41 protein-coding genes (1 of these 41 cut by a window edge) are annotated in these 47,199 nt (G+C 40.9%); 9 read left to right on the top strand and 32 right to left on the bottom strand.

All coding sequences use genetic code 11. The annotated features are described in order from the left end of the window. Positions 1-91 precede the first annotated feature (91 nt). The 13 genes from JMY09_RS08940 to JMY09_RS08880 all read right to left on the bottom strand — a co-directional run bounded on the left by JMY09_RS08940 (position 92) and on the right by JMY09_RS08880 (position 14,043). Positions 92-1,075 carry a glycosyltransferase family 2 protein gene (locus JMY09_RS08940; protein WP_201623242.1) on the bottom strand — a complete coding sequence of 328 codons (984 nt, stop codon included), beginning with the start codon at positions 1,073-1,075 and terminating at the stop codon, positions 92-94. Positions 1,076-1,166: 91 nt separating this feature from the next. Then, on the bottom strand, positions 1,167-2,315 hold the full coding sequence (locus JMY09_RS08935) for a glycosyltransferase family protein (RefSeq protein ID WP_201623241.1): 1,149 nt from the start codon (positions 2,313-2,315) through the stop codon (positions 1,167-1,169). Between the two features lie 11 nt (positions 2,316-2,326). Beyond that, on the bottom strand, positions 2,327-3,568 hold the full coding sequence (locus tag JMY09_RS08930) for an O-antigen translocase (protein WP_201623240.1): 1,242 nt from the start codon (positions 3,566-3,568) through the stop codon (positions 2,327-2,329). Next, on the bottom strand, positions 3,569-4,675 hold the full coding sequence (locus JMY09_RS08925) for a DegT/DnrJ/EryC1/StrS family aminotransferase (RefSeq protein WP_201623239.1): 1,107 nt from the start codon (positions 4,673-4,675) through the stop codon (positions 3,569-3,571). It lies immediately after the preceding gene. A gap of 10 nt (positions 4,676-4,685) precedes the next feature. Further along, positions 4,686-5,090: a MaoC family dehydratase gene (locus tag JMY09_RS08920; protein ID WP_201623238.1), complete on the bottom strand. Its 405-nt coding sequence runs from the start codon at positions 5,088-5,090 to the stop codon at positions 4,686-4,688. A 3-nt stretch (positions 5,091-5,093) separates the two neighbouring features. Further along, positions 5,094-5,633 (bottom strand): GNAT family N-acetyltransferase, encoded by a 540-nt coding sequence (locus JMY09_RS08915; protein WP_201623237.1) that lies wholly within the window; start codon positions 5,631-5,633, stop codon positions 5,094-5,096. Further along, positions 5,630-6,034: a sugar 3,4-ketoisomerase gene (locus JMY09_RS08910; RefSeq protein ID WP_201623236.1), complete on the bottom strand. Its 405-nt coding sequence runs from the start codon at positions 6,032-6,034 to the stop codon at positions 5,630-5,632. Before JMY09_RS08910 ends, JMY09_RS08915 begins: the two co-directional genes overlap by 4 nt. Then, on the bottom strand, positions 6,031-6,909 hold the full coding sequence (gene rfbA, locus JMY09_RS08905) for a glucose-1-phosphate thymidylyltransferase RfbA (protein ID WP_201623235.1): 879 nt from the start codon (positions 6,907-6,909) through the stop codon (positions 6,031-6,033). Before rfbA ends, JMY09_RS08910 begins: the two co-directional genes overlap by 4 nt. Continuing rightward, on the bottom strand, positions 6,909-7,982 hold the full coding sequence (rfbB, locus tag JMY09_RS08900) for a dTDP-glucose 4,6-dehydratase (RefSeq protein ID WP_201623234.1): 1,074 nt from the start codon (positions 7,980-7,982) through the stop codon (positions 6,909-6,911). The genes rfbA and rfbB overlap by 1 nt, the downstream gene beginning before the upstream one ends. Before the next feature lie 80 nt (positions 7,983-8,062). After that, a complete protein-coding gene (locus tag JMY09_RS08895; RefSeq protein WP_201623233.1) occupies positions 8,063-10,108 on the bottom strand; it encodes a polysaccharide biosynthesis protein in 2,046 nt (681 codons plus the stop codon). A 71-nt stretch (positions 10,109-10,179) separates the two neighbouring features. Further along, the gene (locus tag JMY09_RS08890) at positions 10,180-12,390 is read right to left on the bottom strand and encodes a polysaccharide biosynthesis tyrosine autokinase (protein WP_201623232.1); all 2,211 of its coding nucleotides are present in this window, start codon (positions 12,388-12,390) and stop codon (positions 10,180-10,182) included. Between the two features lie 74 nt (positions 12,391-12,464). Then, positions 12,465-12,896 (bottom strand): low molecular weight protein-tyrosine-phosphatase, encoded by a 432-nt coding sequence (locus JMY09_RS08885; protein WP_201623231.1) that lies wholly within the window; start codon positions 12,894-12,896, stop codon positions 12,465-12,467. A gap of 67 nt (positions 12,897-12,963) precedes the next feature. Continuing rightward, entirely contained in the window at positions 12,964-14,043 is a 1,080-nt protein-coding gene (locus tag JMY09_RS08880) for a polysaccharide biosynthesis/export family protein (protein WP_227677251.1), read from the bottom strand. 533 nt (positions 14,044-14,576) lie between these two features. On the opposite strand from JMY09_RS08880, the gene rluB reads away from it, so the two are divergent. Then, on the top strand, positions 14,577-15,500 hold the full coding sequence (gene rluB, locus JMY09_RS08875; RefSeq protein ID WP_201623230.1) for a 23S rRNA pseudouridine(2605) synthase RluB: 924 nt from the start codon (positions 14,577-14,579) through the stop codon (positions 15,498-15,500). Positions 15,501-15,669: 169 nt separating this feature from the next. Here rluB and JMY09_RS08870 read toward each other — a convergent pair whose 3' ends face one another. From JMY09_RS08870 to JMY09_RS08860, 3 genes are all read right to left on the bottom strand, one after another. Further along, positions 15,670-16,212: a hypothetical protein gene (locus tag JMY09_RS08870; RefSeq protein ID WP_201623229.1), complete on the bottom strand. Its 543-nt coding sequence runs from the start codon at positions 16,210-16,212 to the stop codon at positions 15,670-15,672. 45 nt (positions 16,213-16,257) lie between these two features. Then, entirely contained in the window at positions 16,258-17,085 is an 828-nt protein-coding gene (locus JMY09_RS08865) for a hypothetical protein (protein ID WP_227677250.1), read from the bottom strand. 132 nt (positions 17,086-17,217) lie between these two features. Continuing rightward, on the bottom strand, positions 17,218-17,994 hold the full coding sequence (locus JMY09_RS08860) for a hypothetical protein (protein WP_201623228.1): 777 nt from the start codon (positions 17,992-17,994) through the stop codon (positions 17,218-17,220). A gap of 295 nt (positions 17,995-18,289) precedes the next feature. On the opposite strand from JMY09_RS08860, the gene JMY09_RS08855 reads away from it, so the two are divergent. Further along, a complete protein-coding gene (locus JMY09_RS08855; RefSeq protein ID WP_201623227.1) occupies positions 18,290-18,892 on the top strand; it encodes a LysE/ArgO family amino acid transporter in 603 nt (200 codons plus the stop codon). Positions 18,893-19,064: 172 nt separating this feature from the next. On the opposite strand, the gene JMY09_RS08850 is transcribed toward JMY09_RS08855, so the two are convergent. From JMY09_RS08850 to JMY09_RS08840, 3 genes are all read right to left on the bottom strand, one after another. Beyond that, entirely contained in the window at positions 19,065-19,706 is a 642-nt protein-coding gene (locus tag JMY09_RS08850; protein ID WP_201623226.1) for a MarC family protein, read from the bottom strand. A 275-nt stretch (positions 19,707-19,981) separates the two neighbouring features. Next, positions 19,982-20,851, bottom strand: a complete 870-nt coding sequence (nadC, locus tag JMY09_RS08845) for a carboxylating nicotinate-nucleotide diphosphorylase (RefSeq protein ID WP_201623225.1) — start codon at positions 20,849-20,851, stop codon at positions 19,982-19,984. Positions 20,852-21,267: 416 nt separating this feature from the next. Further along, the gene (locus JMY09_RS08840) at positions 21,268-22,299 is read right to left on the bottom strand and encodes an NUDIX hydrolase (protein ID WP_201623224.1); all 1,032 of its coding nucleotides are present in this window, start codon (positions 22,297-22,299) and stop codon (positions 21,268-21,270) included. Positions 22,300-22,671: 372 nt separating this feature from the next. Between JMY09_RS08840 and nadA the strand changes: the two genes are divergently transcribed. The 3 genes from nadA (at position 22,672) to JMY09_RS08825 (ending at position 27,177) form a co-directional block, all read left to right on the top strand. Continuing rightward, a complete protein-coding gene (gene nadA, locus JMY09_RS08835; protein ID WP_201623223.1) occupies positions 22,672-23,820 on the top strand; it encodes a quinolinate synthase NadA in 1,149 nt (382 codons plus the stop codon). A gap of 1 nt (position 23,821) precedes the next feature. Continuing rightward, positions 23,822-26,119 carry an L-aspartate oxidase gene (locus tag JMY09_RS08830; RefSeq protein WP_201623222.1) on the top strand — a complete coding sequence of 766 codons (2,298 nt, stop codon included), beginning with the start codon at positions 23,822-23,824 and terminating at the stop codon, positions 26,117-26,119. Between the two features lie 92 nt (positions 26,120-26,211). Beyond that, a complete protein-coding gene (locus JMY09_RS08825) occupies positions 26,212-27,177 on the top strand; it encodes a phosphatidate cytidylyltransferase (protein ID WP_201623221.1) in 966 nt (321 codons plus the stop codon). 4 nt (positions 27,178-27,181) lie between these two features. Here the strand turns inward: JMY09_RS08825 and JMY09_RS08820 are convergent, their stop codons facing one another. Genes JMY09_RS08820 through JMY09_RS08810 form a run of 3 tightly spaced genes read right to left on the bottom strand, consistent with a single transcriptional unit; the run spans position 27,182 to position 32,370 of the window. Beyond that, entirely contained in the window at positions 27,182-28,042 is an 861-nt protein-coding gene (locus JMY09_RS08820) for an SDR family NAD(P)-dependent oxidoreductase (RefSeq protein WP_201623220.1), read from the bottom strand. Then, entirely contained in the window at positions 28,043-29,320 is a 1,278-nt protein-coding gene (locus JMY09_RS08815) for a patatin-like phospholipase family protein (protein WP_201623219.1), read from the bottom strand. Continuing rightward, entirely contained in the window at positions 29,320-32,370 is a 3,051-nt protein-coding gene (locus tag JMY09_RS08810; protein ID WP_201623218.1) for an alpha/beta fold hydrolase, read from the bottom strand. Before JMY09_RS08810 ends, JMY09_RS08815 begins: the two co-directional genes overlap by 1 nt. Positions 32,371-32,708: 338 nt before the next feature. Between JMY09_RS08810 and JMY09_RS08805 the strand changes: the two genes are divergently transcribed. Further along, positions 32,709-33,620: a lysine exporter LysO family protein gene (locus JMY09_RS08805; RefSeq protein WP_201623217.1), complete on the top strand. Its 912-nt coding sequence runs from the start codon at positions 32,709-32,711 to the stop codon at positions 33,618-33,620. A 26-nt stretch (positions 33,621-33,646) separates the two neighbouring features. Here the strand turns inward: JMY09_RS08805 and JMY09_RS08800 are convergent, their stop codons facing one another. The 7 genes from JMY09_RS08800 to JMY09_RS08770 form a co-directional block, all read right to left on the bottom strand. Continuing rightward, positions 33,647-34,363 (bottom strand): OmpA family protein, encoded by a 717-nt coding sequence (locus JMY09_RS08800; RefSeq protein WP_201623216.1) that lies wholly within the window; start codon positions 34,361-34,363, stop codon positions 33,647-33,649. Positions 34,364-34,448: 85 nt separating this feature from the next. Then, positions 34,449-35,033 (bottom strand): OmpA family protein, encoded by a 585-nt coding sequence (locus JMY09_RS08795; protein WP_201623215.1) that lies wholly within the window; start codon positions 35,031-35,033, stop codon positions 34,449-34,451. Positions 35,034-35,101: 68 nt separating this feature from the next. Continuing rightward, complete coding sequence (locus JMY09_RS08790; RefSeq protein WP_201623214.1) at positions 35,102-36,328, bottom strand: hypothetical protein; 1,227 nt, start codon at positions 36,326-36,328, stop codon at positions 35,102-35,104. A gap of 58 nt (positions 36,329-36,386) precedes the next feature. Beyond that, a complete protein-coding gene (locus tag JMY09_RS08785; protein WP_201623213.1) occupies positions 36,387-37,046 on the bottom strand; it encodes an OmpA family protein in 660 nt (219 codons plus the stop codon). Positions 37,047-37,058: 12 nt separating this feature from the next. After that, the gene (locus JMY09_RS08780; protein ID WP_201623212.1) at positions 37,059-37,733 is read right to left on the bottom strand and encodes an OmpA family protein; all 675 of its coding nucleotides are present in this window, start codon (positions 37,731-37,733) and stop codon (positions 37,059-37,061) included. Positions 37,734-37,759: 26 nt separating this feature from the next. Continuing rightward, complete coding sequence (locus JMY09_RS08775) at positions 37,760-39,046, bottom strand: FAD-dependent monooxygenase (protein ID WP_201623211.1); 1,287 nt, start codon at positions 39,044-39,046, stop codon at positions 37,760-37,762. Positions 39,047-39,157: 111 nt separating this feature from the next. Continuing rightward, positions 39,158-40,498: a UbiH/UbiF/VisC/COQ6 family ubiquinone biosynthesis hydroxylase gene (locus JMY09_RS08770; protein ID WP_201623210.1), complete on the bottom strand. Its 1,341-nt coding sequence runs from the start codon at positions 40,496-40,498 to the stop codon at positions 39,158-39,160. Between the two features lie 575 nt (positions 40,499-41,073). Between JMY09_RS08770 and JMY09_RS08765 the strand changes: the two genes are divergently transcribed. Beyond that, positions 41,074-42,162 (top strand): PhoH family protein, encoded by a 1,089-nt coding sequence (locus tag JMY09_RS08765; protein ID WP_201623250.1) that lies wholly within the window; start codon positions 41,074-41,076, stop codon positions 42,160-42,162. 224 nt (positions 42,163-42,386) lie between these two features. Next, positions 42,387-43,028 (top strand): rRNA maturation RNase YbeY, encoded by a 642-nt coding sequence (gene ybeY / locus JMY09_RS08760; RefSeq protein ID WP_201623209.1) that lies wholly within the window; start codon positions 42,387-42,389, stop codon positions 43,026-43,028. Positions 43,029-43,158: 130 nt separating this feature from the next. Here ybeY and JMY09_RS08755 read toward each other — a convergent pair whose 3' ends face one another. Continuing rightward, positions 43,159-44,034, bottom strand: coding sequence for a mechanosensitive ion channel family protein (locus tag JMY09_RS08755; protein WP_201623208.1), 876 nt, complete (start codon positions 44,032-44,034; stop codon positions 43,159-43,161). Positions 44,035-44,467: 433 nt separating this feature from the next. Here JMY09_RS08755 and JMY09_RS08750 point away from each other — a divergent pair, with 433 nt between their 5' ends. After that, positions 44,468-45,307: a hypothetical protein gene (locus JMY09_RS08750; RefSeq protein ID WP_227677249.1), complete on the top strand. Its 840-nt coding sequence runs from the start codon at positions 44,468-44,470 to the stop codon at positions 45,305-45,307. A gap of 261 nt (positions 45,308-45,568) precedes the next feature. Here the strand turns inward: JMY09_RS08750 and JMY09_RS08745 are convergent, their stop codons facing one another. Next, complete coding sequence (locus JMY09_RS08745; RefSeq protein ID WP_201623207.1) at positions 45,569-46,387, bottom strand: ferredoxin--NADP reductase; 819 nt, start codon at positions 46,385-46,387, stop codon at positions 45,569-45,571. A gap of 223 nt (positions 46,388-46,610) precedes the next feature. Further along, positions 46,611-47,199, bottom strand: the final stretch of a protein-coding gene (locus tag JMY09_RS08740; RefSeq protein WP_201623206.1) for an NADH-quinone oxidoreductase subunit N. It continues 890 nt past the right edge of the window; the window shows 589 of its 1,479 coding nt (coding positions 891-1,479); its start codon lies off the right edge, out of view — the gene reads right to left on this strand; its stop codon occupies positions 46,611-46,613.

The following is a 47,199-nucleotide window of genomic DNA, read 5'->3' as shown; positions in this document are numbered from 1 at the left end:
GATATCTTGTATTAAAATATATTTGTACATATTATTTATAATATATTAAAAATTGAGAAAAAAATCGATCTTACAATGTAGACAATTAATATTAAAAGACCTTATATCTATAAAAGTATTTAGATAATTTAATTACATTTTTAAATCCTAGAAAATTTACTACGATTCTAACTAAAACAATCCTTTTTTCATGGCTCATGCCTAAATATGACTTACTACAGTTAAGCAATGATACAACTTCTTTAGAAGTGAATTCTTCATGCTCACACATCTGTTTTATACAGCTTAAATAATAAAATGAGTAATATTCGTCGACATATTTTTTATTAAAATAATCTCTATCACAAAATAATTTATAATGATCATTTACCTGCTTTGCAATATCAATTAAATTTTTCTTTGAAGTTTTAAAAGTGATTGATCCTTCTCTATTTTGTCTATAGTAGTAGAGATTTATAGGATAGAAAACTATGCTATCTGTGTATCTTAGCAAATCACCACACCACTTAATATCCTCACTTAACAATCCCTTGGGAAATCTTAAAGATTTTTTAGATATTAACTCTTTTCTTACTATTTTATTACAAGCAGAAGCTAAGTACACTCTCTTCTTAAATATATCATCTAAATTATCAGTATTTTTCATTTTTTTTATTTTTTTTATTTCATGTACATTATATGTAGAGTCATCTTCTATACTAAATGGTGTTAAGTTGAATAATAGTATGTCTATATTTTCCTCATAAAGCACAGAGTAGATTTCTGAGAGTCCTTTTCCCTTTTTTTCTAAATGATCATCGCCATCTAGAAATATAATATACTTTCCTTGAGATAATTCTAATCCTTTATTTCTAGTTTCTGCTAACCCTTCATTTATTTTATCAATGACTTTAATCCTATTGTCTTTTAATTGATACTCTTTACATATCTTTAAAGATTCATCAGTTGAACCGTCGTTCACTAGTATAACCTCAAGACTATCAAAGTCTTGTGACAAAACACTTTGAATACACTCTGCTAAATAAACATCAATGTTATAAATAGGTATAATAATACTAAAAAATGGTTGGCTCATAATAAACTACTCATTTAACTAAGTCGATAGTGATTATATTAATTGTAGATAATTATAATTTTCATCCTAAAATCTTAAATAAGTATGATCATCAGAAATCTTTCCAAATTTTAAAATATTTATCTAAAACATATTCTTCACTATGAAACTTTTGTATGAAATTTTTTGCTCTTAAAAAATATTTTTTAATCTCAGAAGGGTTTAAAATTAAATACTCTAAGTCATTATAAATTTTAGTTTCATTTGGTACAGAATTTATACCTGGAGTATAGTCAAGATTATAGTAGTTTAACATTTCTCTTTCAAAACCGCTAAAAACAACTTTACCTTCTCTCATACCTAATAAACCATTAACACCACAATCTTGGCTATAACACTGATCTATAAATATATCTGCACTTTCGAAGACTTTGATGTATTCAGCATAAGGTACCCCACTTACAATATTGTACTCAATCTTATCTGGATATTTTTCTATCAATTTTTTAATAGCTTTGTCAAAAATGTCGTTACCCTTACGTAAATCCTTTCCTATTTGCCACCCATGAAATATTTTAACAGGATCGTTTAAGTGGATATTTGGCTGCGTATCATTATTCGTTTTAATAATTATCGGTACTATTTCTGTACAGTTTGGAAACTGCTTATAAGACGCATAATAATCATATAACCCAGGAATGACAGCATTGACATTTTTAACAATATATTTATTTAAGAAAGGATTTAGAAAACCATAGACATAAAGCAGGGATCCTGAATAATATCTAAGTGTTTTCAAACTAAGCCTGTCAAATATACTATAATCAAATCCTTTATCTAAACAAAATTTAACCCAGTAGAAGTCATCGCCTAACGCGCACAAAAATATCTTTTTATTATTTTTTTTCAAATATAGAAAAACTACAAGGTTGACGATAGAACCAAAATCTGTCAAGAAAATAGGATTTATTAATTGAACAATATCGTAGTTTTTCATATTCTTAATTGTCTTGAAGTGTTTTAATATCTGAATGACACCTTTAAACCCACTATAAGACAATACAACATAATACAAATTTAAAAACTTATTAGCTATTTTATTATCAACTTGTGTATGAACGTAGCTGATAAAAAAATCAGATTTAAATGATTTGTAGCCGTCACCATCACTAATTAAAGTTACTTCAAAACCTTGGTTTTTTAAAGCTTCACTTAAGTTACTATGAACTCCTGAATACTCCCCTAAAAGTAGTACTTTCATTTCTATACCTTTTATAATTTTTTGAATATGACCATCGCCATAAATGTCCAATACAAAGCATAATTCACTGAGTAAGCTATTGAAACTCCTTCGAAGCCAAATACACTTGTGAATGAATAAGTAAATACTACTAAAGTAGTAGCAAATATTATCTCCGTAATGATGTAAAGCTTAGTCATAGCTTTGCTTAACATAAGGTAGGCCAGTATCCAGCTACCAATCTTCAGTGAGTCACCAACCATCTGCCATAAAAAAAGCTCTCTCATCGGCAGAAATGAATCGGTAAACATTATAACAATGATCCAGTCTCTTAATAAGAACACTGCTAAGGCACCCACTAACGCTATAGGGAAGATGATTTTATAGCCTAAATATATCTCTTTTTTTATGTCTTTTATATTAGATAGCTCTGATAACCTAGGTAAATAATAAACACTCAATGTGGCTGTAACAAGCATAAGGTAGCCCCCACTTAAACGAATCATCGCTTCCCAGTAACCCGCATACTCCACGCCAAACTCATCGCTTAAATACAGGCGAATGATAATCTGCGACACAGGTATACAGATAGCGCTGGTTAGTGCCATTAATGCAAAACCTACAAATTTTTTAGCAATGGTTTTGTCTATCTTGCCAAATAGATAGGAAATTTTGAACCATTCAGCTTTATAACATAGTACTAGCGTAACCATAAAAGCTGTAGATTGATATATGGATAAAGCTACCAAGGCACCATATAGTCCAAACTTTACCGCTAAAATACCTGTTATAGCCAAAGAAAACAAACTACCAATAATATTAGCAATAACGAGTTTGAGTATTTCTTTCTTGCCATTTAATATAGCTAAGAACAAAGCATTAAAATTAAAAAACAATAAAAAGATTGCAAACCATACAAATATAGATTGATAGTCAACTGTCTGAAATATATACAAAGACAGTTGTCTTTTAAATAGTAGTATGAATAAAGCTATTACCACACTAAGTAGAACTACTATACTACCTGCCGTTTTCCAAATTGCTTTCTGTTTGGTCGTGTCTTCATAGTATTCAGCAGTGTACTTGATTACCGCTGTATTTATTGCTCCACCAGCGAAACTCGTTATGATTTGAATAAAGTTTTGAAACTGACCTATAACAGCATAGCCAGAAGGGCCAACATATACAGCTAGTATTTTATTAAGGATAAACATAGTAGCGGTCTTAATTAAGACCGCTATACCATTGAGCGCACTGGTTTTAAGTAGATTCATTTACAATTTAAACTCATTACAAAGTTGAATGACCTTTTTGACATCTTCAAGCAATAACGTAGGCCCTATTGGTAAACTCAATACATGTTTATGGATCAACTCAGAAATAGGATAACTTAAATCGTTCCATTCCTTATATGCTTGCTGCTTGTGCGGCGGTATCGGATAATGTATTAAGGTTTGTACACCGTTATCTGCTAAGTAGGCTTGTAGAGCGTCACGCTGCTCACAGCGAATAACAAACACATGCCAAACATGAGAGCTATCTTCATCTTCGTGGGTAGGTAAGATGATAGCTGGATTATTAATACCTTCCAGATAACTATTAGCTACTTTACGGCGGTGCATAATTTCAGTATCAAGATGGCTCAACTTTACGCTGAGCATGGCTGCTTGGATTTCATCTAACCTACTATTAACGCCCTGATATATATTTTTATACTTCTCATGAGAGCCATAATTGCGTAAGGCACGTAAGGTATCTGCAAGCTCGCTATCATTAGTAGTTATCGCTCCAGCATCTCCTACAGCACCTAAATTTTTACCAGGATAAAAGCTAAATCCTGAAGCATCGCCCCAGTTACCAGACTTTTTATTATCCATGCTAGCACCATGAGCTTGCGCAGAGTCTTCTAATACCAGTAAATTATGACGCTTAGCAATATCCATAATAGCTGGCATATCTGCCAATTGCCCATACAAGTGTACTGGTAATATTACCTTAGTTTTATCAGTAATCGCCTCTTCAATTTTATTAGGATCAATATTGAAACTATTCAAATCAGGCTCCACTAGCACAGGTTTTAAATTATTGGCAGTGATAGCTAAAATACTAGCAATATAGGTATTAGAAGGCACTATAACTTCATCACCCTCTTGAAGCTTATCCAATTCGATCCAAGCTCGTAAAGTCAATATTAAGGCATCCAACCCATTAGCAACACCAATAGCAAACTCAGTGCCGCAATACTCTGCGAAACTATGCTCGAATTGCGCAAGCTCAGCACCACCGATATACCAGCCCGAATCAATCACTCGAGTGCAGGCACTGACTAGCTCATCACGATATTGAGCATTAATTGCTTTAAGATCTAGAAATGGAATCATAAACTTATACCTATGGGATGAATATTTCAGCAGTACCAAGAATGCTTTCTTGGTCTCTAACAATAGCTACCGTTTTAAAAATTATACGTTTTTTATCTCTTAATACATCAGTTATTATAACTTTAAATGTGACCGATTCATTCAAGTAAATTGGCTTTAAAAACTTATTTTCCGACTTAAAATAAATACAGCCTGGTCCAGGTAATGTATTAGCAAATATGGTTGAGAAAATACTTGAAGCTAAAGCACCATGCACAATGCGCGCACCAAATATAGAATTCTGTGCATAATCAGAATCTAGATGAACCGGATTCACATCTCCAGATAATTCAGAGAAAATTTCTACATCGTTAGCACTAAAAGATCGTATAATCTCAGCACTCATTCCTATATCAAAATCTGAAATTAGTAGCATTTTTTATCCTAAGAACTTAGCATAGTGAACTTTATTTTTTTCATGCTGATTTTTTGGAAAAACATAGTATATGTTTGTTGCATCTTCAGAGACTTTTTCAGCCCCCATTTTAATATGAAAAGAATGTACTTTGTCATTACCTTTCATAACTTCGTAGTGACTTTGCTCAAATTTCAATATATTAAAGCCTGCTTCGTATACTAGTAAAGCACTCTCTACGGCAGCATACTTAGTCTTATTTTCATTAAGTATCCAGCTACCCCAGCAGAAAGATTTTGGATTAGTTTGAAAGTCATATAGTCTTACTGTACCAATCTGCAAGTCATCACTCTTTCGACAGATAATGAAATAATACTCTTCTCCATTTAATTCTCTTTGCTTATAGTTTATGATCCATTGTCGTTGAGCTTCCTCATCTGCTGTGGATTTAGAAATATAAGTGTTTAATTGATCATCATTTCTTAAACTGCAAATAAAAGTAGCATCCTTTTGATCAACTAGCCGCAAATATGCTGTTTTTGCTTTTAAATTAAAATCTATCATAAAGCTTCCCTAAAATTTCTGAATTCTTCATAATTCCGAATATAATCATTTTCATCGTAGTAATCACTAGCAAATACCAGCATGACACAGTCTTCGCTAAACTCATGCATTTCATGCCAGACTAACGGCGGAATTATTAACCCTTTATTCGGTTCACTAATAATAACTTCTTGCTTCTCTAAGCCATTATCCATTATCATTTTGCAACTACCTTTAATACAAAATGCTAGTTGTTCTAGCTCCTGATGAGCATGGAAGCCACGAGGTACATCAGGCTTAGAATCTAGAATGTAGTAAACTCTCTTAATATCAAAAGGCACATTTTTATTAGCTTCAGCTACTACCAATGCACCACGATGGTCACCTAAATTCGGCAGTTCAACCCATTCTATTAAACTCATAACTCTTCTTCCACTAAAGAGATAAGATACTGCCCATAAGCATTTTTACTCATACTTTGCCCAGCAGATAATACTTGCTGCTTAGTCAACCAGCCGTTATTCAATGCAATCTCTTCTAAACAAGCCACTTTGTAGCCCTGACGCTTCTCAATCGTTTCTACAAACTGTGCCGCTTCTAGTAGACTCTCATGAGTACCGGTATCGAGCCAAGCAAATCCGCGTCCTAGTAGCTCTACACTGAGATCTCCACGCTCCATATATATCTGATTGACCGTAGTGATCTCTAGTTCGCCACGCTCTGACGGCTTAACTTGCTTAGCTATATTGATTACATCGTTATCATAAAAGTAAAGACCAGTGACCGCGTAGTTAGATCTAGGTTTAACAGGTTTTTCTTCTATTGAAATAGCCCGTTTTTCATCATCGAACTCTACCACGCCAAAACGCTCAGGATCTTTGACTTGATAACCAAAAACAGTGGCCCCTTTTTGACGATTGACCGCTTGACGTAATAGAGGCGTAAATCCTTGACCATAGAATATGTTATCACCAAGTACCAGACACACGTTACTGTCGCCAATAAAATCTTCACCTAAGATAAAGGCTTGTGCTAGACCATCTGGGCTCGGCTGCACAGCATAGCTGATATCGACGCCTAAATCGCTACCATCACCTAACAACCGTTTAAAGCCATCAATATCATCAGGAGTACTGATAATAAGTACTTCACGAATACCCGCTAGCATAAGCACTGATAGGGGATAATAGATCATAGGCTTATCATAGATGGGCAATAACTGCTTGGATACACCTTTAGTGATCGGATATAACCGTGTGCCTGAACCACCTGCCAGAATAATACCTTTAGTATTCATTATATACTTGCTCCTAATCTGCTTATTCCAATTCTTTGGCGTTGATAGCTGCCATCTTGTACTCGGCGACACCACTCTAGATTATCTAAATACCATTCAACTGTTTTGCGAATACCACTCTCAAAGCTCTCCTCTGGTGTCCATCCTAACTGCTTATCAATTTTGCTAGCATCAATAGCATAGCGCAGATCATGACCAGGACGATCTTGTACAAAAGTAATCAGCGACTCATAGGGCTGGTTATTAGCTTGTGGCTTTAGCTTATTTAATATGAAGCAAATAGTTTTCACTACTTCGATATTCTGCTTCTCGTTATGTCCACCAATGTTGTAAGTCTCCCCTACTACCCCTTCAGTAACCACTTTATATAAGGCCCGTGCATGATCTTCTACATACAGCCAATCACGGATCTGATCGCCTTTGCCGTATATAGGTAGCTCTTTACCGTCTAGTGCATTAAGAATCACTAAAGGAATAAGCTTTTCGGGGAAATGATAAGGGCCGTAATTGTTAGAGCAATTGGTTATAAGAGTAGGAAAACCGTAAGTACGCTGCCATGCTCTAACTAGATGATCGGAGCTGGCTTTAGAGGCTGAATAAGGTGAGCTTGGTGCATAGGGCGTAGTTTCAGTAAATAAGTCAGTAGTACCTTCAAGATCACCATAGACCTCATCCGTTGAGATATGGTGAAACTTAAAACTGGCTTTATCCACTTCGTTAAGCTGTTGCCAGTATTTACGTGCCGCTTCTAATAGGGTATAAGTTCCGACAATATTAGTAGTGATAAACTCAGCTGGACCATCAATAGAGCGGTCAACGTGCGACTCTGCGGCTAAGTGCATCACCAGATTCGGTTTGAATTCATCAAAAGCTTGCTCTAAGGCCTCAGCATCGCAAATATCAATTTGGGCAAAACTATAATTACTACTTTGATCAATATCACGCAATGACTCTAAGTTGCCCGCATAAGTTAGCTTATCAATGTTCAATACTTGGTTATCAGTAGTTTTTATAATATGACGGATAACGGCAGAACCAATAAAGCCTGCACCGCCAGTAATTAATATTTTCATGTAAGACCTATTTGACCTAATTTATTGAAATGTAACCTAGTTAATATGGTATTAAGTAGCGCTTGTAACAAAGATATAGCTTACTGACTACTGATCTTATTAGACTCTACATATAGGCTAGATAAGTGTATAGATTCGGTTGGAGGAATAACTGGATTAGTAGTAATATCCACAGGCGTCCCATCTTGATAGCCTACTACAAAGTGCTTAAATTGTTTTTTAAGCCATTCAACATCATATAACTGTGCTCTATGCTGCAGTTCGCTCAAGATTTCTTCTATATCTAATAATGGAAAGCTAGACTCCATGGCCTGCATAATCAGTGGATGACTAGTATTTTCAACATTGTCCTCACCAATGATCAGCTCTTCATAAAGCTTTTCACCAGGTCGTAGACCAGTAAATACTACCTCGATCTCCCCATCTGGATTCTTTTCATCTTTGACCTCAAAGCCACTTAACTGGATCATACGATGGGCAAGATCGACAATCTTCACTGGTGCACCCATATCCAATACGAATACCTCACCGCCTTTAGCCATAGCACCGGCTTGAATAACTAGATTAGCCGCTTCAGGTATGGTCATAAAGTAACGAGTAACATCAGGATGGGTGACGGTTATTGGCTGACCTTTTTCGATCTGCTTAGTAAAGACTGGCACTACTGAGCCGGACGATCCAAGCACATTACCGAAGCGCACCATACTAATACAAGTATGGTGATTATTGCTATCGTGACTTAAGCCTTGGCAAGCGAGCTCTGCTAGACGCTTAGTAGCACCCATAACATTAGTAGGCCTTACAGCTTTATCAGTTGAAATCAACACAAAAGTCTCAACATTGGCCTCAATAGCAGCGCGGGCACAATGATAAGTACCTTTGCTATTGTTTATTGCTCCTTCGAACGGGTTATGCTCGACGATAGGTACATGCTTATAAGCCGCCGCATGATAAACCGTCTGAATATTATAACGCCTGAATATTTGTAATAGCTTGTCTTGGTTGGTCACATTACCAATGATAGCTACTACCTCAATATCAGCATATCCAGCCTTACTGGTTTGTTTAGCTAACAAATCTTGGTGAATACTGTATAGGGCGAACTCTGATAGCTCATAGAGCACTAACACTTTAGGCTTATTCTTCATGATCTGCCTACACAGCTCGCTACCTATCGAGCCGCCAGCACCAGTGACTAATACGCATTTATCTTTAATATTCATTTGCAAAAGGCTAGCAACGGGTTCAACGGTTTGACGATCTAGTACATCCAAGATATCGACCTTGCGCATGCTACTAACGGTAACTTTTTCATCAGCGATTTCTTCTAAGCTTGGCAGCTCCTTTATCTTGATAGAAATACCAGAGAGCTTATCTATAATCTCTCTTTTATGAGTGCGATTTATAGAAGGCATCGCTAAGAATACTTGGGCAATATCTAGTTTTGCCACTAGCTCTACTAGCTGCTGGGCACTATAGATACGCTTACCCATTATATAAGCGCCAGTTAGCTGAGGGTCATCATCTACAAAAGCCACGACATTATACTTATGGGAGTTCTTTAGGCCTTCTAATAGCTCTTTGCCGGCTGCCCCAGCACCATAAATAAGCACGCTATCATATTCATCAGCATCACCGCGCTGCTGGCGCTGACCTTGCCAACGTGCTAGTAGCTCCCTAATAGTCAAACGACTATTCCATAACCAAATAAACAATAAAAATAGATAGAGAATAGGCACAGCACGGGGAACATCAGGCAATAGCTTTAAATAAAGTATAGCTTGCGCCACTATGATCAATACAAAGAATAGCTGTAACACCCGACCCATCATCGCATCGAAGAAGCTACGTGCTACCCCTTTATAAAAGCCAATTATGTATAATCCTACTACCGGAATCAAAGCATATAACACCAGCCGCAATGGGCTAATATGATTGCCCATATAACCATAGCGGGCAGCTATAGCCAAATATAAGCAAGCTGCCGACATCACAAAGTCAGCACCCAACAAGATAGTGCGTTTGGCACTGCGCGGCAACGCTAGTAGAGACTCAGCAATCCATTGTGCCCAGTTGCTAGGTTCAGCACTGTATTGACTACTAAGATGTTCTGATTTTTTCGGCATGACAGGCAACCATTTTATTGAAACTCTAGACATCAATTATAAAGCAAGGCTATAGCCCGCAAAAACAGCAGTTAGTTATTATTACCATAAGCATAGCTGTAGTGATAACTATACTTACTCAAGAGTCCTTGTTGCACGTCGTTCAAGATAATACCATCCACTTGAACATTAGCTTTATGCATCTGCTTGATAGCATAAACCACTTGGCCTTCGATTGACTTATCATAACGGGTGACCATCAATACCTTATCAGCATATTGTGACATAATGATGGCATCAGAAGCAGCTAATATCGGTGGTGAGTCTAATATAATATAATCATAATGAGCATTCAGCTCAGTCATCATAGTAGTGAACTTATCCCCTGACAGCAGTGATGCCGGGTTATGAGGATGTTGCCCTCTAGGCATAAAGTCAACATTATCCATAATAGTAGGATGAACTACCGTAGTGATAGCGACATCTTGTGCTAGGTAGTCTCCTAAACCATTGTCCTGAGTCATATTGAACATCTTATGCAGCTCGCCTAAACGCATATCAGCATCAATTATTAATACCTTCTTATTGAGCTGGGCAAACACCTCAGATAGATTAGAAGATATAAATGACTTACCGACCCCTGGACTCTCGCCAGTAATCAAGATGACTTTAGCGCGTTGAGCACTGTCGCTAGTCGTAGGCATACCAAACATAAGGTTAGTTCTAAGGCTCTTTATTGCCTCATAACTCAAACTATTGCTATCAGCATAAGCCAATAATCTATTTTGTGACTTCTTACTCTTGCCGAGCCTAGTCAATAATGGCGAACGTGGAATAGTGGCAATAACTGGTATACCAGTCTTAGCCTCAAGACGCTCAGGATCTTTTACTACATTTCTCATCAACCCTTTAATTAGTGCTAGTAGGGTTCCTAGCATTGTCCCTACTAAAGCAGCTAATATCCATATTAATAACTTCTTAGGAGCAATAGCATTAAAGGTACTAATAGGTAAATCAATAATTCTCGCGTAACCTACTTGACCTGCTTTTACAATCTTTAATTGCTGATAATTTTTCAGCAGAGTTAAGTAAATTTCTCTATTAATGGCTGTATCTTCTGACAACTTTAAGAATTCTCTTTGAATCTCTGGTAAGCCAGTAATGGTAGTATCAATCTGTTTTTTTCTAGCATTAAGTACCTGTAGTTGTTCATTGATTTGAATAACTAGAGGATGTTCTTCAGTATAATAAGTAGTCAAGTCTGCCTTTTTAAGCTTAAGCTCATTAAGCTGTGAGTCAATTTGCGAATTCTCCGTTAACAATATTTCTGCTTCTTGACTCACATCAATAGTGCCATTCTTTTCACGAAACTCATTAAATATCTTTTCGGAGTCTTCCAGCTTTTTCTTAAGCGTTGGAATTTGAGATTCCATAAAGGTGATAGTTCTAGTAGTTTCTTCAGAGCCGCGCGACTGATTCTGACCTATATAGGACAGTATAATCTCTTTTAAAATCAAACTGGCTTGCTCTTGATTTGGGCCTGTCATAGACAGTTGAATTATACCTGTCTGTTCACCCTTTTCTGCCACATTTAAGGAGCTATTTATATTATCTGTAGTGCGCTGTAATGACTGTTTAGAAATAATCACTGGATGTGAGTTGACAGGCAATTCAGTTACAGTGATTTGAATTTGACCATCTACGCCTTTGAACTGATTATCCTTATTTAGTTGGCCTTTAAAATCATCAAAACCGTTACTCAGTAAAAATCCTGAGTCAGTCCTAGTTAGAGTAAAAGCTTGGTTCAAATAGCCTTGTGAGACATTAAACTGGCTGATCGCTGCTTGACCATTTTCAGTTCTAAGCGCTACGCCTTCAGGAGAATTGATTTGGGTATCTGTACGATCATTTTTAATCCTATCGAGATAATCTATTTCAGGATCAGTAAGACGAATACGTAGGTTTAACAGATTGACTACGGGCTCCAAGATCATACGCGACCTAATCAGCTCGGCTTCAGTTTGTGCTTTGCTGGACTGAGGAGCGACCAAATCTGAGATATCACTACCAAGAGCTGAAATACCTGAGGAGTTCTCTTCGATCTGTACTAGCGCATCGGATTTAAAAGTAGGATTGACATAACGACTATAAAGCACTCCTATTATTAAACCTAATACCGCTAATAATAAGATGATTTTCCAGCCTCTGAGTATCACCCAAAATAATGCTAATAAATCAATATCATCACTATCGCCAGCATTGCTACTACTAGAATTAGTTATTTTTTGAGAATCTGTAGTCATATCTGTATCGTCATCATTTAAGGGTAACCATTATTTATATATAGCTTGATAGTAGTTGCAAGTTCTTGATATTTTCAGCTTATTTTATCAATCCATGGCTTTAGACTTTCTACAATATCTTTTCTAGCCACTTCAAACAATGCTAGTTCATGGCGGTAGGGATCAGCAATATCTTTATCATTCCAGTGACCAATTTTAAAAGTCTTACCACGACAATGCGGCCAGCGCTCTTCAATCCACTTAGTCTGACCATCTGACATAGTGAAGATAAGGTCTGCTTTTTTTACTAGCTTTTCATCTATTTGCTTAGCGATGTGGTCAGACATATCTATATTATAAGGAGTCATTACTTGTTGCGATTTCGGATCAACGCCATTACCGACTACTGCTGACAGACCTGCAGATTCTACATGCTTATTCGGGTATTGTTGTTTGAGCAATGCTTCTAATATAGGGCTACGACAAATATTGCCCACGCACACTACCAAAATATTATCAAATGCCATAATCATTGCCTATTAATAAATATCGACTTAGTTCTAGTTCTGAACTCATCTCTTCTAAACCTAACAGTTATATACCAGCAAGACTTCTGATCGCTGTACTCGAAGGTAGCAGAGAGTTGATAACTCGGTTCCAGCGCGTTAATCCCGTAGGATCGACATAGACAATGTCATTAGGATGCATCTCAAAACGGTTGGCTAATGCAAGGTTAGTAATCGTCTGCATATTGACATAATAGATGTCAGTCAGCTGATATCCGGGATTGTCACGTACCACATATATCTTAGCGGCATTAGCAGTAAACGAGTTTAAGCCTTGTGACTCCCCTACTACTTGCGCTAAGCTTAGCCCTTGCTCTAGGATAGGCACTGGCTTGACTTGACCAAATTCGCCCAATACATAGACTGTATTACGGCTTTGGCTATTAACATGGATAGAGTCGCCATCTTGCAAATAGATTTGGTTACCTGATGAGCCAATCTGCTTTAAAGCTTGTAAGCCGATATTATAGTTTCTACCTTTGCGATTCAATACTAAGCTATTTGCATCCCCTTTAGCAGTAGCACCACCAGCCATAGATATAGCACTATATAAAGACACTGGGGCGTCTTCAATAGCAAACTCGCCGGGCTTAGTAACTTCACCATCGATAAAGAACTTATTACCACGATAATTAATAATTTTTACTTGTGGGTCTGAATACTTTAGATAGCGCTGCAGCTTGCTCTGTAGGGTAGCTGTAAACTGTGGCACACTCATACCACTGGCTTTAACCCGTCCTACTAGTGGAAACTGTACAAAACCTTGTTGATCTACTGGATAGCCATTAGCACCTGCCGCTGCCATATCAGGGTAACCCACTAAAACAATGCTTAAAATATCACCTTGCGCAATACGGTATTCATTCTTAGTAGAGCTTGCTATTAGTTGATAGATATCATTGCTAGGTATAGATACTTGTGGTGGAGGTAGGGTAGCTAAGTTTAACGGCTGTACATTGAACTGTAGACCATTCTCAGCAACGAAACTACCTACTGGCGGCAAGTCGCCAGACTGTAAGCCAGAGTTTATAGTAGTAGTCGCACAACCAGATAACAAACTGATCAGCAGTAAGCTTGTTGCCCCTAGTAGCTTTGAGGATTGACCCATAATAAAGACCTTTATAAACTCAGTAATAACCAGTAATAAGTAACCATTAGCCACACTAATGCCGCTGTTGTATCAATATGTTACGTGTTTGACAAAAGGCTATAATAGCATAGTTGATTAAAAATTAATAAACTCTTATCGCTTAAATTTATTATCATTCAACTCTAAATCTATAACTCATTTTTGAGGAGTGAAACTATATAGGCCACTCTATGTTAAGACAATACTGCGCTACTGGTATAGAGCTGTTATAGACAGTGTCAGTAAAGAGGTACTTCGCTGTCAAAGTTTGGAATATTATATTACAGATATTACAGATATGAAGTTTTTGAGCGCGCAGACTATAGATTGTGCCTATTGTAAAAAACCAATCATATCAATAGTTTTTGCTAGGCTTACCAACAACTATGACAGCTAACTACTGCACTCTGCTTATAAATAGCGTATAATGTGGCGCTGCGCAATAATGCCACAATAAATATGCTGTTACCTACATTGAGAAATGTAACACCAACCGAATCAAGGATTAAGTTATGAAAGACGAAAAACTACAAAAAGCCCTCGCCCGTATGGGCCTTGGCTCACGCCGCCAAATGGAAGAAGTGATCAAAGCTGGACGAGTGTCAGTGAATAACGGCCCTGCTACTATCGGTGATCGTGTCAGTCAAGGTGATGAGATTCGGGTCGATGGTCGTCAGATCAAATATACCGCTGAAAACGAAAAACGTCGCCGTGTTCTAGCCTATTACAAACCTGAAGGTGAGATCTGCTCAGCTAACGATCCAGAAGGTCGGCCAACAGTTTTTGAGCGCTTGCCTAAATTGACCCATGACCGCTGGGTGATGGTCGGTCGCTTAGATATTAACTCTAGCGGTCTATTATTATTCACTAATGATGGTGAAATGGCGCATCGCTTGATGCATCCTTCTAGCGAAGTCACTCGTGAGTACGCTGTACGAGTATTAGGTGAAGTGACCCCTGAAATCGCTCGGGCGATGACTACGGGCGTAATGCTAGACGATGGTATGGCAAAGTTCGATGATATCAAAGAAGGCGGCGGTGAAGGCGTCAACAAATGGTATCACGTTAAGCTAAATGAAGGCCGTAACCGTGAAGTCCGTCGTCTATTTGAGTCGCAAGGTCTTAAAGTAAGTCGCCTGCTACGTACTAGCTATGGCAGTATTGCTTTGCCTAAAGAGCTACGTACTGGTCGCTTTTTGGAGCTGGATAGAAAAGATATCAATACCTTGACGGACTTAGTCAGCCTACGCCCACGCTATGGTACGGGTCTACATGGTGCTGCCAAAGATAAGCAAGAGCGGATCAAAAACAAACCGCTCAAAGCACGTCGTAGCGAAAACACTCGCAGTACTACTAGCACGGCCAAGCCAAAAAGTAGCGCTAGCCCAGCTAGTCGTGGTTCGCGTAATACTCGTGATCGCAATAGCAAGCGTTAAGCTAAACGCTGTATTGGTTTTAGCATAAAAAGCGGCCGATGATACATAATCATCGGCCGCTTTTTTATCGGTTACTCTAAAGTTAGTGATTTTATCGATCACAAGCATGGGGCATGCCCTGCACCCTTTAAAGGCTTTAAAGCCTCTATACGGACTATAAAGCTATTGCCTACTTATCATGACTATCTAAATACTGCTTCATAACACGCAAGTCCTGCAAATGTGTATTTTCCATTTGCGCTAATAAAGACTGCAAACGCTGCTCAACATTGTCCAATAGATTTTGTAATAGCTGTCTAGCTTCAGTGCGCTTATTATTGCTAGTACTGACGCTCACTAGATGATGATGGCTGGCCAGCATTTCTGGCAAGCGTGTCTGTAATAACTTATGCAGTATAAACTGCTGCTCAGTCATCATAGCGGTGATATTCTGCTGCGCTAAAGACTGCTGACAGTGTCGATAAGTAGCGACTTTACTATCAATAGCTTGTAGCTGGCGCAGCTGTCTATCTGATAAGTGAAGCAGATGTTGCTTATTTACGGTTAAATTTTTCCACACTAAAGCATTGGTCAATAGCGGTGTGTTCGGGTTTTGATAGCTCAGTGCGCCTGGAGTAATGCCGACTGCCTGATGTAGCATCAGCCAGCCCTTCCTACCCAAGTAGTAGACAGTAGCCGTGCCGAGTACACTCATACTTAGCAACATTAACATCTTAGCAGTTCCTCTTCCCTGGCTATTGACTAGCAGATTTTGCTATTACCCTTCATGCTTATTGAGACTTGGCTCTTCAATTATCAACGGATCACGCTTAACGCTACTAATTTCACTGTTGCTGTTGCTGTTGCTGTTACTGTTACTGTTACTATCATTAATAGTGGCACTGGCTCTGAGCTCATCACTTTGAGTGTTTTTAGCCGCTACAGGACTCTCAATGATAGTAGTACGGTTAGGATTGTTAGCGTTGTTATTTATAGGATTAGTTATCCTGCTATTACTATCTTCGCCAAGGCCTTCAATAGAATGTCGAGCCTGATCTTTAGAGGCTGGATTATCAAAGCGCTGTTGTAGATAACGGTTAGTGACTAGCAGCTTCTGCCCATCTTGGTGATAAGAAGCATCGAGCAGATCATCGAATTGCACATTAATAGTTCCTAGAACCTCTAATAGAGCCTCTTTACCAGTGACATTAGAATGCTTAATCTTAGTAGTATCGGCACGTGCACCATCCAAATCGTGTAAACGACGATAGTCAGCCACTGCTTGCGGAACATGGCGATCCATTAAATTCTGAATCATTATATAAGTTTCATTGACGGTATCTTTGTCATCTATTTGACCGTCATTATTGGTATCACCATAGATAAGACTAAGCTTTTCGCCTTTTTGATTGATCAAGTCTAAGGCAGCTTTGACGTCATTGGGTAAGCTTTTTTCTGGAATATAACCCAGCTGCGGCATAGCTTTATAGGCCAGCATCTTCGGCGCAGTGACTTTTTTTATACCACGATAGCCCAAGTATAATCCTGCTGCTGGAAGTATCCCATATAAGACAAACATCACTAACATAGCCGTTACTTGAGTCATTAAGGTTTCCTTGTAATTAATTGATAGCGGTTTAACGATAGCGAGGTTAACAGTAGTAGTTTTAACATCAACGTGTACAAGCTACTGACTTTAAAACTGCTATTAACATTAACATTAACATTGATACTGATATTAGTTTTGAGTTCGGCTTTTGACATAACGATGAGTTGAGGCCAGACGATTAAGTACCGTCTGATGCAGCTCATCTAATAATTCATCTAACTCATAATCTATCTCTAAAAACAAATCCGTCAGCATATCACCTGCGCTCATCTTACCTTGCACAGTACTGTTCTTAGTACGGTGCGGACTAAAGCGTAAAAGCTGCTCGTAGTGATGAAGCGCCTCAGGAATACTCTCCTTTACTAGCTTATCTATCACGAACTGGCGCTCATTATGTTGCTGCTGAGGTTGCTCATTGAGCTCTTCGCTCCAGTCCCGATATCGTTTGAGCTTATCATTAATCCGGTCTAATATTGCTACTGCCTCGATAGGCATAGCATTGAGAGTGGCTTCGTCAACCACATCGATAAGTTCGGTCATAATCGGGCAGCGTCCATGTTTAAGATACCACAAAGTATCAGGATCAAAAGGCGGGCGATTGGTTGGGCGCATTTGCGCTCGGTTGGCTAAGTAACGATCGGTCAAAGGCGTAGGCGAGCGAATATCATTAACTTGTGCCAAAGCATCACAGATACGTTTGACGCGCTTAGGCTCAGTCAATGCAGCAATGGGGCTTTGACTGCTACTGATAGCTTCATTGTTACTAGCGGTACTAGTGCTGTTTTTACTATTGCTGTCAGTTAAAGCTGAAGTCTGTTGTTGCACAGCTGCACGCTGAGCATTTTTGACAGACCGAGCAGCTTGCGTGGGCAGGTCATCCTGTGCTTGTGTAAATGACTGTAGCATTCTCGCCAAACTTACCACCATGACCTGCTGCGCTCCTAACGGTACTGAGACTAAGGGTATTGAGACTAAGGGTATTGAGACCAATGTTATGAAAACTGATGCTATCAGAGCTAAAATATTTGGGCCACAAAATAGCGGCGAGCATGGGCTATTTTATTATTTATAGTTAAAGCAACTATTGCCCGCCCTAAGCCAATAGAGTATCTTAACAGTTTTTTTGCAGTCTGCCAGTAAGCAAACGTCAAACTAAGTATTGATATTATTGCGCGGCTACTTCTTATAATAAGTAACTATTATGCCTGCTTCAGACTATATTTCTGGATTCCTACTGGGACTATCGCTCATTATCGCTATTGGCTCACAAAACGCTTTTGTTCTCAAACAAGGGTTAAGACGTGAGCATATCCTTATGGTTTGTCTCTTCTGTGCGGTGAGTGATGCCCTACTAATCTGCGCTGGAGTAGCAGGATTTGGCGCAGTGACTGCCCGCTATCCACAAGTTGTCACTATAGCCAAAATTTCGGGGGTAATTTTCTTATTGGTTTATGGCTTACAAAGTTTATATGCCAGTGTGCGCTTATCGCACTCCCTAGATACTGAGGGTCAAGTAGCGACTAGTCTAAAAAAAGCGCTACTATTATGCATAGGCTTTACTTGGCTCAATCCACACGTCTACCTAGATACTTTGGTGCTAGTAGGCATGGTTTCAACTGGTGCGGATAGTAAATTATTGTTCGCGTTAGGTGCCATCAGTGCTTCATTGTTTTTCTTTTTTGCTCTAGGCTACGGCGCTCGTCTATTAACACCCTTATTTGCTAAGCCAAAAGCATGGAATATATTAGATGGCCTAGTAGGGATCCTAATGCTATATCTGGCTTGGCACCTTTACTATAGTTAGTAGTGAGTAGTAAATAGTTAGTAGTAAGTAGTAAGTAGTAAGTAGTAAGTATCAGCCATTAAAAAACCAAACACTCTATATAGGGCGTTTGGTTTTTTAATGCATTCGATCCGCATTGTGGCTATTGAGATGTCAACGTACTAGTGAATACAGAACCATAAATCTCAATAAGTTATACCAAATCTGGGAACAAAGTACGTAAGCCGTTAACGATGATCTCAATAGACACCGCAGCGAGTAACATACCCATAATTCGACTCATAATATTGAGGCCAGTATCCCCTAATAGACGGCTAATACGTCCTGCTGCCATCAAGGCTAAATAGCAAAACATACTAATTAATAGTCCAGCAATAATCACCGCAGACACTCTTAGTACCCCAGATATTTGCGAAGAGTAAATAATTACGGTTGAAATACCACCCGGACCAATCATCATAGGAATAGCTAAAGGTACTACCGCCGCAGCAGTAGTCGGTGGCGAGCTTTGCACATGGTCAACATCGAAGTTTTCTTGATCAGGTTTGACTGGGTTACCATCGCCATTCATCATATTAAGAGCGATCAAAAATACTAAGATCCCCCCCGCTAATTGGAACGAACCGATAGAGATACCTAGCGCCTTAAGTAAAGTCTCGCCCGCTACCGTAAAAAAGCTAATAGTAATAAAAATAGTTAGGCTAGCCACCCGGGCGACTTTACGTCGATCGGTCATCGAATAGCCACGAGTCAAGTCTAAAAACAAGGTCAACGCGCTAAATGGGTTGATCAACACCATAAAAGCTAAGATAATTTTGATAATTTCAGTATTCACTGAACGCTCACTCGTCTATTTATATAAAACCAGCAAAAAGATAAGGCCATCGTGCAATTGCAACGATGACCCTGTGTTTAGTAAGCAACGCTACGCTATCGCCGTGCTATTATCAATATTGTATCATAGGAGTATAAGTTAATTAAATCATTAACTTTGGTTAATTTTTGATAATAGGTGCGCTCAATAAAACCCTTTGCTCACTGGCTTTAAATCGGAAGTCATCAGCGTAACACCCCTCCAATATATCGAGTAACATCAATTTTACCAGCTATTTAAGCACTGAAATCAAGGCCAATATCTAAAGCGGTAGTACTATGAGTTAAATAACCCATAGCGATAAAATCCACTCCTGTTTTTGCTACTATTTGCACCGTTTCAGGGGTAATGCCACCCGATGCCTCGGTTTTGGCACGTCCTTTACACAGAGCGACAGCTTGCTGCAACACATCAGTGGGCATATTATCCAATAGCACTAAGCTAACCTCAGCATCTAACGCCAGCTTTAACTGCGCTAAAGTGTCGACCTCAACCTCAATAGGTATCAAGTGTCCGGCGAACTGTTTTGCTTGCTCAATAGCAGTAGTAATATCACCAGCGATGGCAATATGATTGTCTTTGATTAGGATCGCATCGTCCAAGCCCAAACGATGATTGCGACCACCACCACAGCGTACCGCATACTTTTGTACTATACGTAAGCCTGGAATAGTCTTGCGTGTGCAAGTAATCTGCGCTGGATAATCCGCTACGCTATCGACAATATGCTGGGTAGCACTAGCAATACCACTAAGATGGGTCAAAAAGTTCAATGCCGTGCGCTCAGCCGTTAACAGATGCCTAGCATTGCCACGTACAGTGGATAATACAGTATCAGCAGCTACCCGCTCACCATCAGTAACTGCGGCTATAAACTCAATCTGGCCATCGATTAACGCAAAAGCTAAACGCGCTAAGTCCATCCCGCAAATCACTCCGGCTTGCCGTGCCCGAATCTGCAATTGCGCTTGTTTCTGTGCTGGAATAGTCGCTTGGGAAGTAACATCACCGCGCCGGCCTAAATCCTCGGTCAGTGCCAACCTTACTAAGCTTTCAAGTAATACGGTATCTAATGCTGGTAGTAATGGCGATACTTGCTTACTCATCTAGTTGCCTCTTTATACGTCATACGTCATTAATTATAAATCACTGTATATAAGTGAGGTATAAACGAATTATACTGAAATATCATTAAACTCAATTTGAGCATAAATATAACGTAAAGTGAGCTTACTCGCAAGCCAAGTTGCTTTTTTATAGCCAATAGCTGAGTTTTATTGTGAGGTATTTATTCAGATCGAGACTGAAGTGGCCAATGAGGTTTCTATAGTGATACTAAATAAAATAGTAATACTAAATAAAATCAGTACAGACGTCACCGCGTATTACTAGTATAAGTTTTTCTTGCGGGCTACGTTGGTCGAGACTGCACAGTATCTATCCCAGTAGCACCTTGTTTTTAAATCTAATATTTGCTAGAGGCTTAACTATCATAAATAAGTTAACAGTTAATCGATGCTCACTATTTGCGTTTCGGTAGCCTACTATCCATAAGTAAGCTTTGTAATTCTATATCGTGAGCAAAACGATAGAGTTTGGCTGGACGGCCCCGTTGAGCGCTACTACTCTCGCCAGTAGGCAACACTAAGTTTTGAGAGTCGAGCAATCGGCGAAAGTTTTGCTTATGCAAAGGGATGCCTGATAAGGCCTCAATGCTTTGTTGTAGTTGCGATAACGTAAATACTTCGCTCATCAAGCCAAAAATTAACGGTCGGTATTCTATCTTGGCCCGCAGCCGAGAGATGGCAGTAGCGATAACTCGCCTATGATCGTAATACATCGGTATGCCCAGCATCTGTGCGCTAGTAACCGCTTGCTCATCAGACTCATACTCGTGTTCAGAGCTCAGCTGAGAGCTGGATTGATGACGAGGTTTGTAAATAGGCTGATAGTTGGGCGCTTCGGCAATCAATCCTGCTTCGTAGAGCATCTCATAACGTAACAACACATGCTCTGCGACCCAATCACTATCATTATCACTATCTATAGTTATGCCCCAGCACAAGCGTATACGTTGATAGCGTCTGTGCTTAACGGTAGCGTCCTCGGCACTATCTGCCCAGGCAAAAAGGGCAGGTACAATTAAGCTAGTAATAATCTCTGGCATACCCTGCAAATGATTTTCCCAAGGGAAGTAATCATACCAATCGCACCAAACGGCTTGCGTCTGCAGCTGTTGGGTCTGCGTCTCTTGTACTAAGCCAAGATAGCTGACATAGACCAAAGCATGACCCTCACGGTTACGGCGGTTGGTATCTACAAAAGTGTATAGCTGTTCAAGATAGCCCATCGGTTGTTGAGTTTGCTCCTCTACCCATTGACGTACTCCTGCTTGTAACGAGCGGTGTAGAGGCATAAGAGGACCATTAGGCAATAACTTACCTTGATCAACAGTTAATACTCTTGCGGTATGGTTAGTGATAGCTACGAGCACGGCGACTACTTCGGTAGTACCACTGCCCTGCTGATGCGCGTGTGAATAAGACAAGCTCATAGAGTCTATTATTATCCTTGAGAGTTAAAATTCTAAAAATATTGCTTAACCATGCTTAACTATGCTTAAAACGCTTGATAATTCTTAAAAACGTTTAAAAACGCTTAAAAGCACTTAAAAAAGCTCAAATACGTTTAAAGACTGATTATTACCATCCAGTATAGCCTGAATGGTATTTTTAATACTGTTTTATCCTTGTAGAGCCTTATATAGATGACAAAAACTTAGCTCAGACTAGCTAATAAATCGTAGCTTAAGCTCAGTTTTATAGAGAAATAATTTAAAAATATCTTGTATTAATGCTCAAAATGAGCATAATTAAAGCATTATTCAATAAATCTATTACTCTTTAACTCACTATGAGGCCTACGCATGACTAGTTATCCTTATGATGCGCCAACATTAAGCGCTGACAAGCGCAATGCCATCAAGCTCAATATCGAATATGCCAAAGCCAAAATACCAGTAGACTTACCACGCTCCGAACGTTTGCAAGTTGAAGAAAATATCAAACAGCTATTGATCGAACACAATGCGGTATTAGTCGCCCATTACTATGTCGATCCCTTTATTCAAGACTTAGCATTAGCGACTGGCGGCTGTGTCGGTGATTCATTAGAGATGGCCCGTTTCGGACAAGCACATAGCGCCCAAAATTTAGTAGTAGCTGGGGTGAGGTTTATGGGTGAGTCTGCCAAGATATTGAGCATGGAGAAAACTATTCTTATGCCAGATTTAGCGGCGGAGTGCTCGCTGGATTTAGGCTGCCCAGCTGATGAGTTTTCAGCGTTTTGCGATGCACATCCCGAGCGTACAGTAGTCGTCTATGCTAATACTAGTGCCGCTGTAAAAGCGCGGGCAGACTGGGTAGTGACCTCATCAGTAGGTATCGATATCATCCGCCACTTGCATCAGCAAGGAGAAACTATTATCTGGGGGCCTGACCGACACTTGGGGAATTATATTGCTCAACAGACAGGAGCAGATATGCTGTTATGGCAAGGCTCCTGTCTAGTGCATAACGAATTCAAAGCCACTGAGCTTGCACAGCTCAAAGCTGAATATCCCCAAGCAAAAGTTCTAGTGCATCCTGAGTCACCTGATAGTGTAGTGGCACTCGCTGATGTAGTCGGATCGACCAGCAAGCTATTACAGTCTACCTATGAGCTGGACGTAGATACTTTTATTGTAGCTACTGACTTAGGTATCTTGCACGAGATGCAAAAACGCTCGCCGAACAAGCGCTTTTTGGCAGCGCCCACTGCTGGTGAGAGTGCTAGCTGTAAGAGCTGTGCCTTCTGTCCTTGGATGGCTATGAATGGTCTACAAGGAGTTGAAAAGTGTTTGACTGAGGCAAATAGCACAAAATATGAAGTAACTTTGAGCGCAGAGATGGCCGTTGCTGCCAAAAAGCCTTTACAACGGATGCTTGATTTTGCTCAGTCACAGCAGCAACGAGTGGCGGCAAGTGGTGATATCGTCAAAGACCGCGCTTTATTCGCTAATGTTGGAGCAGCTTGATATGAGCTTAGTAGCCGCAACCGTACTGACAATAGATGAGGGTTTACTAATGCCAGACTATGAGTCAAATAATGCGGTTAACGCTACAGCCAACCTCGGTAGCGATAGTAGTATTGATGTTGATGTTAATGTTAATGTTAATACTGATGCTACTGCTACTAACCTCATTACTGACGTGCTTATTATTGGTGCAGGGTTAGCGGGAATAACTACCGCACTGGCCTTGCCTAATACGCTTAATATAACCGTCTTGAGTAAAGCCGGACTAGAAGAATGTTCCAGTCATTATGCGCAAGGTGGTATCGCTGCCAGCTTAGATAAAGACGACAGCGTTAATGATCATATTGCGGATACGCTTATTGCTGGTGCTGGCTTGTGCGCGCCTGATAATACTAGCCGTATTCTAACCAAAGGCCAGCAAGCGGTACAATGGCTATGCTCTCAAGGCGTACCTTTTACCCAAACTACACTGGCAGCGCAGAAGCAAAACTATAGTTCTACTGATAGTCTTGCTGATAGCCCTACTGATAGCCCTGCCGATAGCGCTACCTATAGTCTTAATAATAGCTCCAACCAGTCAAACGGCACTACTCAGTTAACCACCGCTGATCTACATTTAACCAAAGAAGGCGGACATGGCTGTCGACGGGTGGCTCATGCTGACGATGCTACTGGCCTTCATACTATGCAGGCCTTACTAGCAAAGGCTCAGCTGTCGACTAATATTACTATCCTGCCCTATCACGAAGCTTTACAGTTACTGACTAGCTCAGCGTCCACGCCTGTAGTGCCATTTACAGCAGTCAAATCACCCAATGTACCCAATGTACCCAATGCACCCAATGCACCCAATGCACCCAATGCTATTACCGCCATACATATCCAACCGCAAGGACAGCTGCCACGCCAGTGCCAAGGGGCGTTAGTATTCGATCACACTAAGCAGCAGCAATTAACTATAACCAGTCGCGCTGTCGTTATAGCCAGTGGTGGCTTAGGTCAGCTGTTTGCTCGTGCCAGCGCGCCTAATGTCTGTGTTGGCGACGGAGTAATGATGGCCTGGCAGGCTGGCTGCCGCTTAGCCAACTTGGAGTTTATCCAGTTTCATCCGACAGGTTTGGCGTTAGCAAACAGTAGCTTTTTGGTCTCAGAAGCCTTGCGGGGTGAAGGCGGACATCTATATTGCCCATTGACTGCTGAGCGCTTTATGGTGGCTATTGACCCACGCGCTGAGCTAGCGCCACGCGATATCGTCGCTCGTGCTATTGCAGCGCAAATTGCTACTAACGGCCTTGGCTTTGTGCATCTGGATGTCAGTCACTTGCCAGCATTGTTTTTGACTCAGCATTTTCCGCAGATTTATCAGACCTTATTAGCGCTTGGTATAGACCTCACTACTGACCCTATTCCGGTTGCGCCGACTGCTCATTATAGCTGTGGCGGTATAGTGACTTGTAGTGACGGTTTAACTGACGTTATAGGGTTATATGCTGCCGGCGAAGTGGCTTACACTGGCCTACATGGTGCCAATCGCTTAGCCAGTAATTCTTTATTAGAATGTGTGGTCGTTGGCCGTAATATTGCTGCGCATCTGCCAACCTATTTAAGCGCCCATCAATGGACTGCGCCCCTAATAGACAATGATAAACTTATAAGCTTATCTAGCTGCCTTGTATTAGATAAGCAGGCGTCAAGTACCCAGCTATTAGATAAACAGGCATCAAACAAAAAGCTCTCAGATGAACAGTCATTAAGTAAAAGCAAGAGCCTTAGCGCTAAAAACGGCAAAATCCAGCAGCACGCAACGAACCAGCAAAGCTCTAAACAAAGCTCTGAACAACAAATTATTAAAAAAATAAGCACTGAAAACTATAGTACTCAGTCAATTGAGTTAGCCAAGATCAGCATAGAGCTAAAAGCGCTGATGAGTAGTCACTTAGGTATTACTCGTAACGCTCAATCATTGCAGCAAGCGTTAATACAAATAAGCCACTGGCAGCAACAGCTTGCTGATATGAGACGTATAAAATCACTGTCGCTAGATATAGAGTGCTTAACGGTTAGCAATAGTTCTGTTACACTCAATGAATTAACCCAATTTCAGCTGGCACGTCAATTACAACTGGCTTCTTTGATTATACAATCAGCTTATCAACGTTGTGAAAGTCGTGGTGGACATTATCGACTGGATTATCCTACTTTAGCTAACCAAGCCACGGTCAGTGTCATTGAGCCAGAGGCCACTGAGATAAACTATGCTCAGCGCTATCAAGCGTATGCAATGGCAGAGAGTGGTTAGTCAAATAGTAGTCAGCCAAATGTGCATGGAAGCAGATTTAATCCCTTGGGTAAGCGGGTCAAGCCAATACCTTTAAGTAGAGGGTTGCGATGATGATGACTGATAGCGTGTTTATAATTGGACTGATGACTGTCGTCACTTTGGTTTGGGGTATTCTTGCCTTACCTCGTTGTCGTCAGCGTTTGCCCTCTGTTTATCTAATAGCCCGTTCTTGGTTGTGGATGCTAGCCGTGCTTAGCGTCTGCTACTTAATTGCTAAAATAAAAATCAATAGTCATTACCCTTATCAATGGCTGCTCGTTGGGCTTTTTTTGTTGATTGGTCTGCGTGGTAGCTATGAAATCAGTCGTTTGTGGCGCTTAGAAAGTAAAGCTAGGCTAATTCGTAAACTACAAGCGCGTGGCCTACAAGCAAACGCGGTCGCCATCCCTTATCCTAAAAAATTTGCTATTGACCATCCAAACAGTCTGCAAAATCATGATAAAAACAGCTCTCAGCACAACTATCAGCACAGCCCTCAAAAGCAGCCGCCTAATAACGCCCAAGCTTATGCCTATCTAAATGCTTTAGATATCATCTTTAGCTTAGCTTTTATCACCTTAATTATCAGTCTTATTTTTTTGCAAATATTGACTTGGCAGCGCCATGAATACGGAGTGCTGCTGTTTGTATTGTTCGCCAGCCAGTTTAATGATATTGCTCAGTATCTATGCGGTAAACTGTTTAAAGGCCGATGGTTCAAACGTGGGCTTGCTCCTAGGATTAGCCCCAATAAAAGTATCGAAGGGGCTGTTTTTGGTAGTTTATTTGCCGCCCTACTCGCAGCACTGTTAGGTGTTTGGCTAACGCCGTTTAGTTGGTGGTTATGCTTAATAATGGCTTATATGTTAGCAGTGTTAGGTATCGCCGGCGACTTATTAGAATCAGCCTTTAAACGTCAACATGGGGTCAAAGATACTGGCACTATACTTGCTGGTCATGGTGGAGTGCTCGATAGGATAGATAGCTTGCTATTAGGTGTGCCTTTATTCACATTGTTATATTTGTTGATAGGTTAGCTGGTTAAGGTTCTTTATCTAACTTACTGCGTAATAGCCGATTTAATAGCGGTTTAGGCAGCCGATTTAATAGCTGAACTATATGACGCATAGAGGACGGAAACACTGCCAGCTCTACATTATTATCGATAGCTTGCATAATATGAGTTACCGCAGTATCGATACTGATGATAAACGGCTTATGACTAGCATCGCCGTTATTCAAATCTCGTAAGGCTTGGGTATCAATATAACCGGGCGCTATGCAATTAACTTGAATAGCAAAAGGCGCAAGGGCGCAGCGATAAGCACTAGTAGTAGCGATCATGGCCCGCTTACTTTTGGCATAGAGACTGGCATAAGGATAATCCACCGTACCAGCAATAGAAGCGATACTAATTAGGCTGCGTTTAACTGAAGCAACTGACGAGTCACGTTCCTCCTCCTTTTGTGCTTTTAACTGCTGACTGGACCAGCTAAAGATCGCCTCAAAGGCTTGTAAATTAATCGCTAGCATCTGCTCACTATCGGCTTGGTTTAAATGATGAATACGCTCGTTAGTATAGCTACCGGCGCTATAAATAAGCCGCTCAAACCTCACCTTAGCTAACTTAGCCAGTAAGTCTTGGCGCTGAGTGCAGTCCGTTAAATCACAGAGATAAGTGCTGATATTCGGGTAGTCAGCGTTAATCTTGGCAATCTTAGTAGCGCTATGACCAACCACAGTTACTTGCCAGCCCAGCTGTTGATGCTTTACTGCTAGCGCCAATCCAAGACCGCTAGTGCCTCCTATGATAATGATATGCGCGGCTGCCTGATTAATAACTACCTGATTAGTAACTACCTGATCAGTACCTGCTATATTGATAACTGCTAGATTAGGCATTTATAGCCCCTGCTGCTGGATATAATCTGCGGTGCGCTGATAGCCATATTGCCATTGCGCCTGCATCTGCTCTACAAAACCATCGTAGTCACTATGTATAAGCTCAACCGTAAGCTGCTGGAGACTAAAGCGTTTTTGTACTTGTCCGCTTAGCTGCTGACCATTATCCGCAAACGGTAACCAATGCAATGGACTGTTGTCTTGCCCTGAAGCATTAGGAGAATGATTAGCAGAAAACTGAGGGTGAATACTGGGTGAAAAGCTTGGTGAAAAACTATGCACTTGTGCCAAACGCTGATTGGGATCAAAACCAAATACCCGCTGAATCGCTGGCGCGGCAAGCCAAAGATCGTAACCAGCTTTGCTTTCAGCAAATACTGTAGTTGCCAACTGACAAGCCAGCTCTACAGGAGTCAGGTTAATCACTCCGCCTAAGCACCAGCCCAAATCCTGGTCCTCTATTGGCGGTAGATAATACATATCAGCCATAGAAGCCCGCACAGCGGTAGCGAAATCCCACTCAGTCACAGTCTTAACTGCTGGTTGAATGCGTCCATTGGCTAAAAAGTGCGCAGGCGCTACTAAGGTGTTACTTAGTGCTAGCTCTGCGTTGTCATTAGCGTTTAGTGATAAACGTTTTGGCGCAAATAACAGCTCTTGTAATTGAGCGCTACCTTTAGCTGTCTTAGCCTGCAATGCAGCAACATTACTATCATGGTGATGAGCTGAATTAACCGCTGGCTGTAAACGACTGGCGATAATAGCTATGTCTGGTGCACTATGCTTAAAACTGCCCTCTTGCCTAGCATCAGATAAAACGTCTTTGGGTAAAAACTGCAATAGCTCATCGAGCCATTGCTCCTCATTATCAACCCGAAACATTGCTAACTGCTGTAGTTCATCCAGCAACTGTTTATGAGTCTCAGCCAGTCGAAGGTGGCGCTGGGTGGTATTACGGGACAAACGCCAACGCTTAATAGCCTGCGTGCTATAACGCAGCTTTAGACCAATATTAGCTTCATGCGCTGCTACGTGTCTGATAGCTTTGATTACTCGGTATAACTCAGCACTATAAGCCAATTGCTGCAACTGTTTAGGATCAGGTGCAAGGTGAACCAGCAACGCTGATAAGCTACCGCCGCAAGTACCGATAATAATATCTGGGGTCAGATCATTATCGACTAGCGCCGCATAGCTACCCAAATAGTAGCCAAAGCGTGAGCCGCCACCTGAGAATAGCTGTAAGCGCTCATAAAGTTTATTGCTCTGAGCCATCATTAGCTGGCAGCCCGCTGTTGCTTGCCTACTGTGAGAGACTGATCCTTGATTACTGGCCGCTTTATCGCTAGCGATACCGTAAAGATACCAAACTTATCAATGCGCATAGCGATTTTATCAAAGCCAGCGTCATCAACTAGCTGATCCATTTCAGCTTGCGAGCGGCAACGCATTACCCAACTGCTACCTCGATGATTATTCAAAGTTTTACTAATAAACTCTTGCTCAGGGTGCCAAGGCTGATTGGTATAAAGTAAATAACCCTGCTCTTTTAAGCTAGCATATATTCCTGTTAAGGCAGTAGCTGGCAGCGTATTGTCCGAAAACAACTCAAATACCCCAGAAGCGATGGCCATATCGAATTTTTCGCTATTGTTATCTTGCTGATAACTGGCCGGATCAAAGGCATCTCTTTGACAAGCCAGCACTCGATCGCCAAGATTTAGACGCTGTGCCTTGGCCTGTAGCGCCTGAATATTATGAGTATCATAATCACGTAGTTCAGCTTGTAGCTCAGCAAAGCTAGTTAATAGATCAAAGGCATAAAAGCCATGACCACAAGCGATATCTAACAGCTTTGGTTGATACAGCTTTGCTTCATAGGGTTTTGATTGATAGGGTTTTGATTGATAGCCCTGATGTAAATCGCCCTTACCCTGAGTGTCGTCATGCTTATTTTTATAGTTATTTTTTGATTCAATCTCTGCTAGTGCGTGCGCTCCTAGCTCTAATATATGCTCGCGGCGGATACGAATACCTTGCCAGCCAATATTATTAAGATAGAACTTATCGACAGCTTTACCTAAGCCGCCTTTGCCACTAGGCTGATTATAGTAGACATGATCCAGTGAGTTGCCTGAGTCAAAACCATGCTCTAGACCTGTGGCGATAGCGGAGCTGACTTTACCGAATTTTTGCATAGCAAAACGCGTGATGGCAAAGTTGGCATTGAATGGCTTAATAGCTAAGCGATCAACTTTATCTTTACTAGCGCTACTCAAATGGGCGCTACGTAGATCAGTAGTGGCAGTAGTAGTACTAAAGACTTGCGCAGCGAACTCAATACAATCAGCAAATACTTCAGCTTTATTAGTCTCATGAAAGATAGCATGATAGCTATCCGGATATAACTGCCAGCGCTTAGTGGCAGTATTAATAGCGTCATAAAAGCTACGTTCGGCTTGCTTGTCGACGACATAATCTTTGCCCGCACACAGAATAAACGTTGGCACGGTAATCGCTGCGGCGTCATCTAGCAAACGCTGCCCAGTTGCATGAGTGTCGATTAACAGATCGGTTGAAATACTACTCGATATCAAGGGATCGGCATTATAGGCTTGCTGCGCCTGTTTATCATGAGTTAAAACTTGTGCCTTGACGTAGCTGCTGACCCGAGCCATAAGCCCAAGGGTACGCGCGACTTTTAGGGTTGGAATAGCAAACGGCATATATAAACGAATACTTAGCGCCGGCGTGCCTAAGATCATAGCGCGAATATTAGGCGCATAGTCATGTACCCAAGCCGCGGCTAGCACTGCGCCAATACTGCTAGCGACTATTAAGGTATCTTCGATAGCTATAGTTGTTTGAGCGATAACCAACTGCACAAAATCATCCAAATCACGCTCAAGCTCAGTGACACTTTTGGCATGATCCTTGATACCCCCTGAGCGTCCATTACCACGCGCATCCCAAGCAAATACTTGATAACCAGCATTAGCGAACTGCTCGCCAAGCTCTGCTAATCGTCCTGAATGCTCATGGCCGCGATGCAATAAGATGACTTGTCGCAATGCTGAGGTGGCGTTTTTTAGGGTGTCTAAAGGCATAGTCAGCCAGTATCGATAATAAATAGCGGTGCCATCATAAGCGTTGTAGCAGCTCTCGCCAGCGATCAGATCAGGTACGGCAGTTTGGCGGCTAGCAGTCGGCTTATCAGCGCTTTGTTTATCAATGTTTGAGTGATCAAAGCTTGCAGCATTGACCATTTGACCGTTATCGAGCGCTTTAGTATCGATAGTATTAGTATTAGTATTAGTATCAATATCAATATCAATATCAATATCAGTATCAGTATCAATGTCAGTATCGAGAGCACTGGCAGATTTTTGCTCAGCCGCTAAAAGTGAGGTTGGCATAAGGTCATACTCCGAAGGGTAGCTAGCAGTATCAATAGAGACCAGCTTAGGCGAGAGCACCCGAGCTGCGCACAAACTTAAAGTAGATGTAGAAGCAGATTTAGCGAGAGGATTAGCGAGTAACAGCGAGCCCGTTAAACTAGGCGTAAAGGTGATATTAGGCTGAATATTAACCGCAATATTAGCTTGAAAACTATTAGCTTCAACAGTACTGGGCTTAATAACGGATGCAGTAGCAGACTTGAGCCTAGCAACTGGTGGATGACGCAATAAATAAAGCTCCGCCATAAAACGTAAACGATTTAGGCAAGTCTTGATCAATAAGGCTTGTATTAATAAGCCCAAAGATTTGGGCGCTATATTAGCAGTCAATAACGAAGGTTTTGTGCCCATTACTATACCAATGATACCGAGTAACAAGGCGCGATCACTTTTGCCCAGCGGTCCTTGGTTGGCTCGTACCTTAAAATACTGACTACTGATTATCGCCAGTAATTCGGTACTGACACTCAAAGTGATAAAACGGCTAATAGGCTGCAAATTAATTTGAAATTCACTTTTGCTATTAGCAATAGGGCTGATATGGGGTGACAAACTGGCGATTAAGGCGCTATCAGCAATAATATCACCCGCTTCGTTAAGCCATGCACCGAGCTTGGAAGCTTGTCCATGCTCACGTGCCATCATACCATCAATGGCATTGAGCGCCATGCGGATGAATAATGAGGTCGGCAATAATAGCCCTAGTATCGGCTTCTGTTGCGCAGGTTTGGCAATCACATAAGCGGTGCCCACGCTCAATAGTACTGCAGTCACTGTCACTTGGTTGGCAGTAACTTCATGCTCGACCAGCGTATCACTTAGCGGTCGCAGTTGATCTTGAAATTGACTTTTGAGCTGATATAGAGACATAGAATTGCCCCAGCGCCTATAGGCTTTAATCCCTTAATGTAGCAACAAAAAACTATAAGGTAAACTTATAAAAGCTTTTGTTAAAGCCTAAAGAACTGTATTTGAAAGGTCATTTTCACCTTTACTATGAATACTCTTGCCAACCCTGTTCTCGATACAGTATTAACAACAGTGCTAACCCCTAGCCACTGAACTAGTAAGCAGCAATACTGTATTAACGATAACTTTACAGCGCTAAAACCAACTTTTCTCTCAGCTAATTTGATTCGCTGATATCGGTATTGATAGGCCGATATGTTACAATCTCCAGCTTAATAAAAGTCTCTAGAGCCTGCACTATGCAAAGCCTAATTACCCTATTTCTCGTTCTGATGCCGCTGTTTATTGGTTTTGGTATTCCCTCTATTCCCAAGTTGACTGCCTTTGCCGATAAAGGTCTAACTTATCTAGTGTTTATCATCTTGACTCTGATCGGTATCGAGCTCTCACAAGTTGAAGGGTTGGGCAATCAGTTGGGCGAGATTGCACTGTATGTGACGGTATTATCGATATTGACTATCGGTGCTGGGTTGTTCGGACTGATGTTATTTGATCGTTTGAACCCTTGGGATACCAAACAGTCTACTGCCAAGTCAAAACAGCATCGAGTCAGTATTCGCGGCAGTCTAGTGCAAGTCATTTGCGTAGTAGTCGGCATGGTCATTGGTTATTTGCTGCCAGCAGGTTATATGCCACCTGAAAACACTATGACGGTGCTGCTGATGATATTGATTCTGCTGGTCGGCATAGGCTTAAAAGGCTCTGGCATTACTTTAAGAGAAGTACTACTCAATAAGCGTGGCGTTCAGATGAGTGTTATCTTTACGCTTGCGGTATTAGGTGGTGGGCTGCTATTTGCGCTGATATTCACTGATGTCTCATGGACTAAAGGCTTAGCCTTGGCATCAGGATTTGGTTGGTATTCGCTATCAGCTATCGTGATGACGGATGCTTATGGAGCAATTTGGGGCAGCGTGGCGCTGTTTAATGACTTGATTCGTGAGTTCTTTGCGCTAATATTTATACCAGTATTTATGCGTAAATACCCGTCAGCTGCAGTGGGACTGGGCGGGGCGACTAGCTTAGATTTTACTTTACCGATTATTCAACAATCCGGCGGTCTAAAAGTTATCCCACTAGCCATTAGCTTTGGCTTTATTATTAATATAGTAGCGCCAGTATTGATGGTGGTTTTTTCAGCTTTGGGGTAGAAATAAATAATAATAGTTAATTATCACTATTCAAACTTGACACAATGCTTGGCGTATTCACCATATCTTTTTATGTAATACTCATACTTAAGATTCGTTAAGTTACTCACGCTACTGCTTGCCATCAGAGTTGCGCGGCGCTGTTTTGATTCAAAACCTTCTAGTTCAAGCGCTTTAAAACTAGGATTTATATAATCTGTGTCTTTAAATAATAATTTATTGGAGCAATTATAAGTACGGATACGCTTAGCATCAATATTATGTTGCAAGACTAAAGTATTTTTAATGATAAGTGCTCGATTGCGTGATAAAGAATCAAAATCTAAAGTCTCTAAAGGCCCTTCACTAATTTCATTTGTAGCTACATGACCAAAAATAAAAGCACTAGCTTTTGGATACTCATTAAGCTTTTCTGCCACTTTCGCAAATTCTGTATCGTAAATAGCAGGTAAATGACTGCTCATTGATGGGAAAAATCCAACAAACTCTATTTCAAGCCCGCCCACGTCAAGCTCTACTAAACACCCTTTAGCATCCACCACCCTATGAGGTGGCGTGCCTGGACACTCGTCTATCCCATCAAGCACGCCATCGCCATCGCCATCTAGAATATCTGGCGTGAATGCGGCAGTATTTTCATAAATAGGCGTAGTTTTGGGGGCTTCAATTTCGGTAGTTTGACAACCTATTAAGTTTATAGATACCGTTAATAATAAAGCGCTATAACATTTTAGTTTAATCATCAACGCTAATATCCTTCAAGTTCCTTTAAAACAGCTACGTTCAAAACAACTGACGGCCATTACTATTATTAAAGCGTTCGTTATTCTACTCAACATTGCTAATGAGTGCATAAATACGCTGATTTAACCAACTGTTTTCGGCATCATTCGACGCAATTGGGCGATCTGAACCATAATAAGAAGTTTTGATACGGTTAGGATCAATGTCATACTTCATAATCATATAATTTTTGACTACTTCCGCGCGATACCTTGATAATGTCTGGTTGGTACTATTGTCTTCATGTTTTGATATATGCCCTTCAATACGCATGACAGCATCAGAATGCTCTTGCATCTTTTTGCCAGCTTTATCTAACTGCTCATAATATTCACTTTTTATCTCACTGCTATTTTCAGCATAGTATGCTCTAGCTTCCATTCTGAATTCATTTTCACCAAAAAGTAGAGAATGCGGACAGCCTCTTTTATCTATCACTATGTTATGGGAGGTGCCTGGACACTCGTCTAACTCATCAAGCACGCCATCGCCATCTGAATCTAGAATATTTGACGTGAGTGCGGCAGTATTTTCATAAATAGGCGTGGTTTTAGGCGCTACAATTTCAGTAGTTTGACAGCCGATTAAGCTTATCGATGCCGTTAATAGTAAAGCGCTGTAAAGTTTCATTGTTATCTTCCTTGATATAGTCAAACGCTAGCTTTTATTTATATAAAGTTAATAAAGAGAAATTTGAGCTAAGCCATTATCAAGTCTTTAGCAACCTGACAAGCCTTATCATGCCATTGGATAAATTCATCAATAGCTTTTGGCGCTAAGCTATTACTCATTTGTGGATTGCCAAAGCTCTTAACATAACGACAAGACTTATAATTTTTAGCAAATTTATCATAATCGCTAATCCACTGATGACGCATTTTTATCTCATTTTTCTGCTGTTCAAAATTCTCATATTGCTCTTCATCCATCGCGTCCAAGCTGGCATCATCAAGGCTAATATCTATAAACCAGAAATCATTAGCAGGGATTTGCTTGGCTAATTTATTATCATTGACCTCAGTCATCCGCCACGGCTTGGCAGTTAAACGCGCACGAAAGCACTGCTGCACTTGGCATAGACGTACATAATTATCATCGGCGTGGAAGTAGGTAAACCATTCTGCAACGACGTCATCGCTGGGCAAAACTAAATCATGGACCGCAATTAATCGAAATCCTGCTGGCGTTTCATACAGTCGAAACTGCTCATTGGGGTGACTAGCAACACGTTTTTGAAGCAGCGCAGTCATAAATGGCTTTAACTCGGCCAAATGCGCCTCATACTTCTGCTTATTTATTTGCAGTTGGGATTGCTCGTTTTTGTCCGCTTGCCACCATAAAAAAGCCGTACCTAATAACATCACGCCAATGAGCCAAAGCCAAGATAACGACTGCCATGCAATGATACTAGCCATAATAATAAATAGAATAACAAAGCCCCAAACTTGAAGTTTCATCGATGACGGTTTGTTTTTATCGGTTATTAATGTGCCTATAAGACCTTGTTTATGGTAATCATTGGGATATATTTGCTGTAGTAAGTCATCATTATCAACATCGACAATGGCAATGTTATCGACGTTCGCTACTTGTGCGCCATAGCTGTTGCGCGTAACTATCAGATGAGTAGTGGCTTTTGATCGTACGGACGATGATAAAGACTGCTCAGAGATAATTTGCTCACGAATAGGAATGCCATTGCCTTGGTTATATTGCTCCGCACGCTCACGACGGAGGATGTCCTCACCTGCCAGCCATTGCTTATGCGCCTCTATAACCCGCGCTTTGGCATGAATTAATGCTTCCGCTTGGCTAACCTCTGACCAACCATAACGCTTGATAGTGGCTTGCTTTTTGGTATTATCAAACTCAGTTTTTGCGTCAAAGCGCTGCTTATAGTGCGCCCAGTATTTTGGAATGAGCATGTGGTTTGCCTTTGGATAGTTGTTTTACATCGAAATCTGCTGATTGAATATTAAATAACTAATCTTTAGGCTCCGTAGCTACCTCGTAAACACGACGGTTCATGGACATCTCCTCTTCAGTATCAAAATCTGCAGTAGCTATCCCGTAAACTCGGCGGTTCATAGACTTACCTTCCTCAGTGTCAGAAGAGGCAATAGGATGCTTGGCACCATAACTGGTAGTACTTAAACGCTCAGGATTAATTTGATGCTTTAGTACAAGATAATTTTTGACGATAAGTGCTCTATTTCTTGCTAGAGCATTTGTTTGCAAGACTGCATCAGTAGCTGATACTTCATCGGTTGAAGCATGCCCCTCAATACTCATAGTAGCGGTATAGTACTCTTGCAGCTTTTGGGCCACTTTATCAAGCTCAAGCTGATACTCTTTTGATAGCTCACTGCTGCCCTTAGCAAAAAAACCACGATACTCCATCTTTAGTCCTATCCCAACACCAGAGTAAGGACAACCTTCTTCATCTGTTACTATGTTCATTGGCGTGCCTGGGCATTCATCTAACTTATCAGAATAGCCATCGCCATCGCTATCTAAAATAGCTTCAACAACAGGCATACCAATAATTTCAGTGGTTTGATTATGCGAAATAGGCGTTTGACACGCGGTTAATATTAAGGCGCTTACTAAAGTTAGAAGTGTATTTCTTGATTTAATTTTCATAGTATCTTGCCCTTAAAATTCGACGCATTGATCTGAATTCGAAAATACTTTATAGCTCTTATAAATCTTTTTATCAGACTGAGTAACTAAGCCATAAACTCGACGATTCATAGCTCTACCCTCTTCAGTATCAGAGGGCGCAATAGACCCTCTAACACCGCAATCGAGAGTAGTCATACGACTAGGCTCAATTTTGTGATTTAAAATTAAGTAATTTTTGATAATAACTGCTCTACTCTTAGCCAGCGAGTTCGATTGCAAATTTGAGGTAGAAGCTTCACTGACCTCATCCTCCGAGACATGAGCTTCAATTTTTATAGTAGCCTTATCATATTTATTCATTTGGTCTGCTACTTTATCAAGCTCATCATGATATTGTGGCAATAGCTCACTACTGCCTTTAATGAAAAAAGCACGATACTCCATCATTGGTGGCATGCCAGCAAGACTGACAATTTCAGCACATCCTCTTTTGTCCACTATCACGTTCTCGGTAGTATTTGCACACTGGTCTATCTCATCGATAACGCCATCACCATCGCTATCAACACTGACTGTAGCTACAGGTATATCGACAAGCTGCCCTGTTTGATTGGTTGATGTAGGGTTTTGCATTGAATTTTGGCAAGCTGTTAACATCAAAAAGCTAGAAAAAACCAACATCATTGTCCATAACCTATTTTTCATAGCTTATTCTCCTTATAAGCAAACCCTTAAACCCCACTAGCCTGCCTGGCGAACAGCCGCATTAATGGTTTTATCTTGCTAACCGCTGACATGCCTTCATTACGGATTTGTTGTATAGGACGAGTTTGCGCCAACTCGCCAGCGAATAGCCAGTTCAGTGCCGAGAAGCTATGCATCATTAGACTATTATGCGGACGGCGCAGGCGCTCATAAGTGCGAAGCGTTTGATTGCTACCCCATAGCCGACTGCCACTACGGACATAATCATGCTCTAGCTGCTCACATAACGCTCGTACGTCTAACATCCCTAGATTCAATCCTTGCCCTGCCAGCGGATGTACACCGTGAGCGGCATCCCCTATTAGCACTAAATTATCAGCAACATAAGACTTCGCCTGTTGCGCCGCTAATGGGAAGCTAGCGATAGACTCAATTTTGTTAATTGCACCCAGCTCGTAAGTACTAGCAGCAGCTAATTGATCAGCGATAAAACGTGGCGATTCTTCTATCAGCGCCAAAGCCTTATTGCGTGGTAAAGTCCAAACCACTGACTGCCAATGCTGCGGATTGGCTTTATCCTCTTCGGTAATATCAGCCAAAGGTAATAGTGCCAAAGTACCTGTAGGCAGCATCGCTTGACGAGCAGTAGCTTGATGTGGTTTATCGGTCTGAATAGCACAGCAAATAGCGGTTTGCTTATAGTCTAAAGTATCAAGCTCGATTGCTGCCTGCTTACGGACGAACGAGCCGCGACCGTCAGCGCCCACTACTAGCATTGCCTTGATAGCACGACCATCATCTAAAGTCACGTTATAGCCTTGCTGCGCCCCTAGCCAGTCCATCGCTACTACTTTCTGTCCTGAGATCACAGTCAGATAGTTACTGACGTCGTGTTGCTGGAGACCTTGCCATAATGCATGCTCAATCACTGCTGGCTCAACCATACTGCCTAGTATGGTCGGAGGACTAGTATTAGTATCAATATTAATATTAGCATCAGCATCACTGCTCTCACCAAACAGTAACTCGCCGATCCCATTAAGTTGCCAAACTTGCATTTGTGAGTAATCCGCTTTGCGTTGTGACTGTGCTATTTTTTGCCACACACCAATCTCTTTAAGCAAGTTAATACTGGCTAAACTTAAGGCATACACCCGAGCATCACGCTGGCTTAACTTTTCTGTCCAAGATTCAGCGCTGCGTTCAGGTGTGGCATCTACCAAAGTCACTGGACGCTTAGCCTGTGCTAATTTTAACGCCAATGTTGCCCCAACGATACCGCCACCGATGATGAGCGTATGGTTATTTTTCATAAGATATTCCTAAATATAAAGCAACGGTTATAGGGTGAATGGGTCACTTAGCCTACAATAATCTATACCAAGTTGAGAGATGACAATAAATATAAAAATTAGTTATTAGTATTAAGACTTTAACCCCATCGCATAAGTAGCGACTAACGGTTTGATATTAGGTAATTTGTCAAAAGCCACTAGCGCCACATTACGGGCCAGCTTAATCACTGGATTAGGATGAGTAAAGCCATGGACTACCGCATCACAGAAGCGAATCACCCGTTTTTGGTCAGTTTGTCGTGCTTTTTCATAACGTTTCAATAATTGGCTGTCACCAAGATCGTCGCCCTTTAACACTTGCGCGCTCATCATCTGGGCCAGCACATGGGCGTCACGCATACAGAGGTTAAAGCCTTGACCGGCAACTGGATGCAAAGTATGCGCAGCATTGCCCATAATCACACAACGACCGTCAACTTGTGATTTGGCTAGTACCCTAGTCAATGGATAAGCACCACGGCGACCTGCGGCGGTAAAAGTACCAGCACGAGTACCAAAGGCTTGTTGCAGGGTCGCTAAAAAGTGCGCATCGTCTTCTAAGTACTGCTGCTCTTCACCGTTCGGACAGACCCAAACCACTGACCGTCTAAAGCCGGTCTGATAATCATCATTGCCATCACTCTCAGGATCAGTCAACGGTAATACCGCTAGTGGTCCGGCAGGACTGAAGCGCTCAATAGCGACATGGTTATGCGGCTGATCAGTTTCTACTACCCCAACGATAGCGGTTTGCTGATAGTCATAAGTACTAATGCCAATATTCAATAGCTGGCGCACGTTGGAATCACGACCATCACAAGCGACTAGTACGCTGCCTTGTAACTGCTGCTCACCCTCTTCGCCAGCATAATAATTAAAAGTAACCGTCACCCCATCAGTTTGCTGATCGATAGTAATCACCTCAGCATTGTCTATGATAGTAATCAACGGCTGGTTTTGTACTGCTAATAACAGCTTACGCCCTAGCCAAGCGTTCTCCATTACTTGTCCAAAAGATTCAACTTGCTCTTCGGCCTTGTTTAATTGCGCCTTGCCAAAGCTGCCTTGCTCACTAATTTGTACCGCATCGATACGACAAGCATGGCTTTGCAGCTCAGACCAAAGACCTATCTCTTGATAAATCTGTATCGTACGCCGTGATAATGCCGTATTACGACTGTCTAAATAATGGCTGCGCGTGCGATCGTTCTCAGGACCAATCTCTGGATAGCGGTTTTTTTCTAATAAAGTACTAGCGATACCCTTATGCGCTAATAGCAAAGCAAAAGATAAGCCAACGTGACCACCGCCAACGATCAGTACTTGCTGCTCAGTAAGCTTTGCTTTAGGGGTCTGCTGGTCAACTTGCTTAGTTTTATTATGGTGAGAGGCTGGATAGGTAGGATCATTATTAACAGTAGAATTTTGCATTATTATTCCTAATCGCTTTTATTTAAGAAGTATTTAAAAGGTATTTCACAGCCAGTTAATGGCCGATTAAAATTTTGTCAAAATGTAATCACCGGCTTGATAGTTGTCACACCGTTTGATGCATTCATCGTTATATTACGATTTTGAATGCGTCCATCGATTGGCTATACGATAGCGGTTAATCAGCTATAAACTATCTGCTAGGTTACCACAAATTATCTTAGTTTCTGTGAACTTAACGCTACTGCTAAGCCTTGTTGAAGACTGGAGTGCAGGCTAGCTTAGTAAGCGGTAAATAATAGCTTAAGTGGTTGCACTCTATATACAAAACAGCCCAACTGTAAACCGCTAATACCTTGAAATTTAAATATTATCAACCATAATGAATGTAGGCTATTTATTTACTAACCCTAACTTTATCCTTACTAATAACCAATAAATCCGACTGTCATTTTTAGCATAATAAACCAATAGCAAAGCCGTTAACCATAAGCCAGATTCACTCACTACTTTATCTATTTAGCCCTTAGCCAATAATGGGCAAACATCATAAGGATATTCGCTTGACTGACTCCATGAACCGCCATGTAATATTTGAACATTTGACCCAAGCCCACCTAAAAACCATGCTCGGCGAATACAATCATCACCTAAAATATATCCAAACTCGTCTCGATATTAAAATAAGCCAACGCCAAGGTGACTTCTGCCTAACTGGGGATCTAACGGGTATTGAGCGTGGTGAACGTATCTTGTATAAATTAGCCGACGAAGCGCAAAACTCTAAAGACATTACTCCAGAAGAGTTACATCTTATTATCCAATCTAGCATTTCGCGCGATCAAGATATAGAAGACGACGAAAAACAAGCCGCTAGCAGTGATGATGAGCATCCCGATGCTGCCAGCGAATTCACTCCTATTAGTTTACGGACTCGTAAAGGTAGAATCATTCCACGCGGCGGTAACCAACAAAGCTATGTTAAAAACGTCTTAACCTCTGATGTCTCCTTTGGTATTGGCCCTGCTGGTACTGGTAAAACTTATTTGGCCGTCGCTTGTGCGGTAGATATGATTGAGCGTAACGAGATTGAACGTATTTTATTAGTGCGTCCAGCGGTAGAAGCGGGTGAAAAGCTAGGATTCTTACCAGGCGACTTATCACAAAAAATCGACCCTTATTTACGCCCCTTATATGACGCTCTGTATGAGATGTTAGGTTTTGAAAAAGTAGGTAAAATGCTGGAACGCCAAGAGATTGAAGTAGCGCCTTTGGCTTATATGCGTGGTCGTACTTTGAATAACTCTTTTGTCATTTTAGATGAGGCACAAAACACTACTCCTGAGCAGATGAAGATGTTTTTGACTCGCTTAGGCTTCGGCTCACGAGCAGTGATTACGGGTGATATTACTCAAGTCGACTTACCACGAGGTAGCAAATCAGGCCTTACCCAAGCTTTGGAAATCTTAAGTGGTATTGAAGAGATTCATATTACTAAGTTTGACTCAAAAGACGTGGTACGCCATCAGTTGGTACAAAAAATCGTTGAAGCTTATGATGTGTTCGATGATGAGCAATTGATACTTGAAGAAAAGCGCAAGCAAGAGCGTTTAGCTGAGCAAGATCGTAGAGCAGCCATTGCTAACGCTGCTGCTAAGCTATAATTAGCAGCTTTAACTTTTAAACTTTTGAATAAGCAAATAGTTAAACGCTTAGCTTTTTGCACGCTACTGTTAAAAAACGAAAAACCAGACTAATAATAGTCTGGTTTTTTATGCTTTAGATTAGGGCGTGTTATTATGATTAACCTGACATCGACAGCTGATATGCTTGAGCATAGCTTAGATACTACCATATAAGCTGTATTAATTGATAAAAAGAGCCAGATATGACACAAGCTAATGATGATGGCACTACTAATGCCAATACTGACAATGCCAATACTGACCATACTAATAACGATCCTATGGTAGCTACTAGTCTTCAAGCAGCTGAGATAACTATTAGTGCTATCGACACTATTGACGAGCAACTCATCAATAGTTTTTATACTGAAGAGATCCTACAAACGGCACTGAGCGCAACCTTAGCTTATATTGATAAGCGTATGCAGGACGGTCTACAGCTGCCGTACTTTGCAGATATTGATAACGCCACATGGCAACAAAAACCTAAAGCTTTAGAAGTCTATATAACTGACGCTAGCGAAGGACGTGAGCTCAACATGGAGGCTCGTGGTAAAGATAAGCCGACTAATATTTTATCTTATCCCAGCCAGATGCCTGCCAGCATTATTGAGCTGATGCCGACTTTGCCATTAGGGGAGTTGATTATCTGTCATGAAGTGATGGTACGCGAGGCGCAAGAGCAGAATAAAAGCGTGGCCCAGCATATTAGCCATTTATTAATACATGGCATCCTACATTTGCTAGGTTTCGATCATGAGCTAGGTCAAGATGAGCAGGACGAGATGGAGAGCTTTGAGATAGATATTTTACAAGCACTAGGCTTAGCTAATCCTTATTTATAGCTTTATCACATTGCTTATAGCGTTACTTATAATCTTTGTTAAATGACAAGCCCTGCAGTACAGGTTATAAAATGAGACTGGCTATAGATAACGGCAACTACCATTCATTTTAACAGGGCTTCAAACATCATTAGTCTTTAGTCATAGGTAGCTTTTGTGACTGATCCATATTGTTGATCATTTGATCTAATCCCTTGATATGTACGCTACGCTGCGGGAAGGGAATGTTTATATTTTCATCGTCGAATACGTTTTTGAATTGCTCAAGCAAGTCGCACTGCATCGACCACCAGTCGGCATTGGTAGTCCAAACGTTCAAAGTCAAGTCGACAGAGTTATCCCCTAAGTTGGTCACGCGAACGATAGGTTCAGGATCATTGAAAGCTACCGGATTATCATGGGCTAGCTTTAATATCAGGTCTTTGACGACTTTTATATTGGCATCGTAGCCAATACGGATAGTAATATCGACACGGCGGTTGGGCAGCGAAGTATAATTGGTCACTGCCGAAGTGGTGATACTGCTATTTGGGATAATAATATCGTGATTATTGATAGTAGTAAGATGAGTATTAACTAAAGTAATCTCGCCTACTGTACCAGTGAAGTTACTAATTTGTACATAATCGCCTTTAACGAAGGGGCGAAAAGTCACAATCATAATACCAGCAGCAAAATTTGACAGCTGATCTTTGAGTGCCAGTCCTATAGCGACCGCTGCACCACCCAAAATAGCCACTACTGAAGTAGTATGGACACCCACTTGATTTAGCGCCGCCAAAGCAACGATGACTATTAGCACCCCATAGAGCATACGACTCAGAAAGTTAGCAGCCGTCACATCTACTCGGCTACGAATCATAATACCATGCAAAATTCTGGTAGCTTTCTGAGCTAGCCAGCGTCCTACAGTAAATATCAATAAGGCCAATAAAATTTTAAACAATAAGCTCAACATACTATCTGTCAAGGTAGCTACATCTAAGGTAAATCCTAAAAATTCCATATCAATTCTTTATTTCAACTTTATGAGAGTTATTTGTACTTTTGACTAAGTAAGGTTTTGACTAAGTAAGGTTTTGTGTGCGCTGTCTTTACGCCTCTGCTTATCAACACTACCAGCGCCTACTTATGCAGCAATGGCTAATAACAGCACTTACTAACTAATGCTAAAGGTTATCATAACATGAGCACCAATTAGACGGCTATGGTTAATAATGACAGCGCGCAACACAGCCACAGGCTTCTAATTTTGATCGCTTAGTGCTTTAATGGTCAATAATGTGATGTTTATTAGTAGGTTATTTAGCTGATTTGCTACAATATGGCGGCATCAGTTTTGCCCTTAGCTATTTTGCTATATACTAATTTCATTCTCTATCACACAGCTTTATAGCTGTCATCTAATTTACGGATAATCGAATACAAGGATAAAGAGCTTGAGCGACTCTGAAAACATTGACCCTAGATATAGCAACAGATCTAATAGTGACAACGACAACAATCGACGCAGTACTGATAGCATCACTGACTTCGATGATTTTGTAGAAAATCTCGGCTATCGTTTTAGTGAGTCTTTTGGTAATGGTTGGGATAGCCTCACTCAAGTTATCAAAAACTTATATAACAAAACTACCGATAAGATAGAAGACGAAATATCCCTGCCCGTTCCAGAAAAATATGTCAACGATGCGCTACAAAAATTCGTCACTGATAATGTCAACGCCATTTTAGAGCTGCGTGTTGAGCTGCATGATAAATGGTTTCGACTATTCTGTACTATCAATGTCGCTGGTATCTATGTCGAAGTGGCGAGTAACTTTAAGTTAGTTCACGTGCAACTAGATCGTAATGTGCAGCGCTTTGTGTTTGGTCAACTGACCTTTACTGATGTGCTTAATCTACGCTGTGAGTCTTTTGTCAAGCGTCAAGGCATTAAGCTGGCCGTTTGGTTTTATCATAAAGTGCTAAAAAAAGACCCGTTAGGCGTTATCTTAACTTATATCAATATTGCTCGTGCTAAAGATGATATTATTTATCTAGATATTCATCGCTGGATGAAGAATAATGACAAAATCATGAGCACTCTGCATAAAGTTCAAGTGAATTATGGAGAATCTGAAGAAGAGCAGATGGTCCTAAAAGCACAAATCAACTATCGCGACTTATTAGGTGGTAGTAATGGCGAACATATTATTAGAGATGAAGATGAGCCGGAATTAATGAAAGGCCCGATCAATCCTATAGCTGATGCTACTGAGCCCAGTCAAGAGGCTTAACCCAAAAGGCTAAATGAGACGTCTAGACAATGCTTGGCAAGGTTGTCATTTATAGTCTATAAAAAGACTAATACTCAACACATCTAAGCCTTAGTCGTTAAAAAACCAAAAAGCCGCAACTGTCTTTATCAGCAAGACTATTGCGGCTTTTTGTTGACTGTCTTTGTTTATAGTAGAGGCGACAAGCATAACAGTGGCTAACAGCATAGTCATAGCTATCAACGTAATAATGGCTAGTTATCAAGAAATATTGCCGCGCTCTTACCAGTAATTCTCTACCGCTATATTACCCTCACCACGTCTATTCATCACCATACCTAAGCTTTTTAGCGTCTCTTTGGTATCTTCCACCATTTCAGGGTTGCCACATACCATAACATGAGCGCTGTCAATATCTAAGGCTATACCGGCCCGCTGTTGCAAGCTTTGATCCAACAATAACTTAGGCAGACGCTCACTTAAAGCATCGGTCATTGACTCACGAGTAACAATAGGAATGAAGATTAGCTTAGCGGGATTATCTACTAAGGAGCCAAAGTTGTGTTGCAGTTGCTCAATCTTCTCCACGTAGGCTAGCTCTTCTACAGTTCGCGCACTATAAGCTAGTACAATATGCTCATAGTCCTGCCAAGTTTGTAGGTCTTGCAGCATAGATAAAAACGGCGCTAGGCCAGTGCCAGTTGCTAATAGCCACAAGTCTTTAGGATGCGGTTTTTGGTAGCGAGCTAGGGTCAAGAAGCCAAAGGGCATAGTGTTCAGTAATAGCTCATCACCGACTTGTAGGTGCTGCAACTGCGAGGTAAAAGCCCCATCAGGAATGACGATTGAAAAAAACTCCAACACTTCATCAAAAGGTGACGAGACGATAGAATAAGCTCGAAACACCTCTTCATCGACAGCTTGTTCAGCTGCTGCTCGTGGCTGTTGATAATATTGTAACTGACTAGGATTAACCCCTAAGCGTACAAACTGTCCAGCTGTAAATTTGAAGCTATCCGGTCTGGTGACAGTAAAGCTAAATAAGTTAGGTGTCCAAGTGGTTTTACTAAGCACTGTTACGGTTTGAATATTATCACTCATAAGTAGTAGTCGCCCTTAGTTATTTATTTTATCATTCATTTATTGATAAATTAGTGGTTGGCTGCTCGTCATTCAAGCGCTTATCGAAACAGGCTTTATAGCACCTTTAAAATACAGTACCTTTAAAAAAATAATAACTTATTTAGACAATGGATAAGCCAAAAATAAAAAAGGCCAGCCTGCGCCAACCTTTATTAGTTATTAAAACCTAGCTGAGCTGTGCTTACCAAATACGAGCAAGCGTTGACCATTCAATCAAAGTACTTGGCAAGATACCAAAGAATACAATAACTACGGTCACTGCAATCACCATGATACCCCCTGTACGTACGCCCCAATGCCCTACTACATCGAACTCGATAAACTGCTTCGGACGTTTGAATAGGGTTAACATCACGCGCAAGTAATAGTACAGACCTATAGAGCTACCGATAATAATCATCGCTGCTAAGAACCATTGTGCGCCTTGCACGGCAGCAAATATAGCAAAGAACTTAGTAATAAAGCCAGCAGTCAGCGGTATACCTGCCAAGGATAACATCATAATAGTTATCACTGCAGTCAATACCGGTCGACGCCAGAATAGACCTTGATAATGGCTTAATTCGTCTGCTTCGCCAGTCATTCTAAACGGACTTGACATCAGGGTCACAGCCCCAAAAGCACCGATAGAAGTAAAGGCATAAATCGCCATATACATGGTGACGACCGAATCAGCCCCAGGGCCTATACTAACGATCACAATCAATACGTAACCCATATGAGCAATCGAAGAGTAACCCAATAGACGCTTGAGATTAGTCTGACGAACT

Source organism: Psychrobacter urativorans (assembly GCF_904846695.1).
Taxonomy (GTDB): Bacteria; Pseudomonadota; Gammaproteobacteria; order Pseudomonadales; family Moraxellaceae; genus Psychrobacter; species Psychrobacter urativorans.
The sequence above is the reverse complement of the archived record's forward strand: the minus strand, read 5'-3'. Positions and strand labels throughout refer to the sequence as shown.

What these genes read in the sequence shown, in the direction of transcription:
- JMY09_RS08805 (WP_201623217.1), top strand. Translation starts at nt 32,709, where the DNA reads ATGCAAAGCCTAATTACCCTATTTCTCGTTCTGATGCCGCTGTTTATT.
- rluB (WP_201623230.1), top strand. Translation starts at nt 14,577, where the DNA reads ATGAAAGACGAAAAACTACAAAAAGCCCTCGCCCGTATGGGCCTTGGC.
- nadA (WP_201623223.1), top strand. Translation starts at nt 22,672, where the DNA reads ATGACTAGTTATCCTTATGATGCGCCAACATTAAGCGCTGACAAGCGC.
- JMY09_RS08770 (WP_201623210.1), bottom strand. Translation starts at nt 40,498, where the DNA reads ATGCAAAATTCTACTGTTAATAATGATCCTACCTATCCAGCCTCTCAC.
- JMY09_RS08795 (WP_201623215.1), bottom strand. Translation starts at nt 35,033, where the DNA reads ATGAAACTTTACAGCGCTTTACTATTAACGGCATCGATAAGCTTAATC.
- JMY09_RS08885 (WP_201623231.1), bottom strand. Translation starts at nt 12,896, where the DNA reads ATGGCATTTGATAATATTTTGGTAGTGTGCGTGGGCAATATTTGTCGT.
- JMY09_RS08910 (WP_201623236.1), bottom strand. Translation starts at nt 6,034, where the DNA reads ATGAGTTTAATAGAATGGGTTGAACTGCCGAATTTAGGTGACCATCGT.
- JMY09_RS08895 (WP_201623233.1), bottom strand. Translation starts at nt 10,108, where the DNA reads ATGCCGAAAAAATCAGAACATCTTAGTAGTCAATACAGTGCTGAACCT.
- JMY09_RS08745 (WP_201623207.1), bottom strand. Translation starts at nt 46,387, where the DNA reads ATGAGTGATAATATTCAAACCGTAACAGTGCTTAGTAAAACCACTTGG.
- JMY09_RS08860 (WP_201623228.1), bottom strand. Translation starts at nt 17,994, where the DNA reads ATGCTACAGTCATTTACACAAGCACAGGATGACCTGCCCACGCAAGCT.
- JMY09_RS08935 (WP_201623241.1), bottom strand. Translation starts at nt 2,315, where the DNA reads ATGAAAGTACTACTTTTAGGGGAGTATTCAGGAGTTCATAGTAACTTA.
- JMY09_RS08870 (WP_201623229.1), bottom strand. Translation starts at nt 16,212, where the DNA reads ATGTTAATGTTGCTAAGTATGAGTGTACTCGGCACGGCTACTGTCTAC.
- JMY09_RS08780 (WP_201623212.1), bottom strand. Translation starts at nt 37,733, where the DNA reads ATGAAAAATAGGTTATGGACAATGATGTTGGTTTTTTCTAGCTTTTTG.
- JMY09_RS08775 (WP_201623211.1), bottom strand. Translation starts at nt 39,046, where the DNA reads ATGAAAAATAACCATACGCTCATCATCGGTGGCGGTATCGTTGGGGCA.
- JMY09_RS08865 (WP_227677250.1), bottom strand. Translation starts at nt 17,085, where the DNA reads ATGACTCAAGTAACGGCTATGTTAGTGATGTTTGTCTTATATGGGATA.
- rfbA (WP_201623235.1), bottom strand. Translation starts at nt 6,909, where the DNA reads ATGAATACTAAAGGTATTATTCTGGCAGGTGGTTCAGGCACACGGTTA.
- JMY09_RS08940 (WP_201623242.1), bottom strand. Translation starts at nt 1,075, where the DNA reads ATGAGCCAACCATTTTTTAGTATTATTATACCTATTTATAACATTGAT.
- JMY09_RS08920 (WP_201623238.1), bottom strand. Translation starts at nt 5,090, where the DNA reads ATGCTACTAATTTCAGATTTTGATATAGGAATGAGTGCTGAGATTATA.
- JMY09_RS08825 (WP_201623221.1), top strand. Translation starts at nt 26,212, where the DNA reads ATGATGACTGATAGCGTGTTTATAATTGGACTGATGACTGTCGTCACT.
- JMY09_RS08785 (WP_201623213.1), bottom strand. Translation starts at nt 37,046, where the DNA reads ATGAAAATTAAATCAAGAAATACACTTCTAACTTTAGTAAGCGCCTTA.
- JMY09_RS08880 (WP_227677251.1), bottom strand. Translation starts at nt 14,043, where the DNA reads ATGGGTCAATCCTCAAAGCTACTAGGGGCAACAAGCTTACTGCTGATC.
- JMY09_RS08820 (WP_201623220.1), bottom strand. Translation starts at nt 28,042, where the DNA reads ATGCCTAATCTAGCAGTTATCAATATAGCAGGTACTGATCAGGTAGTT.
- rfbB (WP_201623234.1), bottom strand. Translation starts at nt 7,982, where the DNA reads ATGAAAATATTAATTACTGGCGGTGCAGGCTTTATTGGTTCTGCCGTT.
- JMY09_RS08810 (WP_201623218.1), bottom strand. Translation starts at nt 32,370, where the DNA reads ATGTCTCTATATCAGCTCAAAAGTCAATTTCAAGATCAACTGCGACCG.
- JMY09_RS08925 (WP_201623239.1), bottom strand. Translation starts at nt 4,675, where the DNA reads ATGATTCCATTTCTAGATCTTAAAGCAATTAATGCTCAATATCGTGAT.
- JMY09_RS08890 (WP_201623232.1), bottom strand. Translation starts at nt 12,390, where the DNA reads ATGACTACAGATTCTCAAAAAATAACTAATTCTAGTAGTAGCAATGCT.
- JMY09_RS08815 (WP_201623219.1), bottom strand. Translation starts at nt 29,320, where the DNA reads ATGATGGCTCAGAGCAATAAACTTTATGAGCGCTTACAGCTATTCTCA.
- JMY09_RS08855 (WP_201623227.1), top strand. Translation starts at nt 18,290, where the DNA reads ATGCCTGCTTCAGACTATATTTCTGGATTCCTACTGGGACTATCGCTC.
- JMY09_RS08840 (WP_201623224.1), bottom strand. Translation starts at nt 22,299, where the DNA reads ATGAGCTTGTCTTATTCACACGCGCATCAGCAGGGCAGTGGTACTACC.
- JMY09_RS08930 (WP_201623240.1), bottom strand. Translation starts at nt 3,568, where the DNA reads ATGAATCTACTTAAAACCAGTGCGCTCAATGGTATAGCGGTCTTAATT.
- JMY09_RS08915 (WP_201623237.1), bottom strand. Translation starts at nt 5,633, where the DNA reads ATGATAGATTTTAATTTAAAAGCAAAAACAGCATATTTGCGGCTAGTT.
- JMY09_RS08765 (WP_201623250.1), top strand. Translation starts at nt 41,074, where the DNA reads ATGAACCGCCATGTAATATTTGAACATTTGACCCAAGCCCACCTAAAA.
- JMY09_RS08790 (WP_201623214.1), bottom strand. Translation starts at nt 36,328, where the DNA reads ATGCTCATTCCAAAATACTGGGCGCACTATAAGCAGCGCTTTGACGCA.
- JMY09_RS08755 (WP_201623208.1), bottom strand. Translation starts at nt 44,034, where the DNA reads ATGGAATTTTTAGGATTTACCTTAGATGTAGCTACCTTGACAGATAGT.
- JMY09_RS08800 (WP_201623216.1), bottom strand. Translation starts at nt 34,363, where the DNA reads ATGATTAAACTAAAATGTTATAGCGCTTTATTATTAACGGTATCTATA.
- nadC (WP_201623225.1), bottom strand. Translation starts at nt 20,851, where the DNA reads ATGAGTAAGCAAGTATCGCCATTACTACCAGCATTAGATACCGTATTA.
- ybeY (WP_201623209.1), top strand. Translation starts at nt 42,387, where the DNA reads ATGACACAAGCTAATGATGATGGCACTACTAATGCCAATACTGACAAT.
- JMY09_RS08830 (WP_201623222.1), top strand. Translation starts at nt 23,822, where the DNA reads ATGAGCTTAGTAGCCGCAACCGTACTGACAATAGATGAGGGTTTACTA.